This window comes from Kitasatospora arboriphila (assembly GCF_039528095.1).
Taxonomy (GTDB): Bacteria; Actinomycetota; Actinomycetes; order Streptomycetales; family Streptomycetaceae; genus Kitasatospora; species Kitasatospora arboriphila.
Map to the genome: position 1 here is coordinate 1 of NZ_BAAALD010000013.1, position 52,260 is coordinate 52,260.

Sequence of the window (52,260 nt, forward strand, 5' to 3'; positions counted from 1 at the left end):
GCCGCGTCCGGGGTGCCGGCCGCGGGCGCGGCGGCGGCGTCGAGGCCGTGGTAGCCGCCGGCGACCCCCTTGCGGTCGTAGGCGGAGCCGGGGAGCTTGTCGCCGTAGCGGGCGCTGACCAGCTTCTGGTAGGCGGCGAGGGTCACGCTGTGCTTGCCGCCGAGGCCGCTGGTCGCCTCCTGGTTGAGCGCCTCGACCTGACCCTTGTCGGTGAGCCGGTACCAGGCGTGCAGCTGCGGCTCGGTGAAGGTGCGGGCCTGGGTGGTGCCCTGTTCGGCGAGGGAGACCTCGGCGTCGCCGTCCCGGATGCCGGCCAGCTGCCAGCCGCCGCCCTTCTGGTCCTGCGGTGCGAGCAGCACGGCGGCACGGTGGCCGTCGGCGGCGTCGACCCGGGAGGCGAGGTAGGACAGGCGCAGCGCGCCGTCGGCGGTCGGCCTGGCCTTGCCGGAGACGAAGTCGGGGGCGAGCTCGTAGAGCGCCACCGGGTTCTTCAGGTCGAAGGCGGGCGGGCCCGCCGGGGCGGCGGCGCTGCGCGGGGCGCCGACCGTGCCGCCGTCGGCGGCGGGGGCGGCCTGCGCGGCGGACTGCTGCCTGGTGACGGTCAGGAAGCGGGAGACGGTGTCCCGGACCTGGCCGGACTGCAGGACCTGCTGGGCGGAGCCCAGGTCGGGGCCGTCGGCGGCCTGCGCCGGGGAGGCGGAGGCGAGCAGGGCGAGGCCGGCGGTGGCGGCGAGCACGGCCGCGCGGCGGAGCTGCGGGTTGGTGGTCACGGTCGGTCGTCTCCTCAGCCGTGGATGCCGATGCGGGAGTGGGTCCACTGGAACGAGTTGTTGTTGACGTAGGTGTTGTAGTTCCACCAGGTGTAGGTCTGGGTGGAGGGCCACGGGTCGCCGACCGCGATCATGTTGCTGGTGCTGTCGTAGCCGTAGATGACGTTCATGTGGCCGCCGCCGGAGCGCCAGCCGATCCGGACGGCGAAGGGGCGGCCGCCGGCGATCTCGGCCGTGGTCTCGGCGAAGGAGGCGCTGCGGTAGAGGCTGCGGCCGCTGGTGGAGAGTCCGAGGCCGGCGAGGCCGTTGGCCATGTCCTCCAGCGTGGCGGGCTGGTTGTTGCAGTCCACCCAGGTGCCGCGGGCGGCGAGCCGGCAGAACTCCTCCTGGCTGGTGCTGCGCCCCCAGTAGGTCGCGATGGTCACGCCCGAGGCGTCCCAGCACCACTGGGTCTTGACCTGCTTCTGCATGCCGATGGCGAGGGTCTTGGTGCCGGTGGTCGTGGTCGTGGTCGAGCCGCAGACCGGCAGGCCGTTGGTGTTCTCCCGGATGAAGGCGTCGGCGATGTAGTAGGTGCCGGACCAGATCCAGCGGGTGTTGCCCTCGACCTGGTCGCCGCTGGTGCGGCAGGCGGTGGGGACGTGGTCGCCGACCGCGGAGCTGCCGGTGATCCGGGCGGTCAGCGAGGGCTGGGTGCGCTGGTTGACCGTCCGGTAGCCGCCCTGGCCGCCGATCACGGTGCCGGTGGAGGCGGCCTGGGCGAAGACGCCGATGCCGAAGAGCAGGGCTCCGGAGAGCGCGGCGACGATCGCGGCCAACAGGGTCTTCCTACCGCGGGATGCGCGGAGTCTGTGCATGGTGCTCCTTGATCCGAAGGTCCGGGGCCGGGCCGGCGTGGTCACCGGCGGCGCGGACGCGTGGGCCGGATGCGCCCGGGGCCGGGGCACGCCGGGTCGGGCGTGCCGGTCGGGACGTGCCGGGCGGGCCCACGGAGGGTGGGGACGGCGCTCCGTCAGGAACGGGCGGAGCGCCGGAGGATGTGGACGGCGGCCGCGACGGCGCCCCCGGCCAGCACGGCGGTGCCGAGGCCGGCGAGCGCGAGCAGCCAGGCGGGCCGGTCCCGGTCGTCGTCGGGCGCGGCGGTGGCCGGTGCCGGACTGCCGGAGGGAGCGGGCCCGCCGGACGGGGCCGCCGTTCCCGCCGGGACGGGGTCGGCGACGGTGCCCGGCGAGGGGGTCGCGGCGGTGGGGCCCTGGGTGGCGGCGGTCGGTCCGGCCGACGGGGCGGAGCCCGGCGGGTCGGTCACCGGCACGTCCAGGGTTCCCTGGTAGCGGCCGAGTCCGGGGAAGGCGGTCTCGGCGGTGACGGTCCAGTGGCCGGGCGGCAGCACCTCGGCCGTGGTGAGGACGCCGGGCCGGCCGGGTACCGCCACCAGCCGCCAGGGGCCGAGGGCGGTGCCGTCCGGGGCGGTCGCGGAGAAGGTGCCCGCGATCCGCTCCTCGACCGGGTCGCGGTCGTTCTCCCACAGGGCGGTGGCCTGCGGGTGGCCGCCGGTGCTGCCGGTGACGGTGAGGGCGATGGTGTCGCCGTGGGCGTGGGCGGTCGCGGCCGGGCCGAGGACGAGGAGGCCGGCGAGGACGGCCGAGGCCGCCGCGGAACGTCGGTCGGGCATGGGCGTGCGCTCCTGGGCAGTGGGTGGTGCGGTGGGGGCCCGCCCGCGTGGCCGGCGGGCCCCCGGTGGCTCGGCGGGGCGTCAGGACGCCTTCTGGACCGTCCAGGTGTGGTAGCCGGAGCCGTTCGGGTCCTGGAGTTCCATCAGCCAGGCGCCGTAGTAGGGGCGGCCGGAGATGCCGAGGACGAGCGAGCTGCCCCGGGCGGTGACGGTGACGCCGCCGCCGGCGGTCGCGATCCGCCACTGCTGGGCGGCCGAGGAGCCGTTGCAGGGCTGCTGGTACACCCACTGGCCGGCGCCGGCGGCGCCGCCGAGCTGCAGGCACTTGCCGGAGACCGCGGAGCGGATCCGGGAGTAGCCGTCGCCGGCGTCGTCGAAGTACCAGCGCTGACCGGTGTACCCGTTGGGCTGGGAGGCGACCAGCACGGTGCCGTCGGCCGACTTGCCGCCCCAGATCTCGGCGGCGAGCCCGCTGGCGCCGTTCACCAGGGTGTAGGCCGCGCTGGGCGTGGTGGTGCTGCCGGCCTTCGGGGTGTGGAAGGTGACGGTGCGGCCCGGCGAGGAGTCCTTGCCGGAGCGGTCACGGAAGGCCACCGCGACGCTGTAGTCGGTGTCGGGGCGCAGGTTGTAGATGCGCACCGAGTTCTGCTGCACCCAGGTGAGGAAGTTGCCGTTCAGTCGGACCTGGTACCAGTCGGCGCCGTTGACGGCGGGCCAGTTGAGCACCGCGGAGTCGGAGGCGAGGCTGCCGACGGTCGGCACGGGGCCGGTGGTGCCGGTCGGCCCGGTCGGGCTCGGCTTGGGCGACGGGGTCGGCGAGGAGGTCGGCGACGGGTTCGGGTTCGGGTCGGGGTTGGTGCTTCCGCCGCCGGTCATCAGGAACTGGTTGTTCGCGATGTTCCAGTGGGTGGCGAGGTAACTGCCGGCCTTGGGACTGGTGTTGTAGTAGTCGTCGTGGTTGCAGTCGAGGCGCTCGTCGTGGCCGCGCTCGGGGCAGACCGTCCGCATCGCCGGGTAGTACGGCGAGTCGGAGTAGCACATGACGTCCCACTCGTCGGTGCAGTGCGCGCCGCGGCTGGTGTTGGGCGCGCTGTTGTTCACCGCGCCGAGGTTGTGGCCGAGTTCGTGCGCGGCGGTGGAGCCGCTCCAGCAGCCGGAGTCGGTACGGCCGTACGAGGGGCCGAAGTTGGACAGGTTGTCCTGGCCGGGACGCTCGTCGCCGTTGAAGGTGCCGATGCCGCAGTACACGTTGGCGTCCGCGAAGACCATGTACTTGCGGTCCTTGCGGTTGAAGCCCTTCTGGGCGAGGGCGTTGTTCATCGCGCTGAACTCGGCGAGGGCCGAGTCGGGCAACTCGACGTTGAGCACCGAGGGGGTGCAGTCCGCGGCGGTGACGTAGCGGATGTGCCGGACTCCGCCGGTCTCCTGGGCGCTGGCGTAGTAGATGGTGTCCGCGTCGGCGGCCCACTTGCGGAAGGACGCGGCGTACTGCGCGTAGCGGTCCTTGCCGGGTCCGTGGGCGTACACCACCTGGATGCGGTTGCCGCTGCTGCCGTCGCCGTCGCACTGGACGGTCTGGTCGGCCGGGCCGGCGGCCGCGGTGCGGGCGGGCTTGGCGGTCGCGCTCGGCGCCGGGGCGGCCGGGGCGGCCCGGGCGGCCGTGGCGTCGACGGCCGCCTCCGTGCCGGCCGTCGGCGCCTGTGCGGTCTGGCCCGCGGGGGCGGTGCTGCCGGGTGCGGCGGCGGGCTCCTCGGCCTTCACCGCCGGCGGTGTGTCCTTCTTGACGTCCACGCCCTTGGGGGGCGCGTCCGGCCCGTGGGTGCAGTTGCCCTCGGCGGTCCGCAGGACGCCGACGCACTTGTCGCCCTTGGGTGCCGCTTTGAGTCCGGTGTACACCAGACCGCGCGGCGGGTCGTTGCTCGGTATCGAGACCACCGGTTCCGGGGCCTTGTCGTGCGCGGGTTCGGCGGCCGGCGCGGACCCGTCGGCGGACACGCCGGCCGCAGCCGTCGTCCGCTCCTCGGTGAAGACGCCGCCCATCGCGGCGCTGCCCACGAAGACCCCCGTTGCGGCCACGACGGCGGCGACCAGCATGACGCGGCCGCCCTTCCGCCGGTTGACCGCTCTTCTACGACCGGACAAAACCAGACCTCATTCCTTGGAGGGGTTGAGTGCCGGGAATCCTGCCAGAACGTTCGATCGACTTGGGTGCACGTGTTCTACGCGCGAAGAAGTACGGGGTTCAACGACTCCACAATTCATCCCGATGATCCGTCAAGTTCATTGTGAAAAAGTGGAGTTGGTCGACAGGCGGAGCATTGGTCCAGACCGATGCATCATCGGATCCGTATGCGACGTAATGCAAACGTTATGTTTCGTGATCTACCGTTAGACGGCCCGTCAAATAGTGAAATTGCACAGAGTAGGTGCAATATCACTCTGCATCATGGCAAGAAGATTCCATTTGGAGATGTCCCAGCCGCACTTATGGGGCCGAGGTGACGGTCCGTCATCACCTCGGCGCGGGGCGGACACAACGGGCACACCCGGATAGCGTGGGCGGATGCCGTTCACGCTGAGTCATCCCGCCGCCGTGCTGCCGCTGATCACCCGCGGGCGGGGCCGCGGGCCGCTGGTGGCCGCCGCCCTGGTCGCCGGGTCGACGGCGCCGGACGTGCCGTACTTCGCCGACTCGGTCGTGCCCGGGGCGTTCGGGCTCGGGGCGGTGACCCACGCCTGGTGGGGCGTGCCGACCGTGGACGTGGCGGTCGCCGCCGTGCTGGTCGGCCTCTGGCACCTGCTGCTGCGCGAACCGCTGGCGGCCCTGCTGCCCGCACGGTGGGTGCCGCAGGTACCGGCCGTCGCACCGCGCGCGGGCGGCAGCGCGCTGCGACGGGCCGGCTGGTTCGCCGTCTCGGCGGCCCTCGGTGCGGCCAGCCACGTCGGCTGGGACGGCTTCACCCACCCGGGCCGCTTCGGTGTCCGGCTGTTCCCGGTGCTGGACCGCACCGCGGTCGCGGGCCGGCCGCTCCACGCGGTGCTGCAGTACGGGACGTCCGCCGTGGCGCTGGCCGTCCTCGCATGGTGGCTGCTGCGCGAGTCCCGGCGCCGGAGCGCACCCGTCGCGGCGAGCGGTCCGCTCCCTGGGCCGGTGCCCGCGCTGGGCCCCCGGGCCCGGTGGGCGGTGTACGGGTGGATCGTGCTGGCGGCCGCGGCGGGCACGGCACTGCGGATCGCGCGGTGGTCCGGCGGACCGGGCCCGGAGCCCGCGTACGAGCTCGTCCCCACCGTCGCGTTCGGCTCGCTCGCGGGGGCCGGCCTGGCGCTGCTCGGCTACGGCGCCCTCCGGCGGCTGACGGCGGGAAAGGCACTGGCGCGGTGCTTCGGCCGGGCGGCATGATCGCGCCATGACCTGGACCGCACCCGACACCAAGCGCACCGGCGGCTCCCTCGTGGCCGGCGAGCGCGAGATGCTGACCGGCTACCTCGCCTGGCAGCGCGACACCTTCCTGTTCAAGTGCCAGGGCCTGACGGGCGAACAGCTCGCACTGCGCCCGCTGCCGGAGTCGAACCTCTCGCTGCTGGGCCTGATCCGCCACCTGGCGAAGGTCGAGCGGACGTGGTTCCGCGAGCGCTTCGCCGGACTGCCGGTGCCGCGGCTGTACTCCGAGAGCCCGAACAAGGACGCCGACTTCGACGAGCTGGACCCGGCGCGGGCCGAGGAGGACTACGCCCGGCTGCTGGAGGAGCGCCGGCTCGCCGACGAGGTCCTGGCCGGCGCCTCGCTGGACGACACCTTCGTGCTGGACGGCGAGGAGTACTCGCTGCGCCTGGTCCTCTTCCACCTGGTGTCCGAGTACGCCCGCCACAACGGCCACGCCGACCTGCTGCGCGAGCACACCGACGGCGTCACCGGCGGGTGACCGAGCCGGCGGCGGCCGGGACAGCGGCCGGCCGGGGCGGTCAGTCGCGGCGGACCCGGAAGCGCAGGTGGCACACCCGGTCGCCCTGGACGATCTCCGGGTCCTCCAGCACCAGCGGTGAGCCGTGGTAGCCGCCGAAGTAGTGCACGCCGGCGCCGAACACCACCGGGACGAGGTCGACCAGGACCTCGTCCACCAGGCCCGCCGCGAAGGCCTGGCCGCCGACGTCGCCGGGGGTGACGGCGACGTCCCCGTCCCCGGCGTACTGCTTGGCGAGGGCGACCGCCTCGGCCGGGCCGCCGGTGACGAAGGTGAACGGTGCGTCGGGGAAGTCCCACTCGTCCGGCGGGCGGTGGGTGACCACGAAGACGGCCTCGCCGACCGGCGGCCTGCCGTCCCAGCCGTTGGTGATGTCGAACAGACGGCGGCCGATCACCGTGGCGCGGACGGTGGACCAGGCGGAGCGCAGGTACTCCGCGCTGGCGGCCGAGACCCGGAACACCCGGTCCGGGTCGGCGCCGGTGACCTCCACGTCCCCGTTGGAGTACCAGTCGAACAGTGCCCCGACCTGGTCGGAGTGGTCCGCGATGAATCCGTCCAGGGACATCGAGGCCTGTGTGATCACCCGTGCCATGTGCGCCTCCCGCCGCCCACCGTAGGGGCGGGCGGCCGGGGCGGGCGCGGGACACACCGCGGCGGCCGGCCGCTCACCCGGAGCGGTCAGGCCGCCGCAGGACCGGGGGCGTGCGCCGGAGGGGCCGTCAGCCGACCGCGGTGTACCAGTGCTCGCGGACGGCGTCGGTGGGCCGGGGCTCGCCGAGGTCGGGGCCGCCCCAGACGGCGAGCGCCTCCAGGACGGGGCGCAGCTCCTGGCCCCGGGCGGTGAGTTCGTACACCGAGGCGTTGGCGGGGCGTTCCAGCCGGCGGCGTTCGACCAGTCCTTCGCCCTCCAGCTGCTTGAGCCGGGCGGCGAGGATGTCGGTGGAGACGCCGGGCAGGTCGGCGTGCAGGTCGGTGTAGCGGCGGGGCCCGCCGAGGAGTTCACGGACGATCAGGAGGCTCCAGCGCTCCCCCACCGCGTCCAGGGCGCGGGCGACGGCGCAGTACTGGTCGTAGCTTCGGCGTGGCATGGGGATCAGCATAGCCAAAAGGTTGGACTTTCCAAGTGGTTACTTGGTAGAACAAAGCAACCAGAGGTGAGGTCGGGAGGCCGCAGTGGAGTTTCGGCAGTCCAGCAAGCTCAAGGACGTGTGCTACGAGATCCGTGGCCCGGTGGTCGACCAGGCGAACGCCCTGGAGGAGGCCGGGCACAGCGTCCTGCGGCTGAACACCGGCAACCCCGCGCCGTTCGGCTTCGAGGCGCCGCCGGAGATCCTCCAGGACATCATCCGCAACCTGCCGAACGCCCACGGCTACAGCGACTCGCGCGGCATCCTGCCGGCCCGCCGCGCGGTGGTGCAGTACTACCAGCAGCGCGGCGTCACCGGCATGACGGTCGACGACGTCTACCTGGGCAACGGCGCCTCCGAGCTGATCCAGATGGCCGTGCAGGCGCTGGTGGACGACGGCGACGAGGTGCTCGTCCCGATGCCGGACTACCCGCTGTGGACGGCGGTGGTGCGGTTCGCCGGCGGCCGGGCGGTGCACTACCTCTGCGACGAGCAGGCCGACTGGTTCCCCGACCTCGACGACATCGCCTCGAAGATCACCGACCGCACCCGGGCGATCGTCGTCATCAACCCCAACAACCCGACCGGCGCCGTCTACTCCAGGGAACTGCTGGAGGGCATCCTCGACCTCGCCCGCCGGCACGGCCTGATGGTGCTGGCCGACGAGATCTACGACAAGATCCTCTACGACGGCACCGAGCACCACTGCCTGGCCGCGCTCGCCGACGACGTCCTCACCCTCACCTTCAACGGCCTGTCCAAGGCGTACCGGGTGGCCGGCTTCCGCAGCGGCTGGCTGGCGGTGTCCGGCCCCAAGCAGCGGGCCGCGGACTACCTGGAGGGCCTGACCATGCTGGCCGGCATGCGGCTGTGCCCGAACGTGCCGGCGCAGTACGCGGTGCAGGCGGCGCTCGGCGGCCACCAGTCGATCAACGACCTCACCCTGCCGAACGGCCGGCTCACCGAGCAGCGCGACGTCGCCCACCGGGCGCTGAACGAGATCCCGGGCGTCAGCTGCGTCAAGCCGAAGGGCGCGCTGTACGCCTTCGCGCGGCTGGACCCCGAGGTGCACAAGATCGTCGACGACGAGCGGTTCGTGCTGGACCTGCTGCTCCGCGAGAAGATCCACGTCGTCCAGGGCACCGGCTTCAACTGGCCGCGCCCGGACCACTTCCGCTTCGTCACCCTGCCGCGCGCCGACGACCTGGAGACGGCGATCAGCCGGATCGGCCGCTTCCTGGCCACCTACCGGCAGTGACCGCGGCCCGATCGCACGGCAGGGTGCATGACACCCGCCGTGCGACCGGGCTAGCATCGGGCTGCAAGAAGACAGACAGGTCTGTCTACCTGATGTCCGGAAGGGACGTCCATGCCCAAGCCGCCCGAGGCCGGAACCCAGGCCCCCGACTTCGCCCTGCCCGGCCTGCTGCTCGCCGGGGACACCGCGCAGCGCCATGAGTACCGGCTCTCCGACGCCAAGGGCGGCGGCCCGCTGGTGCTGGTCTTCTACCCCGGCGACGACACGCCCGTCTGCACCAAGCAGCTCTGCGAGTACACCTCCGACCTGGAGCGCTTCACCGGGCTCGGCGCCACCGTCTGGGGCATCAGCCCGCAGGGCCTCGACAGCCACGAGCAGTTCGCCCACCGGCACCGGATCGCCTTCCCGCTGCTCGCCGACACCGACCGCACGGTCGCGAAGGCGTACGGCATCGCGGTGCCCGGACTCGGCCTGCGCCGCTCGGTGTTCATCCTGGACGGCGACCTCACCGTTCGCTGGAAGCACGTCGCCCTGGCCGGCCTGACCTTCCGCCACAGCGACGAACTGGCGTCGGAACTCGCGAAGTTGGGCTGAGCGACGACACCGGGCCCGCCTCCCCGACCGGAGGCGGGCCCGCCGCGTCCGGCCTCAGTGCGCCGTGCACTCGCCCGCGCGGCGGGCGATCGTGTAGTGGTCGACCTGCGTGCCGTCCTCGGCGAGGGCGGTGACCTTCATGGTGGCGGTGCGGCCCTTGTGCGCCGGGGCGACGTCCACCCGCACGAAGGAGTAGCCGGTGTAGCGCACCCGCGACCACTCCACCGTCTCCGGCACCTTCACCCCGCCCTTGGCGAAGTGGAAGGTGGCCACCGAGTCCACCCGCTTCTCGTGGCCCTCGTAGCTGTCCGGTGCGTCGAAGGAGTACAGGCTGCGGCCGGCCGCGCCCGCCGTCACGTACACCACGCCGTCCTTGGCCGGCTCGACGGTGCCGCCGCTCGGCACCGCCTTCGCCACCTTGTTGCCGAGGATCGCGTCGGTGCGCTCGTACACGTGGTTGTGGCCGTTCACGACCAGGTCCACCCGGTACTTCTCGAAGAGCGGCACCCAGGCCTCGCGGACCCCGCCCTCGGAGGCGTGCTGGTGGGTGGTGGAGAAGGCGCAGTGGTGGAAGAAGACCACCACGAAGTCGACGCCCTCGTCGGCCCGCAGCGAGCGCAGCGTCCGCTCCAGCCAGGCGGTCTGCCGGCCCGCGGTCAGGCCGAGGTTGGCCGGGATCTCGTAGGAGACGTCGTTGGCGTCCAGCGAGACCACGCCGACGTTGCCGTAGACGAAGGAGTACACGCCGGGCGCGGTGCGCGGGTCCGGGCCGTTGCCGGGCAGGAAGAACCGGGCGTCCTCGCCGCCGTAGCCGTGGTGCGAGTACCAGGCCTCCATGTCGTGGTTGCCGTACGAGACCATCCACGGGACCTTCGCGGCGACCGTCTCGGTCTGCACCAGGAAGGCGTCCCAGGTGGTGGCCGAGTACACCGACTTGTCGGAGTCCTGGCCGGAGCCGGCCGGGTCGGCGTAGCAGATGTCGCCGGCGTGCAGGTGGAAGGCCGGCTTCTGGGCCAGGATCACGTGGTCGTTCCCGGCGGCGTGCGAGGAGACGCCCTGGTCGCCGAAGGCGGTGAAGGTGAACGGCTCGTACGGGCGGCCGCCGCGGCCGTGCCGGGCCGGCGCGGTGCGGAAGGTGGACAGGGTGGAGATCGCCTGGCCGGACGCCGGGTCGAAGCCCTGGTGGCCGACGCCGTAGTAGTAGGTGGTGTCGGGCTGCAGGTGGTCCAGCGCGACGTGCAGGTAGTACTGGTCGACCGGGGTGCCGGTCGGGGTGAGCGCCGGGGTGTGCAGGGCGCGCACCTCCGCCTCCACCTTGTGCGAGAGGTCCCACGGGTGGCGGCCGAAGCGCAGGAACGGCCGCTTCACCGGTGCCGGGACCTGCCAGGAGATCCGGAACTGGGTGTCCGGCCGCGGGCCGAAGGCGAGGTGGCGGCCCGTCGGCGCGACCAGCGCGCCGTCGATGCCGTCGGTGACGGAGCCGCCGGACTGCGCCGGCGCGGCGGTGCCGCCGCCCAGCGCGCCGCCGACGGCCAGCAGACCCACCGTCACCGCCGAGGAGCGCAGCATCCTGCGCCGGGACAGCCTGCTGCGCAGGTACTCGTGCTGCTCGGCCGTGCTCATGCGGTCGGCGAGCCCCGCGGGCACGCCCATGTTCGGGATATCCATGCCCGGGAGGCTCCCAGCGGTGATTGGCCCACGGAGGGACTCCGGGTGAACGGGCGCCGTCGTGCCGGTCTGCCGCCGAGCAAGAATCGGCCATCCGTTCGCAAAGTCCCCGGCCCGGGCGACGGTCCGTCAGAGCTCCACGGTGACGGTGCGCAGCCGGCCCGCCGCCAGCTCCAGCAGCTCGCCGCCCTCCTTGTGCAGCGGGACGATCCGCAGCTCGACCGTGCAGGCCCGCTCGGCCCGCAGCGCCAGGGTGACCTGCTCGGGCGACCACGCCAGCTCCTCGACGACCGCCCCGAAGCGGGTGCGCGCCCCCGTGAGCCGACCGCTCGGCAGGGCGGCGGGCAGCGCGGGCAGCACGGTCAGCTGGGCCGGGCGGCCGGGGCGGGCCGGGCGGGAGCGCAGCAGCATCTCGGTGAGCACCCCGGGCAGGGCGTGCGCCACGTCCGCGTTGAAGACGTCCCGGTCCGGGTAGTGGCTGCTCATCAGCGAGCGGAAGAAGAAGCCGCGGACGAGCAGGTGGGCCAGCTGGCAGGTGAGCAGCCCGGCGTCGTCCAGCCGGGCGGCGGCCAGCGCCCGGTGCAGGTGGCCGTGGCCGGAGTGGTTCTCGTCGCCGCGCAGCAGCAGCGCGGTGCGGGCGGCCGCGGCGAGTTCCGGGGTGGTGTCCGGGGCGATCTCGCCGAGGGGCCAGACCGGGTAGAGGTGGCTGACGTGCCGGTGGTCGTAGCCGTCCCGGTGGCCGGGCCAGGCCCATTCGGCGAGCGCGCCGTCCTCGTTGACGAGGTAGTCGGGCAGCCGGGCGGCCAGGGCCCGCCAGCCGGCGGTGCGGGCGGCGGGGGCGGCGCGGTGCCGGTCGGCGAGGTCGGCGGCGGCGGTGAGCGCGTGCCGGGCGGCGGCGATGTCCATGGTGGCGTTGACCGAGGCGGCGGCGGGCGTCGCCTCGCCGGTGGCCGGGTCGACGGGGTGGTTCTCGGGTGAGTAGGAGGGCACCACGGCGATCCGGCCGTCCGGGCCGGTGCGGGTGAGGAAGTCCTCGTAGAAGGCGGCGGTCTCCAGCAGGGCGGGCAGCAGCTCGCCGGTGAGGAAGGCGGTGTCCCCGGTGGTCTCGGCGTGCTCCAGCAGCGGGTGCAGCAGCCAGTCGGCGCCGGCCGTCCACAGGTGGTGCGCCCAGCTGTGGTTGAAGTGGTACTGCAGGCCGTTGGTGCCGTCGGTGTGCGCGGGAGCGACCGCGCCGCGGGTGCCGTAGAGCCGGCGGGCGTTGGTGCGCCAGTCCGGCAGCTGGTCGCGGACGAGGGCGGCGAGCGCCAGCGAGGCCTCGGGCAGGCCGGTCGCGGCGGCGCCGGCGAGCTGCAGGTTGAGGTTGGCGTTGGTGGTGAACGCGCCGCCCCAGGCGCTCCCCCAGTCGCCCGTCCACAGACCGCACAGCCGCGGCGGGCGCTCCCCGGAGGAGGCCAGCAGGTGGTACCGGCCGGCCGCGAACAGCGACTCCAGCAGCGCGAGTTGCAGCGTCGACGGGTCGGCCTCCTGGCGGGCCAGCAGCTCGGCGACGGGCAGCTCGCGGTCCGCGGCCGGGGCGTGCAGGTCGAGGGCGACCCGGTCGTAGGCCTCGGTGTGCAGGTCGAGGTGGCGCTGCAGCAGCAGCTCATAGTCCTCGGACAGCGCGTACAGGCCGGTGTCCAGCCGGCCGAGGCAGCCGTCGGGTTCGGCGACCGGGCCGCGGGCGGTGCGGGTGAGCAGCAGCAGCTGGCGGGCGCCGCTCACGTGCACCCGGGGGCCGTCGCAGCGGACGGTGCCGCCGGGGGCGAGCAGCCGGGTCGCGCCGCGGTAGCCGAGCTCGCTGTCGGGGTAGCGGACGCGCAGCCGCAGCAGGGCGGTGTCCCGCGGGGCGTCCGTCTCGGGCGCGGGGATCTCGGCGGGGCGGTAGACCGAGCGGACGGCGGCCCGCAGCTCCTCGGGCGCGCCGGGCAGCCGGGTGTCGAGGCAGACCTCCGCGTCGACGGCGCCGCCGCTCGGCGCGGTCAGCAGGTGCACCACCACGTCGTCGGCGCGGGAGACGAAGGTCTCGCAGCGCCACCAGCCGTCCGCCTCGTGCCATTCGGCGGCGGCGACGCCGGTGCGGAGGTCCAGGGTGCGCCGGTAGCCGTCGGCCTCGGCGGCCGGGCGGCGGACGCGGACGGCGAAGCCGGGGTGGAAGGACTGCACGTACCGGGGCTCCCAGTCGCCGCCGAACGCGGCCACCGCCTCCGCCTGCCGGCCCGCCAGCAGCGCGTCCTGCACCTCGGCGAGCACGGGGGCGAGCAGCGGCGGCTCGGCGCCGCTCGCCGGGTCGGGGCGGACCAGGTCGTGGTGGGTGATCACCAGCTGCTCGTCCTCGGTGCGGCCGTGCACGAGGACGCCGTGCCGGCCGTTGCCGCCGAGGTAGGCGTCCTCCCAGCGGGCGGCGGGTGCGGTGTCGTGGATGCCGTGCGTGGGGGCGTCGGGCATGGCGGAGTCCTGTCGGGTCACATGGGTCGCAGCACCGCTGCGCCGTGGGGGGCGAGCTGCAGGGCGGCGGTGTCGCGGGCGGTCAGCAGGTTCCGGTGAGGGCCGGACAGGGGGAGGTGCACCGGGGCGGCGGTGTGGTTGAGCACGAAGAGCAGTCCGCCGCGCCGGACGGCCTCCACTCCGTCGGGGAGGCCGGGCAGTTCGGGGTGCACGCCGGCGGCGTCGGCGGCGCCGGCGAGCAGCCGCCGCAGGACGGCGGGTTCGGGCAGGGTGGCGAGGTAGTGGGCGCGGCCGTGCCGGGTGGCGGCGGGCATGCCGTCGGCGAACGAGGCGATCATCTCGGTGCCTTCGGCGAGGCGCAGCTCCTCGCTCCACAGGTCCGCGGTGCCGCCGCCTGCGAGGTCGGCGGGCGCGTCGAGCGGGCGCCACTCGAGCGGGTGGACGCCGAGCAGGTCGCGCAGCCGTCCGTCCATGCCGCCGGGACGGATCGTGTCCTGGTCGTCGGCGACACCGGTGAAGAAGCCGGCGACCAGGGTACCGCCGCGGCGTGCGTGGGCGACCAGGTTCTCGACGGCCCGGTCGGAGGCGAGGTAGAGGTTGGGGACGACGACCAGCCGGTAGCGGGTGAGGTCGGCCTCCGGGTGGACGTAGTCGGCGGTGAGGTGGGCGTCCCAGAGGGCGCCGTGCCAGGCGAGGGCGAGCGGGGCGAGGTCGACCCGGTCGGAGGGGCGGCCGCGCTGCTCCAGCGCCCACCAGTTCGGCCAGTCGAAGACGACGGCCACCTCCGCGTGCACCTCGGTGCCCACCACCTCGGCGAGCAGCGGGAGTTCGCGGCCGAGTGCGCGGACGGCCCGGTGCTGCGGGGTGTCCGTCCCGGCGTGCGGCAGCAGCGCGGAGTGGAACTTCTCGGCACCCTGCCGGGAGGCCCGCCACTGGAAGAAGCAGAGGCCGTCGGCGCCGCGGGCGACGGCCTGCAGCGCCTCCAGGCGGAGCCGTTCCACCGGCTTGGCCCGGTTCACGCCGCGCCAGTTGACGGCGGACGCGGCCATCTCCATCTGCACCCAGGGGCCGCCGGCCTGGGAGCGGGTCATGTCCTGGCCGAGGGCGGCCCGGACGGCGGCGCGGGGGTCGGCCGGGTCGGGGTAGGCGTCGAGCGAGACGACGTCCTGCTCGGCGGCGAAGGCCCAGCAGTCGACGTGCGGGTAGAGGGTCATGAAGTTGGTGGTGACCGGCAGGTCGGGGCTGTGGCGGCGGAGCACGTCGCGTTCGGCGGTGAAGCACTCCAGCAGGACGTCGGAGCAGAACCTGCGGAAGTCCAGCACCTGCGCCGGGTTGGGCAGGTACGGGGCGGCGAGCGGCGGCCCGACGGTGGACCAGCTGCTGTGCTGCTGGCTCCAGAAGGCGGTGCCCCAGGCCTCGTTGAGGGCGTCCAGGCCGCCGTGCCGCTTGCGCAGCCAGTCCCGGAAGCGCCCGGCCGTCTCCTCGCAGTGGCAGACCGGCCCGTACTCGTTGTTGACGTGCCACATCCGGACGGCCGGGTGGCGGCCGAACGCGGCGGCGAGGTCCTCGACCAGGGCGAGCGCGTGGCGGCGGTAGTCGGCGGAGGACGGGCACCACTGGTTGCGCGAGCCCCAGTGCAGACGGGTGCCCTCGGCGGTGACCGGCAGGGTGCCGGGGTGGAGTTCGCCGAGCCAGGGCGGCGGGGAGGCGGTGGGGGTGGCCAGGCAGACCTCGATCCCGCCCTCGTGCAGCAGGTCGAGGACGCGCCGCAGCCAGCCGAACTCCCTGGCCCCCGGCACCGGTTCCAGCCGCGCCCAGGAGAAGACGCCGACGGTCGCGGTGGTGACGCCGGCCTCGCGCATCAGCCGGACGTCCTCGGCCCAGGTCTCCTCGGGCCACTGCTCGGGGTTGTAGTCGCCGCCGAACAGGATCCGGCCACGGGTGGTGTCGGCAAGGGACGGCATGGGGGGTCCTTTCGGATCTCAGTGGTCCGGTGCTACGGGGTCTCTTCAAAGGCGTTTGGTCAGCCCCAAGGGGCGCGGGGAACTGCGCAGTCCGGGAGTGGTGCTCCTGAGGAATCCGACTGCCGGGGCCCCGCGGTGGCTCGCATCCGAATTGCGCAGTCCTCCCCCGGCCTTCGGCCGGGAGGTGCCCCCACGCGCCCCTGAGGCACCCGTGCGTCTTGAAAACACGCTCCGGGCCTGTCGCTGGTCAGCCCTTGACGGCGCCGATCAGCATGCCCTTCTGGAAGTGCTTCTGGACGAACGGGTAGACGCAGACGACCGGCACCAGGGCGATCACCATGACCGCCATCTGCACCGAGAGTCCGGGCACCGCACCGGTGTTGATCGCCTGTGACATGCCGGTGGGGGCCTGGTGGCGCAGCACGAAGGAGTTGAGCACGTTCTGCAGCGGGTAGCGGCTCTGGTCGTTGAGGTAGAGCGAGGCGTTGAACCAGGAGCTCCAGTAGCCGACCGCGTAGAACAGCGAGATGACGGCGACGACCGCGCGGGACAGCGGCAGCACGACCTGCCACAGGATCCGCCATTCGCCGGCGCCGTCGATCCGGGCGGCGTCGACGAGTTCGGGGGCGGTGCCCATGAAGAAGGAGCGCAGCACGAGCAGGTTGAACACCGAGACGCAGCCGGGCAGGATCAGCGACCAGTAGCTGTCCATCAGGCCGAGGTTCTGGATCAGCAGGTAGCTGGGGATCAGGCCGGCGCCGAAGAACATCGTGATCATCATCATGGCGAGGATCGGCCGGTGCGCGAAGCTGCCGGGCCGGGAGAGGCCGTAGGCGGCGAGCACCGACACCGTCATCGAGACGGCCGTGCCGACCAGGGTGATGCCGGTGCTGACCAGCACGGCCCGGGTGACGGCGCCGCCGGAGAGCACCTCGGCGTAGGCGCGGACGGTCAGGTGCCCGGGGACGACGACCAGGCCGCCGGCGTCGGTGACGGTCGCGGCGTCGGAGAGGCTGGTGACGACGACCACCCAGAGCGGGCCGAGGACGAGCAGGCAGATGCCGCTCAGGGTGAGGCCCTTGAGGCCCTTGCCGACGGGCCCGGCCTCCTCCTCCCAGGCGGGGCGGGCGCCGGGCCGGGAGGGGCGGAGCCCGGCCGCGGCGGTCGGGTGCGCGGTGGTCGCGGGTGCGGTGGTCACTTGGCGTACACCCCCTGCTCGCCCAGCTTGTGGGCGGCCTTGTTGGCCAGCAGCACCATGCCGAGGCTGAACAGGCCCTTGACCAGGCCTGCCGCCGCCGCGTAGCTGAAGTCGCCGCTGCGGATGCCGCGGAACCAGACGTAGGTGTCGAGCACCTCGGAGACTCCGACGCCGACCGCGTCGCGCTGCAGCAGGATCTGCTCGAAGCCGACGGAGAGCGAGTCGCCGACCCGCAGCACCAGCAGCAGCGCGATGACCGGGCGCAGCGCGGGCAGGGTGACGTGCCACATCCGCCGCCAGCGGCCGGCGCCGTCGACGGCGGCGGCCTCGTACAGCTCGTCGGAGACGGCGCTGAGCGCGGCGAGGAAGACGATGACGCCCCAGCCGGCGTCCTTCCAGACGGACTGGGCGGTCAGCAGGTACTTGAAGAGGGTGGGGTCGGTCATCAGGTCGAAGCCCTCGACGCCGTGCCGGCGCAGCAGTTGGGCGATCAGGCCGGCGCCGCCGAGCATCTGCTGGAAGACGGTGATGACGAGCACCCAGGAGAAGAAGTGCGGCAGGTAGAGGACGCTCTGCACGAGGGTGCGCAGCCGGCCGCTCATCACGCTGTTGAGCAGCAGCGCGAGGGCGATCGGGATCGGGAAGAACAGCAGCAGCTGGACGGCGGTGATGGAGAGGGTGTTGCCGACCACCTCCCAGAACCGGGCGTCGCCGAAGACGGCGGCGAAGTTCTCGAAGCCGACGAAGGCGCTGCCGGTGATGCCGCCGCCGTAGACGTCGTAGTCCTGGAAGGCGACGACGTTGCCGAGCAGCGGGACGTAGTTGAAGACCAGGAGCAGGCCGACGGCGGGCAGGGTCATCAGCAGCAGGGTGCGGTCGCGGCGCAGCCGCTGCCTGCGGGTGATGCCGCGCCGGGGTGCGGCGGGCCCCGCGGGTCGGCTGTCGGCGGGTGGGGCCGGCGGCGGTGCCGGCCGGTCGGCTGCTGGGGCCCTGCTGGTCATGGTGGGTGCTCCGCCCTGGCCGCCGGTGCGATGCGCCACCGGGCGGCCGTAGTGCATGTCGTGGGGTGCGCCGGCGCGGCCGGCGCGCGGTCAGCTGGAGGACTTGTCGAGGATGTCCTGGTAGAAGGCGCGCAGTTCCTCGCCGCCGTTCTTGCGCCAGTTGTCGACCGCGTCCTTGACGTCGGAGATCTTCTTGCGGTTGCGCACGACGTCCTTCTGCAGGTCGTCGAACGGGGTGTAGAGCGAGGCGTAGCGGCTCGGCTCCTGGATCTGCATCGCGTAGAAGAGCGGCTTCTTGGCGAAGGCCATCATCCGGCCCATCCAGTTGGCGAAGTCGGTGGCGGCCTGCGGCTGGTCGGGCCAGGCGATGGTGGCGGCCGGCGAGGCGACGAACTCGTAGGAGGAGAGGACCTCCTTGGTGCCGAGGTCGGTCTGCACGGGGGTGCCGGAGGCGTCGCGGTTGTAGTGGACGCCCTCGACGCCGAACTTCTCGAGGACGAACTCCTTGCTGCCGAACGGCGCGGCGGCGTAGTCGGCGACGGCGAGCAGTTCCTCGATCTTCTCGGCGGGCAGCTTGGCGGAGAGGAAGCTGAAGATGCCGGCCGGGTTGCCGATGTAGAGCTCGAGCTTGCCGCCGTCGTGGGCGAAGAAGTCCATCGGCTTGATGCGGAACTTCGGGTTGGCCTTGGCCTGTTCGTTCATCATGCCGCGCATGACGTCGCCGTCGTTCATGATGAGCGACTGGCCGGAGGTGAAGCGGGTCTTGGCGTCGTTGGCCTTGCCGGCGACGGAGTCGGGGTGGACGCTGCCCTGGGCGTAGAGCTTCTGCGTCCAGGAGAGCGCCTCGACGTACTCGTCGGTCTCGATCAGGTGGACGAGCTTGCCGTCCTGCTGCTTCCAGTAGCCGGGCATGGTGCCGGGGACGCAGTTGAACATGACCTGCGCCGTCCACCACATGTCCTCGCAGGCCCAGACCTTGGCGGTGGGGCTGGTGATCTCCTTGGCGAGGGCGAGGAACTCGTCGGCGGTCTTCGGCAGGGTCCAGCCCTTCTCGGCGAAGACGTCGGCCCGGTAGTAGGGGACGACGCCGCCGAGCGGGCGGTTGGGCATCGGCAGGCCGCGCAGCTTGCCGCCGAACATGCACATCTTCCAGGCGTCGGTGGGGATCGCGGCGAGGTTGGGGTACTTCTTGGCCTTGTCGCCGGAGAGGTGCGGGCCGAGGTCGGCGGCCTTGGCGCTGATGGCGTTGGGGATCTGACCGTTGATGTTCCAGCCGGGGACGCAGAACAGATCGGGGATGCTGTCGCCGGCGAGCACCGCGCCGAGCTTGTCCTGGTAGGTGACGCCGTCCTGCAGCTGCCAGTTCACCTTGATGCCGAGCGCCTCGTCCATCGCGGCGAAGTACTTGCTGCCCTTGCCCGGGTCGGAGCCCCAGAGCGGGGTGAAGAAGGTGTACGAGCCGCCCTTGCCGGGCTTCGCGGCGACGGAGGCCTTGAGTTCGGCGGGGAACTTCAGGAAGGCCGGGGTGGAGCCGTTCGAGCCGGGGATGTCCGGGGTCACGAGGGTGGAGGCCGCGAACGCGGGCAGGGCGTTCTGCAGGGCACTGCCGGTGGCGACACCGCCCTTGCCGCCGGCGCGGCCGGTGCCGGAGGAGCAGGCCGTCAGCAGGCCGCCGCCGGTGACCGCGGCGGCTGCGGCGACGGCGGCGCCGAGGAAGCCTCGGCGGGACGGGCGGGGGGCGGAGCCGACTCTGTCAGCGCTGGTCATGGCGGGTGGGGCCCTTCGTCGTGTGGCGGGGCGCTCGGTCGTGGGGCGGCCGGCGGCTCGGCCGCGCCCGGCCGGCGGCGTCCCCGGGGGGTGCGGCTGGGTGGGAGGTCCGCGGCGGGGGCCGCGAGGGTGTGACGACGGTGCGGGGGTGGCGCAGAAGGGCGCCCCGGCGGTGCGGCGGTGGCCCGGCCGCACTGTCGAAGCGCTTCAACGTGGCGCCGAGGCTAGGCCAGCCGCGGCCGTCGCACAAGGGTTTGCGCGCGCTTCACGGTTCAGGACTTGACGGTGGAACAGACCGTGCGACCGCTTCGGGACAGCCACCTGCGGCCCTGTCGAATCGGTCTGGACCAGCAGGAACACCCGGCCCGGGCGGCCCGGCCCGGCGGTCGGCCATCTTGACAGCCTGCGGTGCCACTGCCAATTTCGAAGCGCTTCGACCGACCACCTCGTGAAGCCACAGCTCCGCCCCCGTGCCGCACCGGAGGACCATCCATGCCCGACGCCCCTTACCGCGACGCCCGGCTGCCCGCCCGCCGACGGGTCGAGGACCTCCTGTCGAGGCTCACCACGGACGAGAAGATCGCCCTGCTGCACCAGCACGCGCCCGCCGTCCCCCGGCTCGGCCTGGCCGCCCACACCACCGGCACCGAGGCGTTGCACGGCGTCTCCTGGCTCGGCCCGGCCACGTCCTTCCCGCAGGCGGTCGGCCTCGGCGCCACCTGGGACCGCGCGCTGCTGCGCCGGGTCGGCGAGGCCGTCGCCACCGAGGTCCGTGCCTTCCACGAGCGGCCCGCCGCCCCCGGCCGCGCCCGGATCGGCCTCAACGTCTGGGCGCCCGTGGTCAATCCGCTGCGCCACCCGCTCTGGGGCCGCAACGAGGAGGGCTACGCCGAGGACCCTTCGCTGACCGCCGACCTCGCCGCCGCCTACACCGGTGGCCTGCGCGGCGACCACCCCGTGCACTGGCGCACCGCGCCCACCCTGAAGCACTTCCTCGGCTACAACAACGAGACCGACCGCACCACCAGCTCCTCCGACCTGCCGCCGCGCGTCCTGCACGAGTACGAACTGCCGTGCTACCGCGGCCCGGTGGAGGCCGGTGCGGTGGCCGCCGTGATGCCCTCGTACAACCTGGTCAACGGGCGGCCCGCGCACCTCACCCCCTACCTGAAGGAGGAGCTGCGGCAGTGGAAGAACGGCGCCGACCTGCTGGTCTGCAGCGACGCCGAGGCGCCGTCCAACCTGGTCGCCGCCCAGCGGTGGTCCGCCGACCACGCCGAGGCGCACGCCGCCGCGCTGCGCGCCGGGGTGGACAGCTTCACCGACCACGGCACCGACTCCCCCGTCACCACCGCCCGGCTGACCGAGGCGCTGCGGCGCGGCCTCGTCACCGAGGCCGACATCGACGCCGCCGTCGGCCGGCAACTGCTGATGCGGATCAACTGCGGCGAACTCGACCCGGAGCTCGACCCGTACGCCGGAACCGGCCAGGACGTGATCGGCTGCGAGGCGCACCGCGGGCTCGCCCGGCAGGCCGCCCGGCAGGCCGTGGTGCTGCTGCGCAACGAGGGCGGCCTGCTGCCGCTGCCCGCCGACGGCACCCTCGCCGTGCTCGGCCCGCTCGGCGACGACGTGCTGCGCGACTGGTACAGCGGCTCGCTGCTGCACCGCACCACCCTGCTCGACGCACTGCGCGAACGGCTCGGCGCCGACCGGGTGCTCCACGCCGACGGCCTGGACCGGATCGCGCTGCGCTCCGCCGCCACCGGCCGCTACCTCTCGGCCGCCCCGGACGGCACCCTCGCCGTCTCGGCCGAGCACGTCGGCGAGCACGAGGGCTTCGCCGTCCAGGACTGGGGCCACGGCGTCACCACCCTGCAGGCCCACGACGGCCGCTACCTGACCAAGGACGGCTACGGGCTGCTCGCCGCCACCGCCGACCACCCGGACGAGTGGGTCGTCCAGGAGACCTTCCGGCTGGAGCGCGGCGAGGACGGCCGGGTGCGCCTCCGGCACCTCGGCAGCGGCCACTGGGTTGCGCTCGCGGCCGGCAGCGACGCGCTCACCACCTACGCGTCCTCCCGCGAGCAGGCCGAGCCGTTCACCGTCCGCACCGTCTCGGCCGGCGCCGAGCGGGCCGCCGCTCTCGCCGCCGCGGCCGGCACGGTGGTCGTCGTGGTCGGCAACGACCCGCACGTCAACGGCCGGGAGACCGAGGACCGCCCCGACCTGGCCCTGCCGCCGCAGCAGGAGGAGGTGCTGCGCGCGGCCCGCGCCGCCAACCCGCGCACCGTCCTCGCCCTGGTCAGCAGCTACCCGTACGCGCACGAGCGGGCCCGGGCCGACGTCGCGGCGGTGCTGTGGACGGCGCACGGCGGCCAGGAGGGCGGCGCGGCCCTCGCCGACGTGCTGCTCGGCGACCACAACCCGTCCGGCCGGCTGCCGCAGACCTGGTACCGCGCCGACCAGCCGCTGCCCGGGCTGCTGGACTACGACATCATCACCGCCCGCAGCACCTACCTCTACCTCGACGAGGAGCCGCTGCACCCCTTCGGCCACGGCCTCTCCTACACCGAGTTCCGCTACGGCGCGCTGACCGCTGCCGTCGACGGCGACCACGCCCTCGCGGAGCTGACCGTCGCCAACCGCGGCCCGCGCGCGGGCGCCGAGGTCGTCCAGCTGTACGGCCGTGCGCACGACGCCCCGGTCGCCACCCCGCTGCGGCGGCTGGTCGGCTTCGAGCGGATCGAGCTCGCCCCGGGCGAGGAGCGGCGGGTCGCCTTCCGTGTCCCGCTCGCCGCGCTCGGCCGCTTCGACCCGGGGCACGGCCGCTGGACGGTCGACCCCGGCCGGTACACCCTCGCCGCCGGTGCCTCCAGCGCCGACCTGCGCGCCGCCGCCGAGCTCGCCCTGACCGGCCCGGCAGCACCGCCCCGCCCCGGTCTCGCCGGCCCGATCGCCGCCCGGGACTTCGACGAGGCGGCGGGCGTCCGGCTGGTCGAGCGCAGCCGCGAGGGCGGCGAGGCGGTGGCGGGCGGGGGCCCCACCCCGGCCCGACTCGTCTTCCGCGCCGTGGACTTCGGCGACGGGGCGACCCGCGTCGAGCTCACCGCCGCCCGGGAGGGCGCCGGGCCGGCCGCCGTCGAGCTGCACCTGGCCGGCGCGGTCACCCGGATCGAGGTGCCCGCCACCGGCGGCCGGTACGCCTGGACGGCCGTCCGGGCCGACCTCGCCGCGCCCGCCAAGGGCGTCCACGAGCTGCGGATCGTGCTGCGCGGCGCGCTGCGGCTGGCCGAGGCCGCCTTCGGCTGAGCCGGGTGCCGGCCCCGCGGCGGCGGTTGCGGGGCCGGCACTTGGCGATCCGCGCACGGATCGCGCACGGAGGGTGCACGGACCGTCCGAGCCCTCCCCCGGCACGTACCCGCTGAGGCAGGATCAGCCCCCATGACCGCCAGGATTCTCGTTCACACCCGCAACCTGCTCTTCCCGCACGAGTCCGTCGTCGACGGCGTGCGCGCGCTGCGCGAACTCGGCGCCGACCACGGCTTCGACGTGGACGCCACCGACGAGCCCTCGGAGTTCCGCCCGGGCTCGCTGCGCCGCTACGCCGCCGTGGTCTTCCTCTCCACCGGCGGCGACGTGCTGGACGAGCCGGGACGGGACGCCCTGCGGGCCCACCTCGGCGCCGGGAACGGCTGGATGGGCGTGCACTGCGCGGCCGGCACCGAGCTGGAGTGGCCCTGGTACGAGGGCCTGGTCGGGGCCCGCTTCCACAGCCACCCGCCGATCCAGACCGCCACCGTCCGCACCGCCGACAGCGGCCACCCGGCCACCTCGCACCTTCCGCCCAGCTGGACGTGGACCGACGAGTGGTACAACTTCCGCACCGACCCCTGGGAGCGCGGCGTGCGGGTGCTGCTCACCGTGGACGAGGACGACTACGAGGGCGGGCTGATGGGCCCCGGCCACCCGATCGCCTGGTCCGGCGAGCACGACGGCGCCCCCACCTTCTACACCTCGATCGGCCACGCGCCGGAGGCCTACCGGGATGCCTGCTTCCGGGCGCACCTGCTGGGCGGTGTCCGGCATGCGCTCGGCGAGAAGTGAGAGATGCCCGGTTTGACCGATTTCCTGTGAGAGGCTGACGGGCGCCGGAGTCGGACGAGCCCGAGGAGCAGCCCCGATGTACGCCATCCACAGCCCGCTGCCCGACGCCGACCGCACCGCGCTCGGCGAGGCCCTGCAGGGCGCCCTGGTCGACCTGGTCGACCTCTCGCTGGTCGGCAAGCAGCTGCACTGGAACGTGGTGGGCCCGCGCTTCCGCTCCGTCCACCTGCAGCTGGACGAGATCGTCGCGCTCGCCCGGCAGCACGCGGACACGGTGGCGGAGCGGGCCGCCGCGATCGGCTTCCCGCCGGACGGCCGGGCGCGGACCGTCGCCGACAGCAGCGGCATCACCGCCCCCGTCTCGGGACCGATCCAGGACGACGACACGGTGGCGGCCCTGGTCGCCGCCCTCGGCGCGGTGATCGCCCGGATGCGGCAGCGGATCACCGCCACCGCCGACCCGGACCCGGTCAGCCAGGACATCCTGATCGGCCTCACCGCCGACCTGGAGAAGTACTCCTGGATGGCGCAGGCCGAACACACCGGCTGAGCCCGTTCCGCGGGCCGCGCGGGGTGCCCCGCGCGGCCCCGCTGCTACAGCCGCTCCCCCCGCACCGCCGCGTACGCCGCGCGCAGGGCCGCCACCACCGGGTGCGCCACCGCCAGGTCCGTCCCGTCCACCGCCGCCACCGGGCGCACCCCGACGGCGGCGTTGGTCGCGAAGGCGGCCTCGAAGCCCGCCGCGCCGGTGATCCGCAAGGCCCGCCACGGGTGGGCGGCCTGCAGCAGTTCCATGGTGGTGCCGCGCAGCTGATCGGCCGTCGGCCAGAGGACCTCGCCGCCGCGGACGAAGCCGATGTTCCAGGTGCCGCCCTCGGAGACGGCCCCGGAGGCGTCGGTGAACAGGGCGTCGTCGTAGCCGGCCGCCTGTGCGGCCCGCCGCTCGCGCAGCGCCCCGAACAGGCCGACGCCCTTGACGTGCGGCGCGTCCCGCTCGTACCGGACGGTCCGCACCCGCAGCGGCGGCAGCTCCGCCGGCCCGGCCGGACGGGTCGTCACCAGCACCCGCGGGCTCGCCGCGCCGCCGATCCGGCCGAGGTCCAGCTCCGGGTCGAAGACGGTCACCCGCACCGTCGCGGCCCCGGCCGTCGGCGCCGCCCGGCGCGCGTACGCCCGGACGCGCTCCAGGTCGAGGTCGGCGCCGAACAGTTCGCGGCAGTCCCGCTCCAGCCGGGCGAGGTGCAGCCCGAGGCCCCTGACCAGGCCGTCCTCCACCAGCATGGTGGTGAAGTGCCCGTAGTTGGTGAGCGCCAGGGCCTGCAGCTGTGCGGCCGTGGCCGGCCGCCCGTCGAGTTCCGCCATGCGCCCAGCATGGCAGCAGCCGCCGCGGTAGCCTCGGCTCGGCCCGGCGGGTACGGGCCGGCGGCGACGACCGGTGAGGACGGCATGACGGCGATCGCGGTGACCGGGCACCTGGACCTCTCCGAGCGGACGGTACCGCTGGTGCGGGACGAACTGCGGGCGCTGCTCGCCGCGCACCGCCCCGCCGGGCTGATCGGCCTGTCCTGCCTCGCGCCCGGGGCGGACTCGCTCTTCGCCGAGGAGGTGCTCGCCGCCGGCGGTCGCCTGGTCGCCGTCCTGCCCTCGCCCCGCTACCGCCGCTGGCTCGCCGAGCCGGACCGGGCCGCGTTCGACCGGCTGCTCGCGGCTGCCGCCGCGGCGGTCGTGCTGCCGTACCGGGAGCAGTCCGACACCGCGTACCAGGCCGCCAACGCCGAACTGCTGCGCCGGGCCGACCTGGTGGTCGCGGTCTGGGACGGCCGGCCGGGGCGCGGCCTCGGCGGCACCGCCGACATGGTGGCCACCGCACGGCAGGCCGGGGTGCCGGTCCGGGTGGTGTGGCCGGACGGGTCGGCCCGGGCGGCGGCCTGACGGTCAGCCGGGCAGGTTCTCGCGGACCCGCCGGGAGACGGTGAACTCCTGGAGGTCGAGGGTGCCCGGCGCGGGCACCAGGCCGGGGCCGCCGGCCCGCACCCACTCCACCACTTCGTCGATCATGTCCTCGGAGAGCACCCAGCCGAGCCAGACCGGCCGGCCGCCGGCCAGCCGCCCCTCGCTGGACGGGCCGACCACGACGACGTTGGAGTGCCCGCAGGCGTCCAGGCAGTCCACCGCCCGGACCTTGCCCGCCTCGCCGATCCCCTCGCGCAGCCGGGCCAGCTGGCCCTGGTGGTCGACGCCGGGATGCTTGGCCGTCGTGCCGCAGCAGCAGCCCCGGCAGACGGTGACGGTGACCGGCGCGGGCGCGGCGGGCGGCTGGCTGCGGGGACGACGGGCCATGGGTTCCCTCCCTGGTGCCCGCCGCCGCGCGCCGCCGAACGGGTGACGGCTCCGAGGACGGCGGACCGGTACGAACGGCACCGCCACAACGGTCGGCACCTGGGGAGATTCTGCCGCAGCGGGCCGCCGGCTCCGCGCGCGGCCCCGGACGGTGATGCATATGGTGATCGCACCATCACGCTCCGCGTGCCGTCGCGGCCGCGACCGGCGGCCGACCCCACGGACGACGAGCGGACGACGAGAGGAAACCCCCGTGACCACTGCCAGTGACATCATGCACCGCGGCGCCCAGTGCATCGACGCCGACCAGACCCTGATGGCCGCCGCGAAAATGATGCGCGACATGGAGGTCGGCGCCCTGCCCATCTGCGGCCCGGACGGGATGCTCAAGGGCATCATCACCGACCGGGACATCGTGGTGAAGTGTCTGGCGGCCGGCAAGGACCCGTCCACCATGATGGCGATGGACCTGGCCGGCCACCTGCACTGCGTGAAGGCCTCCGACGACATGGAGACGGTGCTCAAGAAGATGGAGCAGCACCAGATCCGCCGGATGCCGGTGATCGAGAACGGCCGGCTGGTCGGGATGATCAGCGAGGCCGACCTCGCGATGGGCCACCGCGACGGCCAGCGGCTGACCGACCGCCAGATCATCGAGTTCATGGACAGCATCTACGTGAGCCGCTGACGCCGCGACGCCCCCCGGGGGCGCGGAGGACCGCAGGGTCCTCCGCGCCCCTCGGGCGTCACCCGGTCGCCTCCGCGGCGGCCCGGCCCGCGGCCCGGCCGGAGAAGAGGCAGCCGCCGAGGAAGGTGCCCTCCAGGGCGCGGTAGCCGTGCACGCCGCCGCCGCCGAAGCCGGCCGCCTCACCGGCCGCGTACAGGCCGTCGAGCACGGTGCCGTCGGCGCGCAGCACCCGCGAGGAGAGGTCGGTCTCCAGGCCGCCGAGCGACTTGCGGGTGAGGATGTTGAGCCGCACGGCGATCAGCGGGCCGGCCTTGGGGTCGAGCAGCCGGTGCGGGGTCGCGGTGCGGATCAGCTTGTCGCCGAGGTAGCGGCGGGCCCCGTGGACGGCGGTGACCTGGAGGTCCTTGGAGAACGGGTTGGCCATCTCGCGGTCCCGGGCCTCGACCTCGCGGCGCAGCTCGGCGGCGTCGATCGGCGCCCCGGGCGTCTTGGCGTTCATGCCGCGGACGAGTTCGTCGAGGGTGTCGGCGACGACGAAGTCGACGCCGTGCTCCTTGAACGCCTCGACCGGACCGGTCGCGCCGGGCAGCGCCCGGCCCAGCACGCCCTTGATGGACTTCCCGGTGAGGTCGGGGTTCTGCTCGGAGCCGGAGAGGGCGAACTCCTTCTCGATGATCTTCTGGGTGAGGACGAACCAGGTGTGGTCGTACCCGGTGGTCATGATGTGTTCGAGGGTGCCGAGGGTGTCGAAGCCGGGGAAGAGCGGGACGGGCAGCCGGTGGCCGCGGGCGTCCAGCCAGAGCGAGGACGGGCCGGGCAGGATCCGGATGCCGTGCATCGGCCAGATCGGGTCCCAGTTCTCGATGCCCTCGGTGTAGTGCCACATCCGGTCGCCGTTGATCAGGTGGCCGCCGGCGTCCCCGGCGATGCCCAGCATCAGGCCGTCGACGTGGGCGGGCACGCCGGAGAGCATCCGCTCGGGCGGGGTGCCGAGGCGGGCGGGCCAGGCCTTGCGGACCAGGTCGTGGTTGCCGCCGATGCCGCCGGAGGCCACGATCACGGCCTGCGCCCGGAGTTCGAAGGATCCGGTGACCTCGCGGGAGCTGGACTCGCCGCGCTTGGCGGCGCTGGGGGCGAGGATCTCGCCGCTGACGGTGTCCAGGGTGCCGCCGGTCGCGGCGAGGGCGGTGACCCGGTGGCGGAAGCGGAAGTCGACCAGGCCCTTGCCGGCCGCGGCCTTGACCCGGCGGGCGAAGGGTTCGACCAGGCCGGGGCCGGTGCCCCAGGTGATGTGGAAGCGCGGCACCGAGTTGCCGGGACCGGTGGCGGTGAGGCCGCCGCGCTCGGCCCAGCCGACCACCGGGAAGAACCGCACCCCGCGCTCGTGCAGCCAGGCGCGCTTCTCGCCGGCGGCGAAGTCGACGTAGGCCTCGGCCCAGCGGCGCGGCCAGGCGTCCTCGGGGCGGTCGAAGCCGGCGGTGCCGAGCCAGTCCTGCCAGGCGAGGTCGCGGGAGTCCCGGACGCGCATGCGGCGCTGCTCGGGCGAGTCGACCAGGAAGAGGCCGCCGAAGGACCAGTGGGCCTGGCCGCCGAGCGAGGCGGCGGGCTCCTGGTCGAGGAGGATCACCCTGCGGCCGGCCTCGGCCAGTTCGGCGGTGGCGACCAGGCCGGCGAGGCCCGCTCCGATCACGATCACGTCGGCGTCGAGTGCCATCCGGGCGGTCCTCCAGGGCTGGGAGCGGCTTGTCGATCTCGGTGTGACCAGCATGGTGCGCCCCTGGCCGGGCGCAGGTCAACCGGCCGGTAACCCCACCGCCCGAATTTCGCTCCACCGAGTAGTGGAAATGCCGAACGCTTCACCGTGGAGCGTAATTCGGGGCGTGATCTGACGGAATTTCAGGCGTGAATTGAGTGTCTAATATCTGGACAACTGCGTTAACGTGCCAGTAACTTACTGAGCAGTAACGCCCCCACCCCTGCCCCGTTTCTCTTCCCCAGGAGGAACCGTGTTCAGCCATGCCCTGAAGCGCTCGTCCGTCCTGGTCAGCGCCGTCCTCGCGACCGCCGCCGCAGGACTGCTCGGCGCCCCCGCCGCGAACGCCGCGGACTCGGGCGGCGACTACGTCGCCCTCGGAGACTCGTACGCGGCCGGCGCCGGCGTCCCCTCACAGTACGCCGGGCTCTGCCTGCGGTCGAGCAAGAACTACGGCCACCTGGTCGCAGCCGAACTCGGCAGTGCCAGCTACCGCGACGCGACCTGCGGCGCCGCCAAGGTCTCCGACCTGACGGAGGCCCAGTACGACGCCTTCATCCGGGTCAACGACCCGCAGCTCGACTCCGTCTCGGCCGGCACCGACCTGGTCACCCTCGGCATCGGCGGCAACGAGCTCGGCACCTCCGACCTCGGCATCGGCGACGTCATCGCCACCTGCATGGCGGGCGCCGTGGTCAACCCCTTCGGCACCCCCTGCAAGGACGTCTACGCCCACGGCCACTGGGACTTCCGCACCTGGTCCTGGCAGTGGGGCGCGGACACCCTGGTCAACCGGATCGACGCGGCCGGCCCGCAGATCGCCGCCGCCCTGCAGAAGATCCACGCCAAGGCGCCGCACGCCAAGGTGCTGCTGGTCGGCTACCCGTCGGTGCTGCCCGACAACGAGCGCAACTGCATCGGCCGCCAGCCCATCACCACCGGCGACGTCGCCTACCTGCGCGACATCCTGCACCGGCTGAACGACAAGCTCGCCGCCACGGCCGCCGCCAACGGCGCCACCTACGTCGACACCCTCACCCCCACCCGCGGCCACGACGTCTGCTCCGGCGACCGCTGGATCGAGGGCGCCCTGCCCGGCTCCCCCGCCGTGCCCTTCCACCCCAACGCCACCGGCGAGAAGGTGATGGCCCGGGCCGTCCTCGCCGCGCTCGGCAAGTAGCGGTAACCGGCGAACGCCCGGAGGGTGCCCGGCACCCCTCAGGCGTTCGCCGCCAGGGCGCGCACCAGGCGGTCCAGCCACGCTCCGGGGGTGCCCGGGAAGCCCTGCCAGTCGACGCGGCAGCGCGGCAGGTCCTCCGGCCCCACGGGGTGCGGGGCGCGGCGCAGTACGCGGTGCAGGAGACGGGCGTCGAGGTCGGTGGCCGGGTGCTCTGCGAGCAGGACGGCGTCGTGGAGGTCCTTGCCGCGGGCGGCGCCGCCGGTGCCCTCGACGAGCAGCCACAGCAGCTTCCAGGCCAGCGAGAGCTCGCGGCTCGCGGTGGGCAGGACGGCCGGGGGCCCGCCGTCGGCGCGCGGTATCGCGGTGAACACCGGCGGCTCGGGCAGCGGTTCGTCCCAGGCGAAGTCGACCCGCAGGGTGCCCGGCGCGAGCCCGTCCACCGTCCACGGGACCGTCAGCCGCAGGCCCGTGGCCCCGCCGCAGCCGTCGCCGTAGGGGGCGTAGTAGCCGCCGAGGCCCTCGTGCCGGGCGGCCCCGGCGTCGATCCGCAGGCCGGGCGCCGCCTCGGGCTCGTCGCGCAGCCGGTCGAGCAGATCGCCGTACGGCACGTCCTCCGGTTCGGTGTCGGGCAGCCAGTGCAGGCCCTCGGGCGGGAGCCGGACCCGCGGGCCGCGCGGCTCGACGCCCTCCGGGTCCCAGAGTTCGGCGGCGCCCGCACCGTGCGCGGTCTCCGGATCGCAGAGCACGGCGTCGGCGGTGTCGAGGTGCGGGTACGGGTCCAGCGGGTCGATCGGCACCGCGGGGACGGGTCGCAGCACGAAGTCGAGGTCGGCGGGCGGCCTGGCGGTCTCCGGGCACCAGGCGGCGAGGACGGCGCTGCCGCGCAGCACCAGGCCGTCGATCCACGGCGCGCCGGCGGCGGTCGCGAGCACGTGGTCGAGGACGGCCCGGTGGGCCTCGGCGGTCGTCCGGCTGGTCACGGCCGCACGCTAGCGGCCGGCACCGACAGCCGGACGGGCCGGACGGCCTGGGCGGACCCCGGATCCGTTCCTTCGGACCGCCCCGACCGGCCGGCGAGTTCGGCCAGCACGGCGGGCCGTCCCGCGCCGGCGGCGGTCGAGCCGTGGAGCAGTCCGGCCAGGTCGCGGGGGTGAGCCCGTTCACCGGTCGGAGCCGCCGCGGAGATCCGGTCCAGCCGGAAGCCGCGGCCGGCCCTGCGGATGCGGCACCAGGCGATCAGGTACCACCGGCCCCCGGCTGTGAGCAGGCCGGCCGGTTCCACGACGCGGTCGCTCTCCCGTCCTTCCGCGTCGGTGTAGGACAGCCGCAGCACCGTGCCGTCGGCGAGGGCCTGCTCCACCGCGGTGCGGATCGCGGGGTCGCCGTGCCCGGGCAGGGCGACGACGCGGGCGGCGAACTCCCGCGCCGCGGCCGAGGCGGGACCGGTCATCGCGGCCGTGATCTTCTGGGCCGCGGTGCGGGCCGCACCCGCGTAGGGGGTGGCGGCGCCGACCGCGGCGAGCGCGGCGGTCAGCGCCGAGGCCTCCTCGGCGGTGAGGTGGATCGGCGGAAGCGTCGTCCCGGGGTCGACCGACCAGCCGCCGCCTCGTCCGGTCACGGCACGCACCGGGACGCCGGCCTCCATCAGGGTCTGGAGGTCGCGCTGCACCGTTCGCCCGCTGACCTCGAACCGCCCGGCGAGCACCGCGACCGTCAGGGGTCGCGGCGCCGCCGCGCGCAACTCCTCGACCAGCGTGTACAGTCGGGCGGTTCGCTTCATGCCGTCGACGCTACCCTCACGCGGCGGCCAGGAAGTCCCGTTCCCGCCGCACCTCCCGCTCGGTGGCGGTCAGCGGGAAGAGGGTGAAGCCGTGCATCGCACCGGCGACGACGCCGAGGTGCGCGCGCCCGCCCGCCGCCCGCCACCGGGCGGCCAGGAACAGCGAGTCGTCGAGCAGCGGGTCCTCGGTACCGACGACGATCCGGGCGGGCGGCAGCCCGGTGAGGTCCGCGAACAGCGGCGAGATCTCCGGGCTGCGGCGCCCCTCCTCCCCCGCCCCGGGCGTGAACAGCTCGTAACTGCCCTGCAGGGAGTCGGTGTTGCTCAGCAGCCGGCGTGGGCCGAAGTTGCGCTGGCTCGGTGTCATCGACAGGTCGTAGACGCCGTAGCGCAGGTTGGCCGCGCGGAACGCTCCGGTGAGGCCGTGCCGGTCGCGCAGGCGCAGCAGCGTCAGCACGGCGAGGTGGGCGCCGGCCGACTCGCCGCCGATCAGCAGCCGTTCGGTGCCGAACTCGGACGCCGCGTGCTCCACCAGCCACGACGCTGCGGCTTCGCAGTCGTCGGGCCCGGCGGGGAAGGGGTGTTCGGGGGCGAGGCGGTAGTCGATGCTCACCACGGCCAGCCGGGCCTGCTCGGCGAGCCCCCACAACCGCTCGTCCTGGCCGTCCGCGGAGCCGAACACCCAGCCGCCCCCGTGGATGTGCAGGTAGACGCCGGTCACCTGCTCCGGGACGAAGACCCTCACCCGGACGCCGCCCGCGACAGTGCGGTCCCGGCCGTGCGCCAGCCTCACCGGCGGGGTGTCCCCGCCGAGCCGGTTGCGCCGCAGGTGGGCCAGTACGGCGGTGTCGGGTGCCCGTCCGCGGGCCGGGCGGCCCGCGGCGGCGGCCTCGAACTGCGCGTTGAACGCCAGGGTCTCGGAGAGGCAGTCCTCGTCTGTGATCGTCATGACCCCGACTGTGCCGGTTGCCCGCGACAGCGTCCTGTCACCCTTTTCCTGTGAACCGCGTCACGCTCGGGCCCTCTGACGGCGGAACGGGCGCGGGCGGCGGGTCGACGGGAACGCGGGCGGGGCGCGGCCCGGGGGAAGTCCCGGGCCGCGCCCCGCCGTTCAGCCGCGGGTCACGGCTTGATGCGCACGATCTGCGGGTCGTGGTCGCTCGCCTGGGCGGCGAACTCGCTGTTGACGTGCACCACGTCGTAGTCGACGTGCTGGCGCTTCAGGCCGGGGCTGACCAGGATGTGGTCGAGCACCTGGGAGTTGCCCTGGTAGACGTACGAGTAGCGCTCGGACGCCGGCAGCTCGTTGACCAGGTCGCGGAGCACGCCGCCCTCGGTGAGGGTCTGCAGCGCGGGCGAGAACTGGTAGTCGTTGAAGTCGCCGAGGGAGACCACGCGGGCGCCCGGGTCGGCGGCGAGCAGCTTCGCCACGAAGGCGTGCTCGACGGCGGCCTGCTTGGTCCGCTGCACCTCGGAGCTGCGGGTCGGGGCCTGGAAGCGGCTGTCGATGCCCTGGTCGCCGCCCTTGCTGTTGAAGTGGTTGGCGATCACGAAGACCGGCTTGCCCTTGAAGGAGAACTGGCCGACCAGCGGCTTGCGGCTGGTCGTCCAGGCCTCGTTGCCCGGGTCGATGCGGCCCGGGGAGGCGGTCAGCGCGGTGGCCTTGCCGGTGCCGGTGACGTCGACCGCGGTGGTGGCGTCGCCGCCCGGGATGTCGGTGAAGGAGATCCGGGCGGGGTTGAAGAGGAAGCCCTGGCGGATGTTGCCGCCGGGCTCGCCGCCGTCCTTGCCGTCGACCGGGTCGATGGAGCGCCACTCGTAGGCCGGGCCGCCGGCGGCCTTGATGGCCGCGACGAACTTGGCGACGGTGGCGCCGGCGGTGACGGTGCCGTCGTTGACCGCGCCGTTGTCGTCCTGGATCTCCTCGAGGGCGACCACGTCGGGCGAGCGCAGGTTGGTGACGATGCCCTGGGCGAGCTGGGCGAACTTCTCGTCCGGGTCGGACGGGTCGAGGTTCTCCACGTTGTACGTGGCGATGGTGGCCTCGCTCGGCAGCGGGCGGGCGGTGACCTCTCGCTTGAGCCCGTTGTCCTTGAGCGCGCCCATCGTGGTGGCCGCGACGGTGTAGCCGCCGAACTGGTTGTAGTCGAGCGGGCCGGCGGTGGTGCCGGTGAGGCGGTCGCCGACGTTGGCGACCGGGAAGGCGCCCTCGGCGGCCGGGATCAGCGACTGCACCATCAGGCGGCCGGTGTTCGGCCTGTCGTAGCCGAGGTAGACGACGCCGCCGCGGCGGGTGGCCGGGTCCTCGCAGGAGGCGTCCACCCACAGCTCGCCGTACTTGTCGGTGGCCTGGACGACGCGGGCGTCGGCGACCTCGACCCGCATGCCCTCCAGCGACTCGTACAGGTCGAGCGCGTAGGCCGCGGGCTGCAGCGGCAGGTTCTCGATGGTGGCGCCGGCGGCCTCGGGGGCGTAGGCGGCGGGGATGCTGCGGCCGTCGAGGCGGACGGCGGCGGGCAGCGGGTTGCCGGAGGAGAGCACGGTGGTCTTCGGCGCGCTCAGCTCGGTGACGGACTGGCTGCCGCCGGTGAACGACGGGTAGTACTCGGTGACCTTGGCGGTGACCAGCACCGAGTCGCCGACCTTGACGGTCGGGGCGGCGCTGCCGGTGTAGACGAAGATCGCCTCGCTGGTGGCCGGGTCGGCGTCCGGGGTGGCGTCCTGGATCCAGAAGCCCTTGGAGCCGGTGGTGCGCACGCCGGTGACGATGCCGGGGATGCCGGGGATGGTGCTGCCGGCCTTCGGGGATATCCGGGTGTTGCCCTGGACGTCGTGGATGCGGACGGTGCCGGGCTCGGTCGGGCCGGTGGCGCCGGAGCCGTCGCCGGCGTCGGCGGTCTCGCCCTTGCTGTTGACCGGGGTGGGCACGCCGGCCTTCAGGTCGGCGGCGTTGTCGTCGGTGTCGGGCAGGCCGGCGCCGCGGGCGACCGAGGCGGTGTTGCTCGCGCCGGCGGCGGAGGCGCTGCCCTCGTGGACGACGGCGGTGCCGAAGCCGACCAGGTCGCGGATCCGGGTGTCGGCGGCGCAGTCCGCGGCGGTCTTGCAGGTCAGCGGGGCGGTGCCCTGGACGAGCGCGACGGTGCCGGAGGTGCCGGACAGGGCGAGGGTGCCGGAGGCGTCCGGGGTGGGCAGGGCGACGGTGCCGCCGGTGCCCGCGGCCTCGGCGATCAGGAAGCGGCCGCCGGGCGCGATCGCGCCGCTCAGCGGGGTGACGCTCCAGGTGCTGCTGGCGCCCGGGGTGCCGGAGATGTACTGGACGCTCCAGCCGTCGAGGCCGAAGGCGGCGCCGCCCTTGTTGGCGAGCTCGATGAAGTCGTTCTTCAGCGTGGCGCCCGAGTTGCCGCCGCCGCCGTAGACCTCGGAGACGACCGCGTCGGCGGAGGGCGCGGCGGTGGCGAAGGGCAGCGGCACGAGGACCAGCGAGGCCGCCACGGAGGAGGACAGCACGGTCGCGCGCAGCAGTCTCCGGCGGGAGCGGGGGTTGCGGGCGGCGGTGGTTTCGGTCACCGGGAGGGGCTCCTTAATCTGCCGGCGGACGCGGGTCCACCGCGTGCGGGCAGCACGGTCACCCGGCGGACGTGGGCTCGCCGGGTGCTGAGGGTGTGTCAGAGTTGGTGACTACTCGCGTAGATACCGTGCAGTAAGATACGCGCGTAGAAGGTGACGCGACAAGACATCCTGCGTTAACTCTCGGCGGACGCCGCTCGCCCTCCCGCCGCCGAGGCACCGTCAGGGTCCGTACCGGGCAGGCCGCGAGGGGTCTGCCCGGTACGGACGGCCCGCCCGGCTACCCCAGCCGCGCGTCCGCGGCGAGCGAGCCGACCAGCTCCTCCACCCGCCCCTCGGGCAGGCCCCGCGACACGAACCAGGCCCCCACGTTGCGCACGTCCCGCTCCAGGAAGGACAGCCCGCGCGGGTTGGCGACCACGTCGACGATCTGCGGCACGTCGATGATCACCAGCCGGCCGTCGTGGACGAGGATGTTGTACGCGGAGAGGTCGCCGTGCGCGTAGCCGTCGACCGCGAGCAGCGACAGGCTGCGGCCGAGCTGCTCCCACAGGTCCTCGACGTCCGCCTCCTCGGCGCGGAGCTGGGCCAGCCGGGGCGCGGCCGCGCCGTCCCCGTCGCCGACGAACTCCATCAGGATCTCCGTCCCGGTGATCTGCACCGGGTACGGAACGGCCACCCCGGCCGACCAGAGCCGGCACAGCGCGGCGAACTCGGCCCCGGCCCACTGCCCGGCGATGGCCTCCTTGCCGAAGGCGGTGCGCTTGGCCATCGCCCGGGTGATCCGGGACTCCTTGTGCTGACGGCCCTCCAGGTAGCCGGAGTCGCGGTGGAACATGCGGTGCTGGGCGTCCCGGTAGCGCTTGGCGGCCATCAGGGTGCGGCGGCCGGTGCCCGGCACCGCGCGCTCCAGCAGGAAGACGTCGGCCTCCTTGCCGGTCTTCACGATCCCGAGCTCGGTGTCCACGGCCGCGAGTTCGGTCACCACCCAGTCGGGGCGCGGCTCGGGCCCCTTCTCGGTGGGGGTGGACCGGTCCCAGGTGGACCAGCGGTCGCCCTCGGCCGGGCCGTCGGACACGGCCGGGGCGGGGTCGTCGAAGCCCTCCGGGAACGCGGCCGCGGAGGGGACGTACTCGGGCTCGAAGTCGTCGAACCGGTCGGACCGGCGGCCGCGCCGCGGCCCGCCCTTGGGACGGATACGGGAGAAGGAATCGCTGTCGGCAAAGCGCTCGCGCACTGCGGTGGCTCCTGGGGAGTGGCCCACCGGGTACGTCGGACGCGACGCGCTGTCAGCCGGTGGGGAGGTGACGATCGAGGGAGGCGTATGGCGCGCACGCGAAGGCGCGCCGCGACACGGCGGCAACCATCCGGACACACCTCCTCGACGTCGGGTCCTCGCACGGCGTTCGCGAGGACGTCAGCACACTAGCCGCTCCTGCCGGCGGCGCAACCGAATATCGAGCACGGGCGGCACCGCGTCCGCACCTCAGGCCTCCTGCGAGTCCGGGTACGTGGCGTCGATCAGTCCGGCGTAGGCGCGCAGCTCGGGGCGTCCGGTGGGCACCTTCCACCGGCGCAGGGCGTCCATCGACGGCCGGCCGCCCTCCTCGCTCTCGGCGAGGAAGCGCACGACCCGCTGCTGCGCCTCGCTCAACTCGTTGAAGCTCTGCGGCGGTTCGGCGGGAGCGTCCGGGAAGACCAGCGAGAGCAGCGTGCGCGCCGTGTAGTACCGGTCGTGGAACGCTTCGAGGCCCGTACAGCCGGCCAGGCCGGCCAGCACGGCCTCGACCGCCCGGAGCGTCGTGCCTTCGGACGTGCCGGCCAGGGCCATCGCCGCGAGGGCGCAGTAGGAGCCGCTCAGGAAGGACATCGTCCCGGCCCTCTCCGGCGGCCGGGCGACGACCTCGATCAGGGCGTCGACGACGGACGGGCCGGTGATGCCCCACCGCGTCAACGCGAAGGCGGAGGCCCAGCGCAGCTCGACCACCGGGCTGTCCAGGTAATGCTCGACGAAGGGGACGGCCGCCGGGTCGCCGAGCAGACCGAGGGCGACCAACCCCGTCGCCGCGGCCCCGGGCGAGTCCTCTCCGGCGACGAACGCCTGCAACAGCGGGACCGACATCGCCGCGGACTCGGGGAACCAGGCGAACAGGTTCGCCGTCTCGGCCCGCAGTTCGGGGCTGTCCGAGTTCAGCAGGACGGCGAGTTCGGGAAGTGCCTCCCGCGCGGCGTCATAGCAGTGGACCACCGCTTCGGCGTCGATGAGTACCTGCGCCCAGCTGCCCTCGCGCTGTGTGCGCTGCTCGTCGTCCGCCGCCTCCGCGATCCACCGGGCCCAGTCGTCGGCTTCGCCGCGCAGCCCCTCCAGGTGGGCACGATCCTCCCGGGGGTCGTAGCCGTTCGGCAGGTGGTTGTTGTCCAGTCCGATCGCGATGGCGACCAGCAGAGCGACGAACCGATGTCTGTTGACCAATCTCGGGTCGAGTGCCATCCGCACGAGGAACGGAACGGTGTGCACCGCGGCCTGCGATCGCGTGCCCTGGTGCACGATGTGGTTCGCGAGCTGCGCACTCGGCGGGTACCGGCCCTCCCACACCCCCGCCTGCATCGCCCGGAGGTGTCCGGGGACGTCCTCGGCCGTGCCGTACGAGTGCTGGAGTCGGGCCCAGGGCACGTCGTCCAGGCCGGTGAGAGGGTCGGTGTCCGTCACGGCAGCAGATCCTGGCACGCCGGTACGACATCCGGCCCGGCCGGTGCTCCGTGCGACTCCCCGCCAGCCGGCCGCGGGGCCCGCGGAGCGCCGCCCGGCCGCGCTACTCGGCCTCGGCGGCGGCCGGCCCACGGACGGCCGCCGACCACTTCTGCTCGACCTTGCCGAGCTTCCAGTAGGCGATCGCACCGGCCCAGGTGACCACGAAGAGGCCGACGATGGCGTAGCCGACCATGTTGAGGTCGAGTTCGGCGATCCAGCCGATCGGGCCGGCGGTGACGCCGAGCTTCTCGGCGAGCAGGCCGACCAGCTCGACGACGCCGATGACCAGGGCGACCAGCACCGACAGGCCGGTGACGGTGAGGTTGTAGTAGATCTTGCGGACCGGCTTGGAGAACGCCCACTCGTAGGCGAAGTTCATGAACGACCCGTCGATGGTGTCGAGCAGGCTCATGCCGGCCGCGAAGAGGACCGGCAGCACCAGCAGCGCGTACCAGGGCAGCGAGAAGGCGGCGGCGCCGCCGGCCAGGACGAGCAGCGAGACCTCGGTGGCGGTGTCGAAACCGAGGCCGAAGAGCAGGCCGACCGGGTACATGTGCCAGGGCTTGGTGACGGCCCGGGTGACCCGGCCGAGGATCCGGTTGAGGAAGCCGCGCTTGTCGAGCTGGCGCTCCAGCTCCGCCTCGTCGAACTCGCCGTCCTTCATCCTGCGGAAGACCTTGAGGATGCCGTTGAAGGCACCGAGGTTGATCAGGCCGATCAGCACCAGGAAGGTGCCGGAGACGGAGACGCCGATCAGGCCGGTGGCGGTGTGCAGCGCCGACTCGTCGGACTCGACCTGCCCGGCCAGCGAGCGGATGCCGAAGGCCAGCAGCGCGCAGAGGCCGAAGACGATCGAGGAGTGGCCGAGCGAGAACCAGAAGCCGACGGAGAGCGGCCGCTTGCCCTGGCCCATCAGCTTGCGGGTGGTGTTGTCGATCGCGGCGATGTGGTCGGCGTCGAAGGCGTGCCGCATGCCGAGGGTGTAGGCGGTCAGGCCCATGCCGGCGCCGAAGACCTGGCCGCCGACGTCGTAGTGGCGCGGGGCGATCACGGCGAGCAGGGTGAACCAGCCGACGACGTGGAGGGCCAGCACGAAGCCGCCCATGCCGGCGAGCCGGATCCACTCCTCACGGGTGAGCCGGTCGCGCAGACGGCTTGGCGTTGACATGGGAGTCCTCCCGGCAGCGGACGGATGAGCCGGGCCATACTTTCGCCCCCAGGACTCAATTGCAAGTCATGTGCAACTGCTGACCCGGGGCACGCCGAGCTGCACCGATGCACCGGGGGCGCATTCCGCGGAGGACATGTCACACGACGTACCCGATCCCTTAACCTCCCGCGTCTTCCTCCAGCCTCTTCTACGCGCGGATACTCGGCTCGGTGCTCGGATCTACGCGCGGATACCCCAACCGTCCGCGTGCGGTTCCGGGCGCGGGTACCACTGCCCCCCAATCCCCCAACTCCCCACGGAGGAACGGCAGATGATCGGCACTCGCACCATCCGCACGAACGCGGCCCTGGCCGCCGGCGCCGTCCTGGCGGCCACCCTCACCGGCCTCGCGGCGCCCACCGCCCCGGCCGCGGCCGCCACCCCCCACCGGGTGCTCTTCGACAACAGCAAGGCCGAGACCGCCGGCAACGCCGACTGGGTCATCAGCACCAGCCAGCCCGACCCGCTCGGCCAGAACGCCAACCCCGGCACCGAGAAGAGCTGGACGGGCGCCCTCTCCGCCTGGGGCGTCGCCCTGCAGAAGGCCGGCGGCTACAGCCTCAAGACGCTGCCGTCCGGCTCGACCATCAGCTACGGCACCGGCGCCGCGCTCGACCTCGCCAACTTCGACACCTTCGTGATCCCCGAGCCCAACATCCGCTTCTCCACCGCCGAGAAGACCGCCATCATGCGCTTCGTGCAGAACGGCGGCGGGCTCTTCCTCGTCTCCGACCACAGCAACAGCGACCGCAACAACGACGGCTGGGACAGCCCCGAGATCATCAACGACCTCTTCACCAGCAACGGCGTCGACAACACCTCGCCGTTCGGCTTCTCGGTCGACGTGAAGACCATCAGCACCGACAACCCGCGGGCGGTCAACGACTCCGCCAACCCGGTGCTGCACGGCGCCTTCGGCAACGTCACCGGCTCGATCCTGCGCTCCGGCACCACCTTCACCCTCACCCCCTCCGCCAACTCCTCCGTCAAGGGCCTGGTCTACCGGACGGGCTACAGCGGCAACACCGGCGCCTTCTTCGTCACCAGCACCTTCGGCAGCGGCCGGATCGCCGCCTGGGGAGACAGCTCCCCGATCGACGACGGCACCGGCCAGTCCGGCAACACCCTGTACGACGGCTGGAACGACCCGGCCGGCACCGACGCGGCGCTCGCCCTGAACGCCACCGCCTGGCTCGCCCAGGGCAGCGGCAGCAGCACCGGCACCGGCACCGTCACCCTCACCAACCCGGGCGCCCGCACCGCCACCGTCGGCACCGCGACCAGCCTCCAGCTCTCCGCCACCGACACCGCCGGCGGCACCCTGAGCTACACCGCCACCGGCCTGCCCGCCGGCCTCACCCTCAACTCCGCCACCGGCCTGATCAGCGGCACGCCGACCGGCACCGGCACGTCCACCGTCACCGCCACCGCGACCGACTCCACCGGCCCGTCCTCCTCGGCGACCTTCACCTGGACGGTCAACCCCGCGGGCGGATCCGGCTGCACGGCCGCCCAGCTGATCGCCAACCCCGGCTTCGAGACCGGCTCCACCTCGTCCTGGACCGAGACCAACAGCGGCGGCGCCTCCACCATCAACAGCAGCACCGACGAACCGCCGCACTCCGGCAGCTACGACGCCTGGCTGGACGGCTACGGCACCACCAACACCGACACCCTCGCCCAGACGGTGACCCTGCCGACCGGCTGCACCGGTTACGCCCTCTCCTTCTGGCTCCACATCGACAGCGCGTCCTCGACGACCACCGCCTACGACAAGCTGACGGTCACCGCCAACGGCACCACCCTGGCCACCTACTCCAACCTCAACGCCGCCACCGGCTACCAGCAGCGGACCTTCAACCTCGCCGCCTACGCCGGCCAGACCGTCACCCTCAAGTTCACCGGCGCCGAGGACTACACCAAGCAGACCTCCTTCGTCCTCGACGACATCACCCTCAACGTCTCCTGAACACCGGCCGGTTACCCGCCCCCCAGCGGGTAACCGGCACACCCCGCGGGGGCGGGGTCGCCAGCCGACGTGAGCGGCGTGACCGGCCATCTCGGCCAGAACGCTCACCCGGTGGAGCCGTCGAACACCTCGAAGCCCGTCTCCACGGTGCCGCGAAACGCAAGCGCCTCGCGGTCGAGACCGAGGGCGTCGAGAAGGACGTCCAGCGCCCCTACCACGTCCTCCGCCGAGCGCCTCACCCAGACGAACGTGTCGGGGACCACCGCGCCTTCGAGTCGGCTCAGCGCAAAGCCGACCCGCTCGACGCGGAACATGGCGACACCGAGGTGTCCGAGGTCTTCCACCCTGGTACGACGGAGCGGGCTCCCACTCCGGCTCCGGCCCCGGAACCCCGATCACCGCCGTGCCGACCTCCCCGCCCGGACACCACCGCCACATTCGGCGATCGCCGTAGCCCACGGCCCAGATCGGCCCTCACCCGGTGAACGTCTGCGATCACGGCACTGGTCGGCTCCGGTCTTCCGCGGCTACTGTGCGCCCGTGACGACTCCCAGCGTCGAGTGGATCGACCAAGTCGCTCTCCGGGTGACCTGCTCGTACGAGACCTTCGCCCAGCAGCTGCAGGAGAGCAATCCGCAGCTGTCGTGGGTCGTGTCGAGCTACCGGACACGGGCCTTCCCGCTCCGGGTCTTCCTCTCACTGCGGACCGGTCAGGAGCCGGAGGCCGAGGACGTCGTCGTGTGCGTGGACTGCGTGAGCCAACCGGCCGGCATCGCCGTGCAGATCGACGTCTGCCGTGACGGGGGAGAGCTTCTGGACGAAGGACAGGAGATGGCCGTCAGCGAGGTGGGGCCGGACTCGCTCGACCTGGTTGCCGCTGGTGTCGACGCCTTCCTGAGGGACGTATCCGCCGCAGTACTCGGCCACCTCCAGGAGCCCTCCAGGTCGAGCGCTTCTCGATCTGCTCGCTCGAGACACCCTGAGTGCTCCTCCAGCAGCGGCTCGCCGTCGCTGAAGCCGAAGGCCGTGTCGGCGGGGGACAGCACCTCGCCCCAGCGGCCGAATCCGCCGTCGGTGACCTCCAGGTGGATCCGCCTGAGCAGAGCGGGGGCATCGGATGCCCGACCGCGGCCTCGAGTTCGGCCGCGGGTGGCGCCCGTGGTGGCAGCTCGCCGAGGCGGTCCTGTCCGCGGATCCGCTGGAGGATGTCGTCGTCGGTCATGCCGGCGTTGGTAGCAGCCGCCCCTGTTGCTCCGTCAGGGCCGGCGCGCCGGACGGCACTCGACCGAACACCCGGGGAGAGCGGCGCGTGCTTCGGCCCGGCACCGGCCCGTCGCTGCCGCTCGGCACCACGGCGCTCACGCAGCTCCGACTCGCAACAGACGAGCCACAAGTCGGCCAACTCTTCGAGCAAATCGCCGAGGTGTGTGCGTGAGACGCCGCAGAAGGCAGGATGGGTCAGGCCATACGGGCCCACTTCTTGGTCACGCTCGAAGAACCCGTGCGGCAGCATCCACTGTGCGAGTCGTTGGATTCCGTCCGGCGGATGAGGACTTAGGTCAGGTCAAGTTCGCCGACTCGCTGATTCCCGCTGGTCTCCCCGGTCGGCCGGAACCCGAGACCCAGGTAGAAGGCTTCCGGACCGTTTCCGCCCGGGTGCCAGGTGGTCGTCAGGCGAGTGCCGCCGCGGCGGCGAATCTCAGCGGCCACGGATTGCACCGCGAAGCGGCCGTACCCACGCCCTTGTTCCCCGGCTGCGATGTTGAGGCGCCAGAGGCCGGAGCGAAGGTCGGTGCCCCGACCGTCACCGGCGAAGTCGATGTCGAAGAACGCCATGACGAAACCAACGGGCCGGTCGCCGTCAAGGATGAGTCGGGGCCAGGCCGTGTCGGGGTGCACATACGCTTCTGCAAGCGACTTCACGACCGGAGCGACCAGGTGCTCCTGGTCTGGACGCACCTTCAGGCCGATCGCGGCGTCGAAGTTGTCGGGGCTGATGTTCTCCAAGCGGAGCATGGTCTTCATTCGGGAACTGTAAGCCAGTGGATCAAGCGGGATTCTGTGCCCGCCCCACAGGCGGCCTGCCGATCGACCACCGCTCCGACTCGTCAGCCCAGTACACGCACCAACCTCACTCGCGGACCGCGCCGTAATTCACCGTGCACGAGCAGGGCGAGCGAGTAGGGTGACGCAGCCCGTCCGGTGATCAACGGGGGTCGGGTTCGGTGCGGAGGAGGGGGAGACGCATGGAGTCCGACACCGTGGTACGTCCGGGGGCGGCCGGGCCGGAAGGTCCGGGTGGCCGGAGGCGGCCCGGTGCGGTGGGCCAGGCTTCCGCAGCGTTGGTGCTGGCCGGGGGAGTGCTCGGCGCGATGTGGGGGGCGGGCCTGTTCTCCGGCACCCCGGCGCCTGCCGCCGCGGGCAAGCCTGCCGTGTGCAACCCGCCGAAGGCCACCGACTCGCCCGAGTACCCGGCCCTGTGCGCCGCGCTCAACCGCCGCGACCTGCCGGCGCTGCTCGGTGTACCGACGGAGCACGTCTCGGTCGCGCAGTCCGGCGGCGGCCCGACCACCTACTGGGACGGGACGACCGAGTTCGACGCCTCCGCCCAGGTGCAGGTCGGGCCGGTCATGGTCCGCATCTCCCACAACCACGACGTGTCGGTGCGGGACATCGCCGGCCTCGCGAGCCTGCGCGCCGAGCCGGCGACGGTACTGGGCCACCCCGCGGCGCGCTACCGCAGCACCACCCTGGCCCTGGTCTTCAAGGGCGGGAAGAGCAGCACGGGCACCGGCGGCACCGCCCGGCACCTCGCGGTCGCCATCGGCCCGGACGAGGGCGCCGACACCGTCGAGTTCGCCGTCTGGCGCCAGGACGACGAGCCGCCGGACGAGGGGGCACTGCTGCGGATCGCCGAGCAGGTCCTCCCCGCCGTCCAGGGCTGGCTGCCCGCCACTCACGGGTAGGGATCGTCTCAGCGGGCACTCGGGAGGTGCCCCCACGCGCCCCTGGGAGGCATCCGCACGTCCGTGAAGACCACGCCCCGGAGGTTTGGCGTCGCTTCGTCTCAGCCGTGGGCCGCCAGGTCGTGCAGGCGTTCCGGGGCGACGGGTGGGGGCGTCCAGCCGTTGGTGCGGGCGTGGGCGACGAAGTCGGGTGGGAGTTGCAGGTGGTGCTGTTCGACGTGGTGGGCGAGGTCGGCGTGCCAGAGCCAGGTGCCGTCGGTGAGCAGTGCCCAGCTGCCGAGTGAGGGGCCACCCCCGCGAGGGAGTCCGTTCCGCGGAGGGCCCCGCACCGTCGGTCGGTGCGGGGCCCCCGGCGTCTTCCTCGGTCGTCCTCAGCCGGTCGGTGTGCCGACGCGGGCGGTGATCTCGGCGAGGAGGTCCAGGGCCGGGCGCAGGCCGGGCTCCTGGGCCACCGCGCGCTGCAGCAGCACCCGGGCGGCGGCGTCCTCCCCGGCGCGGACGTGTTCCAGCGCCTCGTTGTAGTCGATCCGTCCGGCGTACCGCAGGCGGACCAGTGCCGCGAGGTCCTCCCGGCAGGACGGGCAGCGCAGGCTCTCCGCGTCCGCGGGCACCGCGCACTGCGGGCACGGCACCTCGATGGGCGGTACGGCCGTCATCGGGGATCGACCTCCTCGGGGCGGACCGGCCCGACCTGCTCCGGCATGCTGTCGTTGCCCATCTCGCGCTGCGCCTGCGCGTACAGGCCCAGCAGCGCCGAGTTGTGACGGTTCGCCGCCTCCATGTTGGCCGACTCCACGGCGGAGTCCAGACCGCGCAGCTCCGCCAGGATCCGCTGGCCGAGCGCCGCCGACACCATGTTCTGGCTGACGTAGATGTTGCACATCGTCAGCATCCGGAAGGTGTGGCCCAGCGAGTCGCACAGCTCGTCCGCGGCGGCGGCGGCCGCCATCGCACCGTCCCAGTCCGCGGCCTCGCGGCGTTGCCGCAGCTCGGCCGCGACCGCCCGCAGCCGGCCCAGGTCGCCCACGTCCAGGTGCTTCTCGCAGTACAGGATGAACAGGCTCAGGTACGCCTCGGTGCTGCGCACCCAGCGCTGCGCGTTCAGCAGGAACTGCGCCCGCTCCAGCGCCGCGTCCACCGACTCGCCGCCCGTCCGGCCGCCGGCCATGTCGTCGAGGGTGTCCATCATCCGCTGCGTCTCGCGCAGTTCGGCCTCGGTCAGCTCGTTCGCCCAGCGGTCGGTGAAGTTCTCGATCTGCCGCTGCTGCTCCTCGACCTGGACCTTGCGCTCCGGGTCGAGCTGGTTGTGGCTGAACTTGACCGTCCGCTGCTCGCCGCCCTGGATCCGCACCGACAGGGTGATCGTGCGGTCGCTGTCGAGGCCGAACGACACCTCGACCGGGATCCGGCCGCCCAGCCCGGCGGGCAGCCGCAGGGTGACGTGGCCCATCAGCTCGTTCTGCTGGGCGATCGGCTGCTCGCCCTCGTACACGGCCACTTCGAGGCGCTGCTGCCCGCCGCCGGAGACGACGAACTCCCGGCTGACCGGGGCGGTCGTGGGGTAGTTGGAGCCCTTCGGCATGATCACCGCCAGGCGTCCGTCGTTGAGTTCGATGCCCAGGTCCTTCGGCGTGATGTCGAAGGGGTTGGTCACCTGCATCAGCTGGCCGCAGGACGGGCAGACCTCGGTGCCGGGCGGGTTCACCGCGCTGCAGCCGCCGCAGCGCAGGCCGATGTCCTGTGCTGCCGCGGCCGCCGCCTCGGCCGCGCCGCCCCCGGCGTCGGCGAGCGACTCCCCGCAGAGGCTGCAGGCGGTGGGGGCCCCCCCGCGGGGGGGGGGGGGGGGGGGGGCCCCCCCCCCCCCCGGGGTGCCGCAGCGCGCGCAGTCGCGGGTCTGGGAGACGGCCGCCACGACGGGTGCGGCGGCCTCGGCCTCCAACTGCCGCCCGCACTTGGGGCAGGCGTCGGCCGCGGTGTCCACCGGCAGGTGACACCCGGTGCAGGTCACCCGGGTGCCGCCCAGCAGCGAGGTCGAGCACTCGGCGCACGAGTCCGCGGACAGTTCGGCGGGCGTCCGGCACTCCGGGCACTCCACCTCGGCCACCAGGGCCGACTGCACCGCCGCGCCCAGCGCCACGCACTGCATCGGGTTGACGCCGCGCCGGATCCGCTTCGGTCCGAAGACCTCGCCCAACCGCCGCGCCACCAGCGGGATCGACGTCGAGCCGCCGACCAGCAGCACCTCGTCGATGTCGCCGACGGTCAGGTTGGCCTGCATGATCGCCTTGTGGGTCAGCTCGATGGTCCGCTCGATCCGGGCCTCGATCAGCTCCTCGAACCGGGGCCGCTCGAACACCGTCTCCAGGTCCAGCTGGCCCGTCCCGAGGCCCGCCAGGACGACCTCGGACGTCTGCTGGTTGGACAGTTCGATCTTGGCCACCTCGGCGGCCGAGGCGATCCGCGGCCGGTCCCGCCGGTCCGGCTGGTAGTCCGAGCCGAACTCCTCCCGGATGTCCTCCAGCAGCGCCGTCGCGATGGCGCGGTCGAAGTCGTCGCCGCCGAGCAGGTTGTCGCCCTCGATGCCGAGCACCGACACCGAGCCGGGCACCAGCAGCAGGATCGAGATGTCGAAGGTGCCGCCGCCCAGGTCGTAGACCAGGACGGTGCGTCCCTCGTCACCGGCCTCGATCGTCATCCCGTAGGCGAGGGCGGCGGCGGTCGGCTCGTTGATCACCCGCAGCACGTGCAGACCCGCCATCCGGCCGGCCTCCCGGGTCGCCGCGACCTGGCGTTCGCTGAAGTACGCGGGCACCGTGATGACGGCCCGGTGCAAGGGCTCGCCGAGGCGCTGCTCGGCGTCCTCCTTCAGCCGGTGCAGGACCATCGCCGAGATCTCGATCGGCGTGTAGGAGCGGCCGTCGAACCAGACGTTCACGTCGCCGTCGGTGCCCGCCGTCACCTTGTAGTCGACCTCGTCGAGCGCCGCCTGCACCTGCGGGTCACGGAACTTGCGGCCCATGAACCGCTTGACCGACCGGATCACGTTCTCGCCGTCGAGGGCGAGCCGGCTCCGCGCGTTCGACCCGACCAGCAGTTCGCCCTTGCGGCCGCGGCCGACCACCGAGGGCGTGCCCTCCTGGTTCTGCATGTTGATGACGATCTCCGGCTCGCCCCGGCGCAGTTGGGCCACCACGGAGTTGGTGGTGCCCAGGTCGATACCGAGAGTGCGGTACATGTCGTTCCCCTCTTGTCCCCTGTGTGTCTAGCGCTTGCGTCGCTTGGCCCGCGAGGACCTCGACCAGTTCTTGCGGTTCCTGCCCCCGGCGGCGGCCCTGCCGGTGCCCGCGGGGGCGGCCGGAGCCTCTCGGGCCGCCGCCTGCTCGGCGCCCTCGTGGTTCGGGCCGGCCTCGGCGGTCTCGTCGGTCCCGCCGGTCGAGGCGGTCCCGGCGCCTGCGGTGTCTGCGGGGCCTGCGGTGCCTGCGGGGTCCACGGCGCCCACGGTGGTCCCGGGCAGCTCCGCGGACGGCGGCGGGGGAGCGGTGGCGACCACCACCTGCGCCCGGCGCAGCACCTCGTCGTTCCAGAAGAAGCCGGTGACCACGCTCTGGACGACCGTCTCCGGCTCCAGCCCGGTGCGGGCCTCGGTGCCGACGATCTCGGACAGACCCGGATCGGCGGCCATCCCCTCCAGCCGCATCGGGCGCACCCCCGCCTTGGCCAGCTTGCCGAGCAGTCGGCGCCGGGTCGCCTCGATGCCGGAGGTGCGGCCCAGCCGCACCAGCTCCGGGTCCAGGCTCAGCGCCGCCAGGGCGTCGTCCACGTCGACCAGCAGGCCCAGCAGGTCGCGCTGCGCGGCCCGGGCGGCGCGCGCCTCGTCGTCCCGCAGCCGCTGCAGCAGCGATGCCCGGAAGAGCAACTGGCTGAACGCCTGCGCCAGGTCGACGTCGAGGGCCCGCTGCGGCACCTCCAGCGGCTCGGCGGTCGGCACCGGGGTGCCGGATTCCTGGGTCGTCATGGCGTTCACTCCGGGATCTCGATCGGCGGCAGCACCGACAGGTCGGCGGCGAACTGCGCCGGCACGGGCGGTTCGGCGGCGGTGGAGGCGGGGGCGGGCTCCGCGAAGTCGGCGGCGAGTTCCTCGCGGCGGACGACCAGCAGGGCCGCCGGTGTCACCGGCGGCCGGTCCACGACCAGCAGCGGTTCCTCCAGCACCGGGCGGAGCAACTCGGCCACCCCGTCGACCGGTTCGGGCGGCAGCGGCTGCTGGATGTCCAGCTCCAGACGGCGGTCGGGGTTGCGCAGCAGCGCCGCCGCGTCCTGGATCTGCTGGCGGCTGTGACGGCCCTGCCGCATGGCCGGGCCCACCGCGAGGTTGATCTCGCGCACGCCCGCGGTGGGCGGGATGCCCAGGACCTCGTACGGCGACGGTTCGTGTAGGGGCATGGCGGCGGTCTCTTCTCCTCCGGCTGCAGACGGGCTGCAGAACGGCTTCGGCGTCGGGCGGCTTCGGCGTCGGGCGGTTTCGGCTTCGGGGGCCTTCGGACGGTCGTCGGGACGCGCGCGGGGCGGCGCCCAGGGGGCGGGGTGGCGGCCGGGGGACGGCCCGGACCCGTCAGTGCAGGCGGTCGATCCGGTACTTGAGGCTGCGCAGGCCGGAGTCGTCGGGGTCGCGCGCGACGGCCTTGCCGATCAGCTTCCGGGCCTCCGCGAACCGCCGGGCGTTGGCCTGGCGGACGGCGTGGGCACCGTAGACGACGCCCAGCTCCTTGCGGATGTTGGCCTTGGCGTCCGCCGGACCGGCCATCTGCAGGGCCTGCTCCAGCAGCGTGGCGGCGTCCGTGAACCGGTCGGCCTCGAAGTCCGTCGCCGCCTCGCTGCGCCACACGTTGACGATCACCGCCCGCATCTCGGCGGAGTCGTCGTACGTCTGGGCGCGCCGCAGCATCGACGCCCGCTCGTTGAACGGACGGTCCTGGTACTTCTCCAGCACGTGGTTGGCCAGCACCACCGACACCCGGCGCGGGGCCTCGGCGGCCGCGTCGCCGTCGAAGTCCGCGTCGGCCGCCAGGGCCTCCGTCATCAGTGCGAGGGCCTCGGTGCGCCGCTCGTCGAGGGCGGCGGTGAGCGAGCGGAGCTGGAGCACGTACACCAGGCCCGTCCGGTGGTCGGGGTCGTCGCCGAGTTCGGTGAGCTCCCGCCACAGCTCGGTGGCCTCCACCAGGTCGCCGTCGGGGCCGAGGGCGGTGACCTCGGTGGCCCGGTTGAGCATGGCGGCCTCCAGGAAGTGGCGGGCCGTCGGGTCGTCCGGGGCCAGCGCCAGCGCCTTGCGCAGCAGGACCAGCGCGTGCCGGTAGTCCTTCGTCTCGTTGTTGACCTTGCGGGCCTGCTGGGCGTACGCGGCGCCGAGGTTCTCCAGGACCTCGCGGTGGCCGGGGGAGAGCGCGAGCGCCTGCTCCAGCAGTGCGGCCGCACCGGCCTGGTCGTCGTCGTGCTCCTTGAGCAGCGCGCGGGCGGCGCGCAGACCGGCGTCGGCGCCGAGCGCGGCGAGGTCCTCGCCGACGGCGGGTCCGGGCAGGGCCAGGGCCCGGGTCAGGCACTCCAGGGCCTCGCGCCACTCCTGGTGGCGGTGGTGCTCGGCGGCCTGGCTGGTGAGGGCCTCGCGCAGCAGCAGCTGCCGGGACTCGTCGGTCTCCGCGCCCTCCGCGGTCTCCAGCGCGGAGACCGCCGCGGCGTGCCGGCCCTGGAGCAGCAGGTAGCGCTGCGGGCCGAGTTCGTCGAACAGGCCGAGGGCGTGCGTCAGCGGGTGGACCCCGTAGGGGCCCGGCTTGCGCCACGGCAGCACCGCGTACTCGAACGCACCCTGCCAGGCGGAGAGTTCGCTGCTGGGCGGCGAGGTGCGCAGCAGCCGTTCGAGGGCGGGGCCGACGACGAGCCGGTGGCCGGCGCCGTCGGGGCCGCCGATCAGGACCTCGTCCTCGGCGAAGGCCTCGGCGCAGCGGACCTCCATGCCGAGCCGGACCGTCCAGGCGTCGACCTCGTCGCCGCTCCGGCCGTCGGCCTGGTCGAGCGTCCGCAGGTCGGTGCGGAGCCGGTCGGTGAGCGCGGCGCGGGCGGCGGCGACCCGCGGCGGTTCGGCGTCGCGGCCGGTGAGTCGGGCGGCGGCGTCCCACACCTCGGTCAGGTGCAGGGAGGGGACCAGGCAGCCGATGACCCAGTGCCACAGGTCGGCCCGGTCGGCACTTTCGGCAAGGTCGGACCGGTCGGACCGGTCGGCAAGGCCGGGCAGGTCCGGGTCCGTGGGATCGACGTGCGGCACCTCGACGGGGCCGCGCTGCGCCGGAATGCCGGGGGCCGGTGCGCCCTGCGCGGGCACGCCCTGCATCGGTGCGCCCTGCGCGGGCACGCCCCTGCCGGGCGCGCCCTGGCCGGGGACGGCCGTCGCGAGGCGGTAGCTCACCAGGCCGAGCGCGTGCAGCAGCCGCGGGTGCGACGGGTCCTTGAGCAGCAGGGCGTGGTAGCAGTCCCAGGCCTCCTGGTACCGGCCCTCGGCGGCGTGGCGGGCCGCCTCGTGCTCGGCGAGCACCCCGAGGGCCTCGGCCGCGAGGGCGTGCCCGGGGTTCAGCCGGACGGCCTCCCGCAGGTCGCCGGCGGCGTCCCCGAACCGCCCTGCCCCGACCGCGCGGGCGGCGCGCCGGACGAGCACCGTGGTGCGGGCCCGGTGCGCGGCGGCGGGGAGGGCGGCGAGGGCGGCGTCCAGGTCGTCGTCGTCGGCCTGCAGCAGGCACAGGGCCGCGCGGACCGCGGTGCCGGCCGGGCTGTCGCCCAGGACGGCGGACCACGCGGTGAGCGTCCGCTCGCCCTCCTGCGGCAGACCCGCCCGCAGGGCGCAGTCCAGCACCGCGAGCAGGGACCGCTCGGCGCAGCGGCCGCAGCGCGGCGAGCCGTCGCCCTCCGGGCGGTACAGGTGTGTGGCACAGCCCTCCCGGCCGCAGCCGCCGCAGGCGTCCTCGGCGGTCCGGTCGCAGGGGGCGTCGTCGGCGGCCGCGCGGCATCTCCCGAGGGCCGCGGCCGGGGCCGGGCCGGCGGGGTTCGCCAGGTGGCTGCGGTACCAGTCGAGGGCACCGGTCCAGTTGCCGGCCCGTTCGGCGAGCAGGGCCCGCAGCTGGGCGAGGGCCGGGTCGCCCGCCGGGTCGGGCTCGACCGGTGCGAGCAGGGCGACCGTGCGGGCCGCACGGCCCGTCAGCAGGCCCCCCGCGGCCCGGTGGTAGAGGTCGCGCGGGCCGTCCGCGTCGGTGGGCAGCGCGTCCGGGCCGGCCGCGGAGCCCTGGGCGAGGGCCAGTGCGGCCCGCAGTCTGCCCTCCCGGGCGGAGCCGGCCGGGCCGCCCTTGCCGGGGGCGGGGGAGCCGGCCAGGGCCAGGGCGTTGGCGGCGTCGTCCAGCGCCTGCGGGTCGTCGCGGCGGGTGAGCAGCAGGTGGGCGGCCTCACGGAGGGCGGCCTCGCGCAGCGAGCGGCGCAGCTCCGGCTCGTCCGGGGTGTCGAGGACGGCCTGCTGCCACAGGGCGCGGGCCGCGCCGGGGTCGGCGTCCAGCAGGCGGCGGGCGAGCAGGTCGCGCTGAGTGGCGAGCAGGGCCAGCAGCGTCGGAAGGGCGGGCAGGCCGGGGTCGCGCAGCGGCTCCCAGCGCTCCACGGCGCCGTCGGGGTCGCCGCTGCGGGCCAGGGCGAGACCGTGGTGGAAGGCGGCGGCCGGGCTCCACGGGTGGCCGGCCTCGGCCTCGGTACGGAGCAGCGGCGCGGCGTCCTCGGTGCGGCCGGCGGCGAGCAGGGCGGCGCCGAGCCGGACCTTCGCGGGCTGCCAGTGCGGGTACGCCTCCAGGGCCGTCCGGTAGTCGGCGGCGGCCTCGGCGGGGCGGCCGGCCCGTTCGTGGACCAGCGCGAGGCCGAGCCGGGACGGGGTGTGGCCGGGCTGCGCGGCCTGGGCCGCGGTGAAGTGGCCGTGCGCCTCGTCGTCCCGGTCGAGCAGCAGGGCGAGCCGCCCCAGCGCGTAGTGGGGGCGGGGGTCGGCGGGGGCGGCCGCGGCGGCGTCGGCGAGGTCGGTGCCGGCGCCGGGGTGGTCGCCGAGGAACTGCCGGGCGAGGCCGCGGAAGAGCAGGGCCTCGGCGCGCAGGGAGGCCCCGCGGGCCCACGGCGAGGGCTCGCCGGTGCCGCGCTGGACGGCGCGGCCGAAGGCCTCGACGGCCTCGTCGTTGCGCCCGGCGGCGTGCAGGTGGGCGCCGTGGCGGAACCAGAGTTCGCCGCTGCCGCCGGGTGCGGCGGCGAGCAGGACGGCCTCGGCCTCGCCCGGTCGGCCGCTGTCGCGCAGGAACGCCGACCTGGCCAGTACCGGCCAGTCCCGTCCGGGGAGCGCCTTCAGGGCGGCGGCGGTGGCGCCGGCCCGGGCGGCGCCGGAGGCGTCCCGGTACCGGCGCTGCAGCCAGTCGAGA

The 52,260-nt window shown here is 73.8% G+C and carries 41 protein-coding genes and 2 pseudogenes; 12 read left to right on the forward strand and 31 right to left on the reverse strand.

The genetic code is table 11. From position 1 onward, the window contains the following. From ABD353_RS09730 to ABD353_RS09745, 4 genes are all read right to left on the reverse strand, one after another. Positions 1-770 (reverse strand): hypothetical protein (locus tag ABD353_RS09730; RefSeq protein WP_344623089.1); only part of this gene is annotated, 770 nt, incomplete at its 3' end. Between the two features lie 14 nt (positions 771-784). Beyond that, a complete protein-coding gene (locus ABD353_RS09735) occupies positions 785-1,588 on the reverse strand; it encodes a papain-like cysteine protease family protein (protein ID WP_344623090.1) in 804 nt (267 codons plus the stop codon). 194 nt (positions 1,589-1,782) lie between these two features. Next, positions 1,783-2,442 (reverse strand): hypothetical protein, encoded by a 660-nt coding sequence (locus ABD353_RS09740; RefSeq protein ID WP_344623091.1) that lies wholly within the window; start codon positions 2,440-2,442, stop codon positions 1,783-1,785. A gap of 81 nt (positions 2,443-2,523) precedes the next feature. Continuing rightward, complete coding sequence (locus ABD353_RS09745; protein ID WP_344623092.1) at positions 2,524-4,536, reverse strand: RICIN domain-containing protein; 2,013 nt, start codon at positions 4,534-4,536, stop codon at positions 2,524-2,526. Positions 4,537-5,005: 469 nt separating this feature from the next. On the opposite strand from ABD353_RS09745, the gene ABD353_RS09750 reads away from it, so the two are divergent. Then, entirely contained in the window at positions 5,006-5,842 is an 837-nt protein-coding gene (locus tag ABD353_RS09750) for a DUF4184 family protein (RefSeq protein ID WP_344623093.1), read from the forward strand. Between the two features lie 7 nt (positions 5,843-5,849). Next, positions 5,850-6,365: a DinB family protein gene (locus tag ABD353_RS09755; RefSeq protein WP_344623094.1), complete on the forward strand. Its 516-nt coding sequence runs from the start codon at positions 5,850-5,852 to the stop codon at positions 6,363-6,365. Between the two features lie 40 nt (positions 6,366-6,405). Here ABD353_RS09755 and ABD353_RS09760 read toward each other — a convergent pair whose 3' ends face one another. Both ABD353_RS09760 and ABD353_RS09765 read right to left on the reverse strand, forming a co-directional pair. Then, entirely contained in the window at positions 6,406-6,999 is a 594-nt protein-coding gene (locus ABD353_RS09760) for a dihydrofolate reductase family protein (protein WP_344623095.1), read from the reverse strand. Positions 7,000-7,141: 142 nt separating this feature from the next. Beyond that, positions 7,142-7,495, reverse strand: a pseudogene (locus tag ABD353_RS09765) (winged helix-turn-helix transcriptional regulator); the annotation flags it as partial. An 85-nt stretch (positions 7,496-7,580) separates the two neighbouring features. Here ABD353_RS09765 and ABD353_RS09770 point away from each other — a divergent pair. Next, entirely contained in the window at positions 7,581-8,792 is a 1,212-nt protein-coding gene (locus ABD353_RS09770; RefSeq protein ID WP_344623096.1) for a pyridoxal phosphate-dependent aminotransferase, read from the forward strand. A gap of 111 nt (positions 8,793-8,903) precedes the next feature. Then, entirely contained in the window at positions 8,904-9,386 is a 483-nt protein-coding gene (locus tag ABD353_RS09775) for a peroxiredoxin (protein ID WP_344623097.1), read from the forward strand. A gap of 54 nt (positions 9,387-9,440) precedes the next feature. Here ABD353_RS09775 and ABD353_RS09780 read toward each other — a convergent pair whose 3' ends face one another. From ABD353_RS09780 to ABD353_RS09805, 6 genes are all read right to left on the reverse strand, one after another. After that, entirely contained in the window at positions 9,441-11,054 is a 1,614-nt protein-coding gene (locus ABD353_RS09780) for a purple acid phosphatase family protein (RefSeq protein WP_344623098.1), read from the reverse strand. 129 nt (positions 11,055-11,183) lie between these two features. Continuing rightward, a complete protein-coding gene (locus tag ABD353_RS09785; RefSeq protein ID WP_344623099.1) occupies positions 11,184-13,538 on the reverse strand; it encodes a glycosyl hydrolase family 95 catalytic domain-containing protein in 2,355 nt (784 codons plus the stop codon). A gap of 17 nt (positions 13,539-13,555) precedes the next feature. After that, positions 13,556-15,502 carry a beta-galactosidase gene (locus ABD353_RS09790; protein WP_344623100.1) on the reverse strand — a complete coding sequence of 649 codons (1,947 nt, stop codon included), beginning with the start codon at positions 15,500-15,502 and terminating at the stop codon, positions 13,556-13,558. 247 nt (positions 15,503-15,749) lie between these two features. Continuing rightward, positions 15,750-16,700: a carbohydrate ABC transporter permease gene (locus ABD353_RS09795; RefSeq protein WP_344623101.1), complete on the reverse strand. Its 951-nt coding sequence runs from the start codon at positions 16,698-16,700 to the stop codon at positions 15,750-15,752. Then, complete coding sequence (locus ABD353_RS09800) at positions 16,697-17,701, reverse strand: ABC transporter permease (protein WP_344623102.1); 1,005 nt, start codon at positions 17,699-17,701, stop codon at positions 16,697-16,699. The genes ABD353_RS09795 and ABD353_RS09800 overlap by 4 nt, the downstream gene beginning before the upstream one ends. A 90-nt stretch (positions 17,702-17,791) precedes the next feature. Continuing rightward, on the reverse strand, positions 17,792-19,468 hold the full coding sequence (locus tag ABD353_RS09805; RefSeq protein ID WP_344623103.1) for an extracellular solute-binding protein: 1,677 nt from the start codon (positions 19,466-19,468) through the stop codon (positions 17,792-17,794). A gap of 492 nt (positions 19,469-19,960) precedes the next feature. Here ABD353_RS09805 and ABD353_RS09810 point away from each other — a divergent pair, with 492 nt between their 5' ends. From ABD353_RS09810 to ABD353_RS09820, 3 genes are all read left to right on the forward strand, one after another. Beyond that, positions 19,961-22,780: a glycoside hydrolase family 3 C-terminal domain-containing protein gene (locus ABD353_RS09810; protein ID WP_344623104.1), complete on the forward strand. Its 2,820-nt coding sequence runs from the start codon at positions 19,961-19,963 to the stop codon at positions 22,778-22,780. Between the two features lie 132 nt (positions 22,781-22,912). Beyond that, positions 22,913-23,575 (forward strand): ThuA domain-containing protein, encoded by a 663-nt coding sequence (locus ABD353_RS09815; protein WP_344623105.1) that lies wholly within the window; start codon positions 22,913-22,915, stop codon positions 23,573-23,575. Positions 23,576-23,651: 76 nt separating this feature from the next. Beyond that, on the forward strand, positions 23,652-24,125 hold the full coding sequence (locus ABD353_RS09820) for a Dps family protein (protein WP_344623106.1): 474 nt from the start codon (positions 23,652-23,654) through the stop codon (positions 24,123-24,125). Between the two features lie 44 nt (positions 24,126-24,169). Here ABD353_RS09820 and ABD353_RS09825 read toward each other — a convergent pair whose 3' ends face one another. Continuing rightward, positions 24,170-24,937 carry an aminotransferase class IV gene (locus tag ABD353_RS09825; protein ID WP_344623107.1) on the reverse strand — a complete coding sequence of 256 codons (768 nt, stop codon included), beginning with the start codon at positions 24,935-24,937 and terminating at the stop codon, positions 24,170-24,172. Positions 24,938-25,021: 84 nt separating this feature from the next. Between ABD353_RS09825 and ABD353_RS09830 the strand changes: the two genes are divergently transcribed. Further along, the gene (locus ABD353_RS09830; RefSeq protein WP_344623200.1) at positions 25,022-25,507 is read left to right on the forward strand and encodes a hypothetical protein; all 486 of its coding nucleotides are present in this window, start codon (positions 25,022-25,024) and stop codon (positions 25,505-25,507) included. Between the two features lie 3 nt (positions 25,508-25,510). On the opposite strand, the gene ABD353_RS09835 is transcribed toward ABD353_RS09830, so the two are convergent. Then, the gene (locus ABD353_RS09835; RefSeq protein ID WP_344623108.1) at positions 25,511-25,915 is read right to left on the reverse strand and encodes a (2Fe-2S) ferredoxin domain-containing protein; all 405 of its coding nucleotides are present in this window, start codon (positions 25,913-25,915) and stop codon (positions 25,511-25,513) included. A gap of 253 nt (positions 25,916-26,168) precedes the next feature. Here ABD353_RS09835 and ABD353_RS09840 point away from each other — a divergent pair, with 253 nt between their 5' ends. Then, entirely contained in the window at positions 26,169-26,603 is a 435-nt protein-coding gene (locus tag ABD353_RS09840) for a CBS domain-containing protein (protein WP_344623109.1), read from the forward strand. A gap of 58 nt (positions 26,604-26,661) precedes the next feature. On the opposite strand, the gene ABD353_RS09845 is transcribed toward ABD353_RS09840, so the two are convergent. Next, positions 26,662-28,317, reverse strand: a complete 1,656-nt coding sequence (locus ABD353_RS09845) for an FAD-binding dehydrogenase (RefSeq protein WP_344623110.1) — start codon at positions 28,315-28,317, stop codon at positions 26,662-26,664. Between the two features lie 292 nt (positions 28,318-28,609). Here ABD353_RS09845 and ABD353_RS09850 point away from each other — a divergent pair, with 292 nt between their 5' ends. Then, positions 28,610-29,536 (forward strand): SGNH/GDSL hydrolase family protein, encoded by a 927-nt coding sequence (locus ABD353_RS09850; protein WP_344623111.1) that lies wholly within the window; start codon positions 28,610-28,612, stop codon positions 29,534-29,536. A 38-nt stretch (positions 29,537-29,574) separates the two neighbouring features. Here ABD353_RS09850 and ABD353_RS09855 read toward each other — a convergent pair whose 3' ends face one another. The 7 genes from ABD353_RS09855 to nicT all read right to left on the reverse strand — a co-directional run bounded on the left by ABD353_RS09855 (position 29,575) and on the right by nicT (position 38,803). Beyond that, positions 29,575-30,516 carry a nucleotidyl transferase AbiEii/AbiGii toxin family protein gene (locus ABD353_RS09855; RefSeq protein ID WP_344623112.1) on the reverse strand — a complete coding sequence of 314 codons (942 nt, stop codon included), beginning with the start codon at positions 30,514-30,516 and terminating at the stop codon, positions 29,575-29,577. Then, complete coding sequence (locus tag ABD353_RS09860) at positions 30,513-31,316, reverse strand: helix-turn-helix transcriptional regulator (protein ID WP_344623113.1); 804 nt, start codon at positions 31,314-31,316, stop codon at positions 30,513-30,515. The genes ABD353_RS09855 and ABD353_RS09860 overlap by 4 nt, the downstream gene beginning before the upstream one ends. A gap of 16 nt (positions 31,317-31,332) precedes the next feature. After that, positions 31,333-32,265 carry an alpha/beta hydrolase gene (locus tag ABD353_RS09865; protein ID WP_344623114.1) on the reverse strand — a complete coding sequence of 311 codons (933 nt, stop codon included), beginning with the start codon at positions 32,263-32,265 and terminating at the stop codon, positions 31,333-31,335. Positions 32,266-32,438: 173 nt separating this feature from the next. Beyond that, positions 32,439-34,883, reverse strand: a complete 2,445-nt coding sequence (locus ABD353_RS09870; protein ID WP_344623115.1) for an endonuclease/exonuclease/phosphatase family protein — start codon at positions 34,881-34,883, stop codon at positions 32,439-32,441. 280 nt (positions 34,884-35,163) lie between these two features. Further along, positions 35,164-36,120 (reverse strand): serine protein kinase RIO, encoded by a 957-nt coding sequence (locus tag ABD353_RS09875; protein WP_344623116.1) that lies wholly within the window; start codon positions 36,118-36,120, stop codon positions 35,164-35,166. 249 nt (positions 36,121-36,369) lie between these two features. Then, complete coding sequence (locus ABD353_RS09880) at positions 36,370-37,593, reverse strand: HEAT repeat domain-containing protein (RefSeq protein ID WP_344623117.1); 1,224 nt, start codon at positions 37,591-37,593, stop codon at positions 36,370-36,372. Between the two features lie 103 nt (positions 37,594-37,696). Then, complete coding sequence (nicT, locus tag ABD353_RS09885; protein WP_344623118.1) at positions 37,697-38,803, reverse strand: Nickel transporter NicT; 1,107 nt, start codon at positions 38,801-38,803, stop codon at positions 37,697-37,699. A 313-nt stretch (positions 38,804-39,116) separates the two neighbouring features. On the opposite strand from nicT, the gene ABD353_RS09890 reads away from it, so the two are divergent. Beyond that, positions 39,117-40,814 (forward strand): putative Ig domain-containing protein, encoded by a 1,698-nt coding sequence (locus ABD353_RS09890; protein WP_344623119.1) that lies wholly within the window; start codon positions 39,117-39,119, stop codon positions 40,812-40,814. A 104-nt stretch (positions 40,815-40,918) separates the two neighbouring features. Here ABD353_RS09890 and ABD353_RS09895 read toward each other — a convergent pair whose 3' ends face one another. From ABD353_RS09895 to ABD353_RS09905, 3 genes are all read right to left on the reverse strand, one after another. Next, positions 40,919-41,158, reverse strand: a complete 240-nt coding sequence (locus tag ABD353_RS09895; RefSeq protein WP_344623120.1) for a hypothetical protein — start codon at positions 41,156-41,158, stop codon at positions 40,919-40,921. 352 nt (positions 41,159-41,510) lie between these two features. Continuing rightward, positions 41,511-41,741, reverse strand: coding sequence for a hypothetical protein (locus tag ABD353_RS09900; RefSeq protein ID WP_344623121.1), 231 nt, complete (start codon positions 41,739-41,741; stop codon positions 41,511-41,513). A 627-nt stretch (positions 41,742-42,368) separates the two neighbouring features. Beyond that, positions 42,369-42,839, reverse strand: coding sequence for a GNAT family N-acetyltransferase (locus ABD353_RS09905; RefSeq protein ID WP_344623122.1), 471 nt, complete (start codon positions 42,837-42,839; stop codon positions 42,369-42,371). A 221-nt stretch (positions 42,840-43,060) separates the two neighbouring features. Here ABD353_RS09905 and ABD353_RS09910 point away from each other — a divergent pair, with 221 nt between their 5' ends. Continuing rightward, positions 43,061-43,780, forward strand: a complete 720-nt coding sequence (locus ABD353_RS09910) for a DUF6215 domain-containing protein (protein WP_344623123.1) — start codon at positions 43,061-43,063, stop codon at positions 43,778-43,780. A gap of 101 nt (positions 43,781-43,881) precedes the next feature. Here the strand turns inward: ABD353_RS09910 and ABD353_RS09915 are convergent, their stop codons facing one another. The 6 genes and pseudogenes from ABD353_RS09915 to ABD353_RS09940 all read right to left on the reverse strand — a co-directional run. Then, positions 43,882-44,109: a hypothetical protein gene (locus tag ABD353_RS09915; RefSeq protein ID WP_344623124.1), complete on the reverse strand. Its 228-nt coding sequence runs from the start codon at positions 44,107-44,109 to the stop codon at positions 43,882-43,884. 42 nt (positions 44,110-44,151) lie between these two features. After that, positions 44,152-44,436 (reverse strand): hypothetical protein, encoded by a 285-nt coding sequence (locus ABD353_RS09920; protein ID WP_344623125.1) that lies wholly within the window; start codon positions 44,434-44,436, stop codon positions 44,152-44,154. Further along, positions 44,433-47,015 (reverse strand): Hsp70 family protein, encoded by a 2,583-nt coding sequence (locus ABD353_RS09925; protein ID WP_344623126.1) that lies wholly within the window; start codon positions 47,013-47,015, stop codon positions 44,433-44,435. Before ABD353_RS09925 ends, ABD353_RS09920 begins: the two co-directional genes overlap by 4 nt. Positions 47,016-47,042: 27 nt before the next feature. Further along, a complete protein-coding gene (locus ABD353_RS09930; RefSeq protein WP_344623127.1) occupies positions 47,043-47,795 on the reverse strand; it encodes a nucleotide exchange factor GrpE in 753 nt (250 codons plus the stop codon). 5 nt (positions 47,796-47,800) lie between these two features. Next, the gene (locus ABD353_RS09935; RefSeq protein ID WP_344623128.1) at positions 47,801-48,223 is read right to left on the reverse strand and encodes a hypothetical protein; all 423 of its coding nucleotides are present in this window, start codon (positions 48,221-48,223) and stop codon (positions 47,801-47,803) included. Positions 48,224-48,392: 169 nt separating this feature from the next. Then, positions 48,393-52,260: pseudogene (locus ABD353_RS09940) on the reverse strand (hypothetical protein); the annotation flags it as partial.

Bases quoted from the DNA above. Each gene is read 5' to 3' on its own strand.
- ABD353_RS09805 (WP_344623103.1), bottom strand. From the start codon at position 19,468: ATGACCAGCGCTGACAGAGTCGGCTCCGCCCCCCGCCCGTCCCGCCGA.
- ABD353_RS09890 (WP_344623119.1), top strand. From the start codon at position 39,117: ATGATCGGCACTCGCACCATCCGCACGAACGCGGCCCTGGCCGCCGGC.
- ABD353_RS09825 (WP_344623107.1), bottom strand. From the start codon at position 24,937: ATGGCGGAACTCGACGGGCGGCCGGCCACGGCCGCACAGCTGCAGGCC.
- ABD353_RS09930 (WP_344623127.1), bottom strand. From the start codon at position 47,795: ATGACGACCCAGGAATCCGGCACCCCGGTGCCGACCGCCGAGCCGCTG.
- ABD353_RS09905 (WP_344623122.1), bottom strand. From the start codon at position 42,839: ATGAAGACCATGCTCCGCTTGGAGAACATCAGCCCCGACAACTTCGAC.
- ABD353_RS09815 (WP_344623105.1), top strand. From the start codon at position 22,913: ATGACCGCCAGGATTCTCGTTCACACCCGCAACCTGCTCTTCCCGCAC.
- ABD353_RS09845 (WP_344623110.1), bottom strand. From the start codon at position 28,317: ATGGCACTCGACGCCGACGTGATCGTGATCGGAGCGGGCCTCGCCGGC.
- ABD353_RS09785 (WP_344623099.1), bottom strand. From the start codon at position 13,538: ATGCCCGACGCCCCCACGCACGGCATCCACGACACCGCACCCGCCGCC.
- ABD353_RS09865 (WP_344623114.1), bottom strand. From the start codon at position 32,265: ATGACGATCACAGACGAGGACTGCCTCTCCGAGACCCTGGCGTTCAAC.
- ABD353_RS09925 (WP_344623126.1), bottom strand. From the start codon at position 47,015: ATGTACCGCACTCTCGGTATCGACCTGGGCACCACCAACTCCGTGGTG.
- ABD353_RS09935 (WP_344623128.1), bottom strand. From the start codon at position 48,223: ATGCCCCTACACGAACCGTCGCCGTACGAGGTCCTGGGCATCCCGCCC.
- ABD353_RS09780 (WP_344623098.1), bottom strand. From the start codon at position 11,054: ATGGATATCCCGAACATGGGCGTGCCCGCGGGGCTCGCCGACCGCATG.
- ABD353_RS09760 (WP_344623095.1), bottom strand. From the start codon at position 6,999: ATGGCACGGGTGATCACACAGGCCTCGATGTCCCTGGACGGATTCATC.
- ABD353_RS09820 (WP_344623106.1), top strand. From the start codon at position 23,652: ATGTACGCCATCCACAGCCCGCTGCCCGACGCCGACCGCACCGCGCTC.
- ABD353_RS09775 (WP_344623097.1), top strand. From the start codon at position 8,904: ATGCCCAAGCCGCCCGAGGCCGGAACCCAGGCCCCCGACTTCGCCCTG.
- ABD353_RS09835 (WP_344623108.1), bottom strand. From the start codon at position 25,915: ATGGCCCGTCGTCCCCGCAGCCAGCCGCCCGCCGCGCCCGCGCCGGTC.
- ABD353_RS09830 (WP_344623200.1), top strand. From the start codon at position 25,022: ATGACGGCGATCGCGGTGACCGGGCACCTGGACCTCTCCGAGCGGACG.
- ABD353_RS09755 (WP_344623094.1), top strand. From the start codon at position 5,850: ATGACCTGGACCGCACCCGACACCAAGCGCACCGGCGGCTCCCTCGTG.
- ABD353_RS09810 (WP_344623104.1), top strand. From the start codon at position 19,961: ATGCCCGACGCCCCTTACCGCGACGCCCGGCTGCCCGCCCGCCGACGG.
- ABD353_RS09750 (WP_344623093.1), top strand. From the start codon at position 5,006: ATGCCGTTCACGCTGAGTCATCCCGCCGCCGTGCTGCCGCTGATCACC.
- ABD353_RS09790 (WP_344623100.1), bottom strand. From the start codon at position 15,502: ATGCCGTCCCTTGCCGACACCACCCGTGGCCGGATCCTGTTCGGCGGC.
- ABD353_RS09745 (WP_344623092.1), bottom strand. From the start codon at position 4,536: ATGCTGGTCGCCGCCGTCGTGGCCGCAACGGGGGTCTTCGTGGGCAGC.
- nicT (WP_344623118.1), bottom strand. From the start codon at position 38,803: ATGTCAACGCCAAGCCGTCTGCGCGACCGGCTCACCCGTGAGGAGTGG.
- ABD353_RS09910 (WP_344623123.1), top strand. From the start codon at position 43,061: ATGGAGTCCGACACCGTGGTACGTCCGGGGGCGGCCGGGCCGGAAGGT.
- ABD353_RS09800 (WP_344623102.1), bottom strand. From the start codon at position 17,701: ATGACCAGCAGGGCCCCAGCAGCCGACCGGCCGGCACCGCCGCCGGCC.
- ABD353_RS09920 (WP_344623125.1), bottom strand. From the start codon at position 44,436: ATGACGGCCGTACCGCCCATCGAGGTGCCGTGCCCGCAGTGCGCGGTG.
- ABD353_RS09740 (WP_344623091.1), bottom strand. From the start codon at position 2,442: ATGCCCGACCGACGTTCCGCGGCGGCCTCGGCCGTCCTCGCCGGCCTC.
- ABD353_RS09860 (WP_344623113.1), bottom strand. From the start codon at position 31,316: ATGAAGCGAACCGCCCGACTGTACACGCTGGTCGAGGAGTTGCGCGCG.